The 56800-nt window shown below is 64.6% G+C and carries 52 protein-coding genes (1 of these 52 cut by a window edge); 26 read left to right on the top strand and 26 right to left on the bottom strand.

Annotated features, from left to right (window positions below; genetic code table 11):
- Positions 1-15 precede the first annotated feature (15 nt).
- On the bottom strand, positions 16-789 hold the full coding sequence (locus tag HWE04_RS16815) for an ABC transporter ATP-binding protein (protein ID WP_006462776.1): 774 nt from the start codon (positions 787-789) through the stop codon (positions 16-18).
- 211 nt (positions 790-1000) lie between these two features.
- Positions 1001-1882: a sugar nucleotide-binding protein gene (locus tag HWE04_RS16820; RefSeq protein ID WP_241813131.1), complete on the bottom strand. Its 882-nt coding sequence runs from the start codon at positions 1880-1882 to the stop codon at positions 1001-1003.
- A 36-nt stretch (positions 1883-1918) separates the two neighbouring features.
- Here HWE04_RS16820 and HWE04_RS16825 point away from each other — a divergent pair, with 36 nt between their 5' ends.
- The 3 genes from HWE04_RS16825 (at position 1919) to HWE04_RS16835 (ending at position 5150) form a co-directional block, all read left to right on the top strand.
- Complete coding sequence (locus tag HWE04_RS16825) at positions 1919-2968, top strand: CDP-6-deoxy-delta-3,4-glucoseen reductase (protein ID WP_241813132.1); 1050 nt, start codon at positions 1919-1921, stop codon at positions 2966-2968.
- A 409-nt stretch (positions 2969-3377) separates the two neighbouring features.
- Positions 3378-4580 carry an acetylornithine transaminase gene (locus HWE04_RS16830; protein WP_241813133.1) on the top strand — a complete coding sequence of 401 codons (1203 nt, stop codon included), beginning with the start codon at positions 3378-3380 and terminating at the stop codon, positions 4578-4580.
- Between the two features lie 36 nt (positions 4581-4616).
- The gene (locus tag HWE04_RS16835; RefSeq protein WP_241813200.1) at positions 4617-5150 is read left to right on the top strand and encodes a C40 family peptidase; all 534 of its coding nucleotides are present in this window, start codon (positions 4617-4619) and stop codon (positions 5148-5150) included.
- On the opposite strand, the gene HWE04_RS16840 is transcribed toward HWE04_RS16835, so the two are convergent.
- The 5 genes from HWE04_RS16840 to HWE04_RS16860 form a co-directional block, all read right to left on the bottom strand.
- Entirely contained in the window at positions 5138-5908 is a 771-nt protein-coding gene (locus tag HWE04_RS16840; protein WP_006462781.1) for a FadR/GntR family transcriptional regulator, read from the bottom strand. The genes HWE04_RS16835 and HWE04_RS16840 overlap by 13 nt on opposite strands.
- An 11-nt stretch (positions 5909-5919) precedes the next feature.
- Positions 5920-6981, bottom strand: a complete 1062-nt coding sequence (locus HWE04_RS16845) for an Ldh family oxidoreductase (protein WP_241813134.1) — start codon at positions 6979-6981, stop codon at positions 5920-5922.
- Positions 6982-7032: 51 nt separating this feature from the next.
- Entirely contained in the window at positions 7033-8529 is a 1497-nt protein-coding gene (locus HWE04_RS16850; protein WP_241813136.1) for a tripartite tricarboxylate transporter permease, read from the bottom strand.
- A 9-nt stretch (positions 8530-8538) separates the two neighbouring features.
- Positions 8539-9072, bottom strand: a complete 534-nt coding sequence (locus HWE04_RS16855; RefSeq protein ID WP_241813137.1) for a tripartite tricarboxylate transporter TctB family protein — start codon at positions 9070-9072, stop codon at positions 8539-8541.
- A gap of 74 nt (positions 9073-9146) precedes the next feature.
- Positions 9147-10130: a Bug family tripartite tricarboxylate transporter substrate binding protein gene (locus HWE04_RS16860; protein WP_241813139.1), complete on the bottom strand. Its 984-nt coding sequence runs from the start codon at positions 10128-10130 to the stop codon at positions 9147-9149.
- A gap of 334 nt (positions 10131-10464) precedes the next feature.
- Here HWE04_RS16860 and HWE04_RS16865 point away from each other — a divergent pair, with 334 nt between their 5' ends.
- The 7 genes from HWE04_RS16865 (at position 10465) to HWE04_RS16895 (ending at position 18868) form a co-directional block, all read left to right on the top strand.
- Positions 10465-11031, top strand: a complete 567-nt coding sequence (locus HWE04_RS16865) for a hypothetical protein (protein WP_241813140.1) — start codon at positions 10465-10467, stop codon at positions 11029-11031.
- A 138-nt stretch (positions 11032-11169) separates the two neighbouring features.
- Positions 11170-12906 carry an IlvD/Edd family dehydratase gene (locus tag HWE04_RS16870; protein ID WP_241813141.1) on the top strand — a complete coding sequence of 579 codons (1737 nt, stop codon included), beginning with the start codon at positions 11170-11172 and terminating at the stop codon, positions 12904-12906.
- A gap of 286 nt (positions 12907-13192) precedes the next feature.
- A complete protein-coding gene (locus HWE04_RS16875; RefSeq protein ID WP_077238319.1) occupies positions 13193-14152 on the top strand; it encodes a C-terminal binding protein in 960 nt (319 codons plus the stop codon).
- Positions 14153-14360: 208 nt separating this feature from the next.
- Positions 14361-15446 carry an ABC transporter ATP-binding protein gene (locus HWE04_RS16880; protein ID WP_006462789.1) on the top strand — a complete coding sequence of 362 codons (1086 nt, stop codon included), beginning with the start codon at positions 14361-14363 and terminating at the stop codon, positions 15444-15446.
- 139 nt (positions 15447-15585) lie between these two features.
- Positions 15586-16917, top strand: a complete 1332-nt coding sequence (locus HWE04_RS16885; protein WP_241813142.1) for an ABC transporter substrate-binding protein — start codon at positions 15586-15588, stop codon at positions 16915-16917.
- Between the two features lie 170 nt (positions 16918-17087).
- Positions 17088-17987: a carbohydrate ABC transporter permease gene (locus tag HWE04_RS16890; protein ID WP_241813143.1), complete on the top strand. Its 900-nt coding sequence runs from the start codon at positions 17088-17090 to the stop codon at positions 17985-17987.
- Positions 17987-18868 carry a carbohydrate ABC transporter permease gene (locus tag HWE04_RS16895; protein WP_006462792.1) on the top strand — a complete coding sequence of 294 codons (882 nt, stop codon included), beginning with the start codon at positions 17987-17989 and terminating at the stop codon, positions 18866-18868. The genes HWE04_RS16890 and HWE04_RS16895 overlap by 1 nt, the downstream gene beginning before the upstream one ends.
- A 91-nt stretch (positions 18869-18959) precedes the next feature.
- On the opposite strand, the gene HWE04_RS16900 is transcribed toward HWE04_RS16895, so the two are convergent.
- The 4 genes from HWE04_RS16900 to HWE04_RS16915 all read right to left on the bottom strand — a co-directional run bounded on the left by HWE04_RS16900 (position 18960) and on the right by HWE04_RS16915 (position 23743).
- Positions 18960-20285 (bottom strand): cytochrome c, encoded by a 1326-nt coding sequence (locus HWE04_RS16900; RefSeq protein ID WP_241813144.1) that lies wholly within the window; start codon positions 20283-20285, stop codon positions 18960-18962.
- Positions 20286-20296: 11 nt separating this feature from the next.
- Positions 20297-22078 carry a GMC family oxidoreductase gene (locus tag HWE04_RS16905; RefSeq protein WP_077238324.1) on the bottom strand — a complete coding sequence of 594 codons (1782 nt, stop codon included), beginning with the start codon at positions 22076-22078 and terminating at the stop codon, positions 20297-20299.
- Between the two features lie 2 nt (positions 22079-22080).
- The gene (locus HWE04_RS16910; protein WP_077238325.1) at positions 22081-22803 is read right to left on the bottom strand and encodes a gluconate 2-dehydrogenase subunit 3 family protein; all 723 of its coding nucleotides are present in this window, start codon (positions 22801-22803) and stop codon (positions 22081-22083) included.
- Between the two features lie 172 nt (positions 22804-22975).
- Positions 22976-23743 carry a dienelactone hydrolase family protein gene (locus HWE04_RS16915; RefSeq protein WP_241813146.1) on the bottom strand — a complete coding sequence of 256 codons (768 nt, stop codon included), beginning with the start codon at positions 23741-23743 and terminating at the stop codon, positions 22976-22978.
- Positions 23744-24086: 343 nt separating this feature from the next.
- Here HWE04_RS16915 and HWE04_RS16920 point away from each other — a divergent pair, with 343 nt between their 5' ends.
- Together HWE04_RS16920 and HWE04_RS16925 are read left to right on the top strand one after the other, a co-directional pair.
- Positions 24087-25184 carry a YjgN family protein gene (locus HWE04_RS16920; protein WP_241813148.1) on the top strand — a complete coding sequence of 366 codons (1098 nt, stop codon included), beginning with the start codon at positions 24087-24089 and terminating at the stop codon, positions 25182-25184.
- Between the two features lie 7 nt (positions 25185-25191).
- Positions 25192-26184 (top strand): M48 family metallopeptidase, encoded by a 993-nt coding sequence (locus HWE04_RS16925; protein ID WP_241813150.1) that lies wholly within the window; start codon positions 25192-25194, stop codon positions 26182-26184.
- 5 nt (positions 26185-26189) lie between these two features.
- Here the strand turns inward: HWE04_RS16925 and HWE04_RS16930 are convergent, their stop codons facing one another.
- The 4 genes from HWE04_RS16930 to HWE04_RS16945 form a co-directional block, all read right to left on the bottom strand.
- On the bottom strand, positions 26190-27578 hold the full coding sequence (locus HWE04_RS16930; protein WP_274620157.1) for an MmgE/PrpD family protein: 1389 nt from the start codon (positions 27576-27578) through the stop codon (positions 26190-26192).
- Positions 27579-27595: 17 nt separating this feature from the next.
- A complete protein-coding gene (locus HWE04_RS16935; RefSeq protein ID WP_039874933.1) occupies positions 27596-28384 on the bottom strand; it encodes a transporter substrate-binding domain-containing protein in 789 nt (262 codons plus the stop codon).
- Between the two features lie 151 nt (positions 28385-28535).
- Complete coding sequence (locus HWE04_RS16940; RefSeq protein ID WP_241813153.1) at positions 28536-29477, bottom strand: MurR/RpiR family transcriptional regulator; 942 nt, start codon at positions 29475-29477, stop codon at positions 28536-28538.
- A gap of 313 nt (positions 29478-29790) precedes the next feature.
- Positions 29791-30690 carry a LysR family transcriptional regulator gene (locus HWE04_RS16945; RefSeq protein WP_182992664.1) on the bottom strand — a complete coding sequence of 300 codons (900 nt, stop codon included), beginning with the start codon at positions 30688-30690 and terminating at the stop codon, positions 29791-29793.
- A gap of 185 nt (positions 30691-30875) precedes the next feature.
- On the opposite strand from HWE04_RS16945, the gene HWE04_RS16950 reads away from it, so the two are divergent.
- Entirely contained in the window at positions 30876-31835 is a 960-nt protein-coding gene (locus HWE04_RS16950) for an agmatinase (protein WP_006462805.1), read from the top strand.
- Between the two features lie 43 nt (positions 31836-31878).
- Positions 31879-32292, top strand: coding sequence for a RidA family protein (locus HWE04_RS16955; RefSeq protein WP_006462806.1), 414 nt, complete (start codon positions 31879-31881; stop codon positions 32290-32292).
- A 192-nt stretch (positions 32293-32484) separates the two neighbouring features.
- Here the strand turns inward: HWE04_RS16955 and HWE04_RS16960 are convergent, their stop codons facing one another.
- Entirely contained in the window at positions 32485-32634 is a 150-nt protein-coding gene (locus tag HWE04_RS16960; protein ID WP_241813154.1) for a hypothetical protein, read from the bottom strand.
- 233 nt (positions 32635-32867) lie between these two features.
- On the bottom strand, positions 32868-33731 hold the full coding sequence (locus HWE04_RS16965; RefSeq protein WP_102663326.1) for a LysR family transcriptional regulator: 864 nt from the start codon (positions 33729-33731) through the stop codon (positions 32868-32870).
- A gap of 124 nt (positions 33732-33855) precedes the next feature.
- Here HWE04_RS16965 and bla point away from each other — a divergent pair, with 124 nt between their 5' ends.
- Positions 33856-34755 carry a class A beta-lactamase gene (bla, locus tag HWE04_RS16970; protein ID WP_241813155.1) on the top strand — a complete coding sequence of 300 codons (900 nt, stop codon included), beginning with the start codon at positions 33856-33858 and terminating at the stop codon, positions 34753-34755.
- 45 nt (positions 34756-34800) lie between these two features.
- Here bla and HWE04_RS16975 read toward each other — a convergent pair whose 3' ends face one another.
- Positions 34801-35544 (bottom strand): 2-keto-4-pentenoate hydratase, encoded by a 744-nt coding sequence (locus HWE04_RS16975; protein WP_241813156.1) that lies wholly within the window; start codon positions 35542-35544, stop codon positions 34801-34803.
- Positions 35545-35725: 181 nt separating this feature from the next.
- On the opposite strand from HWE04_RS16975, the gene HWE04_RS16980 reads away from it, so the two are divergent.
- The 4 genes from HWE04_RS16980 (at position 35726) to mctP (ending at position 39298) form a co-directional block, all read left to right on the top strand.
- Entirely contained in the window at positions 35726-36169 is a 444-nt protein-coding gene (locus tag HWE04_RS16980; RefSeq protein WP_241813157.1) for a MerR family transcriptional regulator, read from the top strand.
- Positions 36166-37197, top strand: a complete 1032-nt coding sequence (locus HWE04_RS16985; RefSeq protein ID WP_241813158.1) for an aldo/keto reductase — start codon at positions 36166-36168, stop codon at positions 37195-37197. The genes HWE04_RS16980 and HWE04_RS16985 overlap by 4 nt, the downstream gene beginning before the upstream one ends.
- Positions 37198-37625: 428 nt before the next feature.
- A complete protein-coding gene (locus HWE04_RS16990) occupies positions 37626-37805 on the top strand; it encodes a DUF3311 domain-containing protein (RefSeq protein ID WP_102663322.1) in 180 nt (59 codons plus the stop codon).
- Positions 37805-39298 (top strand): monocarboxylate uptake permease MctP, encoded by a 1494-nt coding sequence (mctP, locus tag HWE04_RS16995; RefSeq protein WP_166758091.1) that lies wholly within the window; start codon positions 37805-37807, stop codon positions 39296-39298. The genes HWE04_RS16990 and mctP overlap by 1 nt, the downstream gene beginning before the upstream one ends.
- Positions 39299-39395: 97 nt before the next feature.
- Here the strand turns inward: mctP and HWE04_RS17000 are convergent, their stop codons facing one another.
- From HWE04_RS17000 to HWE04_RS17025, 6 genes are all read right to left on the bottom strand, one after another.
- Entirely contained in the window at positions 39396-40580 is a 1185-nt protein-coding gene (locus tag HWE04_RS17000) for a thiolase family protein (protein WP_241813159.1), read from the bottom strand.
- A 265-nt stretch (positions 40581-40845) separates the two neighbouring features.
- Positions 40846-41484, bottom strand: a complete 639-nt coding sequence (locus tag HWE04_RS17005; protein ID WP_241813161.1) for a carbonic anhydrase — start codon at positions 41482-41484, stop codon at positions 40846-40848.
- A 146-nt stretch (positions 41485-41630) separates the two neighbouring features.
- Positions 41631-42968, bottom strand: coding sequence for a sigma-54-dependent transcriptional regulator (locus HWE04_RS17010; RefSeq protein WP_241813163.1), 1338 nt, complete (start codon positions 42966-42968; stop codon positions 41631-41633).
- A complete protein-coding gene (locus HWE04_RS17015) occupies positions 42968-44776 on the bottom strand; it encodes a sensor histidine kinase (RefSeq protein ID WP_241813165.1) in 1809 nt (602 codons plus the stop codon). Before HWE04_RS17015 ends, HWE04_RS17010 begins: the two co-directional genes overlap by 1 nt.
- Positions 44777-44908: 132 nt before the next feature.
- The gene (locus HWE04_RS17020) at positions 44909-46261 is read right to left on the bottom strand and encodes an MFS family transporter (protein WP_006462819.1); all 1353 of its coding nucleotides are present in this window, start codon (positions 46259-46261) and stop codon (positions 44909-44911) included.
- A gap of 450 nt (positions 46262-46711) precedes the next feature.
- The gene (locus HWE04_RS17025) at positions 46712-49024 is read right to left on the bottom strand and encodes an NADP-dependent malic enzyme (RefSeq protein ID WP_077238338.1); all 2313 of its coding nucleotides are present in this window, start codon (positions 49022-49024) and stop codon (positions 46712-46714) included.
- 576 nt (positions 49025-49600) lie between these two features.
- Here HWE04_RS17025 and thiL point away from each other — a divergent pair.
- The 3 genes from thiL (at position 49601) to HWE04_RS17040 (ending at position 51735) form a co-directional block, all read left to right on the top strand.
- The gene (gene thiL / locus HWE04_RS17030; protein WP_241813166.1) at positions 49601-50578 is read left to right on the top strand and encodes a thiamine-phosphate kinase; all 978 of its coding nucleotides are present in this window, start codon (positions 49601-49603) and stop codon (positions 50576-50578) included.
- A complete protein-coding gene (locus HWE04_RS17035) occupies positions 50575-51120 on the top strand; it encodes a phosphatidylglycerophosphatase A family protein (RefSeq protein ID WP_039874945.1) in 546 nt (181 codons plus the stop codon). Before thiL ends, HWE04_RS17035 begins: the two co-directional genes overlap by 4 nt.
- A 132-nt stretch (positions 51121-51252) precedes the next feature.
- The gene (locus tag HWE04_RS17040; RefSeq protein ID WP_006462823.1) at positions 51253-51735 is read left to right on the top strand and encodes a CinA family protein; all 483 of its coding nucleotides are present in this window, start codon (positions 51253-51255) and stop codon (positions 51733-51735) included.
- A gap of 88 nt (positions 51736-51823) precedes the next feature.
- Here HWE04_RS17040 and pyrF read toward each other — a convergent pair whose 3' ends face one another.
- Entirely contained in the window at positions 51824-52642 is an 819-nt protein-coding gene (pyrF, locus tag HWE04_RS17045; RefSeq protein WP_006462824.1) for an orotidine-5'-phosphate decarboxylase, read from the bottom strand.
- A 165-nt stretch (positions 52643-52807) separates the two neighbouring features.
- Here pyrF and HWE04_RS17050 point away from each other — a divergent pair, with 165 nt between their 5' ends.
- From HWE04_RS17050 to HWE04_RS17060, 3 genes are read left to right on the top strand one after another with little or no spacing between them, the layout of a single operon-like run.
- Complete coding sequence (locus HWE04_RS17050) at positions 52808-53401, top strand: LemA family protein (protein WP_006462825.1); 594 nt, start codon at positions 52808-52810, stop codon at positions 53399-53401.
- A 20-nt stretch (positions 53402-53421) separates the two neighbouring features.
- A complete protein-coding gene (locus tag HWE04_RS17055; protein WP_241813167.1) occupies positions 53422-54288 on the top strand; it encodes a TPM domain-containing protein in 867 nt (288 codons plus the stop codon).
- 1 nt (position 54289) lies between these two features.
- Positions 54290-54817, top strand: a complete 528-nt coding sequence (locus HWE04_RS17060; RefSeq protein WP_182992677.1) for a TPM domain-containing protein — start codon at positions 54290-54292, stop codon at positions 54815-54817.
- A 24-nt stretch (positions 54818-54841) separates the two neighbouring features.
- On the opposite strand, the gene dacB is transcribed toward HWE04_RS17060, so the two are convergent.
- On the bottom strand, positions 54842-56287 hold the full coding sequence (dacB, locus tag HWE04_RS17065) for a D-alanyl-D-alanine carboxypeptidase/D-alanyl-D-alanine endopeptidase (RefSeq protein ID WP_241813168.1): 1446 nt from the start codon (positions 56285-56287) through the stop codon (positions 54842-54844).
- Positions 56288-56630: 343 nt separating this feature from the next.
- Here dacB and HWE04_RS17070 point away from each other — a divergent pair, with 343 nt between their 5' ends.
- On the top strand, positions 56631-56800 hold the start of the coding sequence (locus tag HWE04_RS17070) for a diguanylate cyclase (protein ID WP_241813169.1). 1036 nt of this gene lie beyond the right edge of the window; the window shows 170 of its 1206 coding nt (coding positions 1-170); the start codon lies at positions 56631-56633; the stop codon falls past the right edge of the window.

Consider the following 56800-nt stretch of genomic DNA (forward strand, 5'->3'; position numbering starts at 1 on the left):
GGATGCGTGCGAGTTTCATACTCCAACCCCTTCAATGTTTTTGGCAAATTCGTCCTGCTCGGCATGGATGCCCAGCAGGCAGAGGATCTCGCGACGGGTGGCCGCGAATTCGGACAGGTCGTGCGTCTTTTCGTGATGCACGAGATTGAATTCCTTCAAGACCTTGGCCGGGCGCGGGCTGAACACGAAGATGCGGTCGGCCAGGAACAGCGCCTCGTCCACATCATGGGTGACCAGCACCACCGTCGGCCCCTGCTGGCGGATCAGGTCGCGCAGGGCGTCCTGCAGGGTCATGCGGGTGAGTGCATCGAGGGCGCCGAAGGGCTCGTCCAGCAGCAGGGCCTTGGGCTGCGAGATGAAGGCGCGTGCCAGGGCGGCGCGCTGGCGCATGCCGCCCGAGACCTGGTGCGGGTAATAGTGTTCGAAGCCCTTGAGCTTGACGTTGTCCAGCCAGACGGCGGCCTGCTCGGCGGCCTTCTTCTTGTCGATGTTCTGGAATTCGAGGGCCAGGGCCACGTTCTGCTGCAGGGTCAGCCACGGATAGAGCGCGTTTTCCTGGAACATCAGGGTGCGCTCGGGATGCGGGCCGCGTATGGCCTGCCCATCACCGGCAACGGTGCCGCTGCTGGGCTTCTCCAGGCCGGCAGCCATGTGCAGCAGGGTGGACTTGCCGCAACCGGAGGGGCCGACCAGCGCGACCAGTTCACCCGATGCGATGTCGCGGGTGAATTCCTCGATCACGTGCAGGTCGCCGAAGCGCTTGGCGACGTTGTTGAAAGATAGCTTCATGTCGTCCGGCGGCCGAGCCGCGCAGGTTGAGATGCGGTTGAAATGCCTGGATCAGGATGCCTGGGAGGGATGGCAGAGCGCCCCCGGGCGCGCTTTCCCCCTTTTTGTCAGGGATGCACTGTACTGTTGCCGGCCAGGCCGAACAACTACTTAAAAATCGTATGCTTATTCGTATTTCGAATAAGAAAGACACCCAAAACGCATAAAGACGTCAGGTTTTCGTCAGTTTCCATTCAGTCAACAAGGCCTGGACGTCGGGATAGCGCAGGCGCACGCCCAGTTCCTGCTTGATGCGCTGATTGGCCAGACGGCGCGATTCCGACATGAAGGACAGCATCATCGGCGAGACGCTGCGTTCCAGCTCGACACGCGGCAGGCGCGGCGGACGGGCGAGGCCGGCGGCGTCGGCCACGGCGTCGAAATAGTCGGCCATCTTCAGTTGCGTGTCGTCGACGGCATGATAGATGCGGTTGGGCGCGCCCAGGTGCATGGCAGCGGCAGCGATGCGGGCCAGGTCGTCGCCATGGATGTGGTTGGTATGCACGTCCTCCCCCGCCACCAGCGCCGGCAGGCCCTTTTGCAGGCGTTCCAGCGGCAGGCGGTCGGCGGCGTAGATGCCCGGCACGCGCAGGATGGAAAGGCGACCGTGCCGGCGCCGCGCCCAGGCCCGCAGCACCGTTTCGGCATCGACCCGGCGCACGGCGCGCAGGTTCTGCGGGTTGACGCGGCGGGTCTCGTCGAAGCTTGCGCCAGCGCAATCTCCGTACACCCCAGTGGTGCTGATGTAAACCAGGCGCGCGCCCTCGGGTAAAATGGCGGCCAAATTGCGGGTACGGCGGTCGATGCGGCCGTCCGACTGCGGTGGCGCCAGGTGCAGGATGGTCGGCGCCAGGCGTGCCAGGCGGCCCAGCGTCAAGGGGGCGTCAAGGTTGGCGACGATGGGAATGGCGCCGGCCGCGCGCAGTTCGGCGCAGCGCTCGGGGTGGCTGGTCACGGCCAGCACGCGATAGCGCGGCAGCAGCAGCGGCAGCAGGCGCAGGCCGACATCGCCACAGCCCAGGATCAGTACGCGGGGCAGGCCCAGTTTTTTCACGGTATTCAATCCAAATTTATCCAGAAGCAGAATTGTATGAGTTTCCAAGTCACAGTCCAGCCTAGCGGCCGTCAGTTCTCCTGCGACGCAGGTGAATCCATCCTCACCGCGGCCATTCGCGCCGGCGTGGGCCTGCCCTACGGCTGCAAGAACGGCGCCTGCAGCTCCTGCAAGGGCAAGTTGGTGGCCGGCCAGGTGGAGCATGGCCCGCACCAGGAACGCGCCCTCTCGGCGCACGAGCAGCAACTGGGCTATGCCCTGTTCTGCGTGGCCAAGCCGCAGAGCGATGTCACCATTGAGGCCCGCGAAGTGGCCGGCGTGGGCGAAATCCCGGTGCGCAAGCTGCCGGTGCGCGTGGCCAAGCTGGACAAGGTGGCTGACGACGTCATCGTGCTCTCGCTGCAACTGCCGGCCAACGACCGCCTGCAGTACAAGGCCGGCCAATATGTGGAATTCCTGCTGCGCGACGGCAAGCGCCGCAGCTACAGCATGGCCACCGCCCCGCACAAGGATGAGCACATGAGCCTGCACATCCGCCACCTGCCGGGCGGCCTGTTCACCGACCAGGTCTTCACCACCCTGAAGGAACGCGACATCCTGCGCATCGAAGGCCCGCTGGGGACCTTCTTCCTGCGCGAGGACTCCGACAAGCCCATCATCCTGCTGGCCTCCGGCACCGGTTTCGCGCCCATCAAGGCCATCGTCGAGCAGCTGGAACATGCCGGCTCCACCCGCCCGGTCACGCTGTACTGGGGCGGTCGCCGGCCGCAGGACCTGTACATGGACGCGCTGTGCCAGCAGTGGCAGCGCGACCTGCCCAACTTCACCTACGTGCCGGTGGTGTCCAACGCCCAGCCGGAAGACCAGTGGAGCGGTCGCAGCGGCTTCGTCCACCGTGCCGTGATGGAAGACTTCCCCGACCTCTCCGGCCACCAGGTCTACGCCTGCGGCGCGCCCATCGTGGTCGAATCGGCACAGCGCGACTTCAGCGCCCAGTGCGGCTTGCCGGAAGACGAGTTCTACGCCGACTCCTTCACCTCCGAAGCCGACCTGGCCAAGGCCGTCTCGGACAGCCCGGCAAGCTGAGCAGCGTACTGTCATGCCGGCGTCACGCGCATTTGCGAAGATGCCGCCCAAACCTGACGCCACGCGGCCCGGCGCGATGCGATGAAATTGCAACGGTGGCCCGCCGGATGCGCCCGTGAGCGGGTCCGGCGGGAAATTTCTTTTTGACGCTATGCGCAAAACGTCCTAATATTCACCGAATGATCGCCAACGCCACATTTTTACGACGTCGCAGCCAACCTGAGAAAGGTTTGCTGCTGCGCGCGTGAAGTGAAACGAATCGCGAAGCCACAGGCAAACCCTGTGGCTTTTTTTTATCCGCCATCCGGGTCTGTCGTGCGCCTACCGCTTCCTGCCAGTGTGTCAGCAACGGTCTGTCCCGCACCATTCCTATCACCCTATCGCAAGCAATCCTTGCAGGAGTCCATCGATGCAATACAGCCAGTCCGACGCCAACAAGCTGATGTACGTCACCAACCGCCCCGAGCTGGTCTTCACCGAAGGCCAGGGCATGTGGCTGACCGACCATAACGGCAAGCGTTACCTCGACTACCTCCAGGGCTGGGCCGTCAATACCCTGGGTCATGCGCCGCAATGCATCGCCGACGCCCTGGCCGCGCAGAGCAAGAAGCTGATCAATCCCTCCCCGGCCTTCTACAACCAGCCCTCCATCGAGCTGGCCAAGCTGCTGACCGAGAACTCGGTGTTCGACCGCGTGTTCTTCGCCAACAGCGGCGGCGAGGCCAACGAAGGCGCCATCAAGCTGGCCCGCAAGTGGGGCAAGAAGAACCCGGCCGCCAACGGTTCGGCACGCTTCGAGATCATCACCTTCAAGCACAGCTTCCACGGCCGTACCCTGGCCACCATGTCGGCCAGCGGCAAGGACGGCTGGGACACCATGTTCGCCCCGCAGGTGCCGGGCTTCCCCAAGGCCATCTTGAATGACCTGGACAGCGTCAAGGCGCTCGTCGGCGAACACACCGTGGCCGTGATGCTGGAGCCGGTGCAGGGCGAAGGCGGCGTGATCCCCGCCACCAAGGAATTCATGCAGGGCCTGCGCGCCCTGACCAAGGAAAAGAACCTGCTGCTGATCGTCGACGAAGTGCAGAGCGGCATGGGCCGTACCGGCCAGCTGTTCGCCTACCAGCATTCCGGTATCGAACCCGACATCATGACCCTGGCCAAGGGCATCGGCGGCGGCGTGCCGCTGGCAGCCCTGCTGGCGCGTGAAGAGATCGCCTGCTTCGAAGCCGGTGAACAAGGCGGCACCTACAACGGCAATCCGCTGATGACCGCAGTGGGCGTGGCCGTGATCAAGGAACTGCTCAAGCCCGGCTTCATGGAAGGCGTGCGCGAGCGCGGCCAGTACCTGCGCCAGCGTTCGCTGGAAATCTCGGAAAAGTACGGCTTCGAAGGCGAGCGTGGCGAAGGCCTGCTGCGTGCGCTGCAACTGGGTCGCGACATCGGCCCGCAGATCGTCGAAGCGGCGCGTAACCTGGAACCGGTGGGTCTGCTGCTGAACTCACCGCGTCCCAACCTGCTGCGCTTCATGCCGGCCCTGAACGTGACCAAGGAAGAAATCGACCAGATGTTCGACATGCTGGAAGTGGTCCTGGCCAAGATCGGGAAATAAGCGATGGCGGGGCGCGTGCGGATTGTTTCGAACCGGATGGCCAGCGCGCCATCCCCCCGGTCGACCCTGGCCGCAGTGGCCGCATTGGCCACCGCGCTGGTGCTGGCCGCCTGCGGCACGGCACCGACCGCGCCCCCCATCGAACGGCTGCCCGGCGCCCCGCAATCGCAGGTGCCGTCTCTGCCGGCCAGTGAAAATGGCAATGAAGTGGCGCTCTATGCGCTCTCGCTGATCGATACCGGATATCGCTTCGGCGGCAAGAATCCCTCGGCCGGCCTGGATTGCAGCGGCATGGTCTCCTACATCTTCGGCCAGGCCGCCAATTACCGCATCAGCGGCAGCGCCGCCGACATCGCGCGCCGTGGTCGCCAGATCGATCCCTCGCAGTTGCGGGCCGGTGACCTGGTGTTCTTCAACACCATGAACAAGCCCTTCTCGCACGTGGGCATCTACCTCGGTGACGGCCGCTTCGTGCATGCGCCCTCCACCAACGGCAAGGTGCACATCACGCGTATGGACAACCCCTACTTCGCCACCCGCTTCGAGATGGCGCGTACCTATTTCAACTGAGTGTCGACCTTGCGGGCCGTGCGCTTGCGCGGCTTGCCCTCCTGCTGCTGGCGATTGCCGTATTCGCGGATCAGGTTGGCGCTGTAGCGCGTGAAGGCGATATCCATGTGCCGCCGCATGGCCGCACGCGCCTGCTCGGGATTGCGCTCGCGCAGGGCCTGCATGATCAGGCCGTGCTCATCGATGGCTTCCTGCCACACGCGGGTCCCGTCGAAGTGGCTGTGCAAGCGTTCGAACAGCGGACCCAGGCGGGCATCGAACAATTGCGTCACCAGCCCGACCAGCACGCTGTTGCCGGTGGCCTCGGCCATCCGGATATGGAACAGCCGGTCAGCCTCCAGCGGATCGATGCCGGCCTCGGCATTGGAAATCATCAGCGCATAGGCCTCCTCGATGGCGGCGATCTGCTGCCGGCTGCCATGCTGGGCGGCGGCATAGGCCACCTCCCCTTCGATCATCTCGCGGGCACGGATCAGCTCCAGCGGCCCCTCCTCGCCGGACAGGTCGCTGCGCCGCTCACGCTGCACCGGCGGGCAGACATAGATGCCCGAGCCCATCCTGACCTCGATATGCCCTTCCACCTCCAGCGCGATCAGGGCCTCGCGCAAGGAGGGCCGGCTCACCCCCAGTTGCAGCGCCAGGTCGCGCTCGGAAGGCAGGCGCGAACCGACCGCAAACTCGCCATCCACGATCAGCTTGCGCAACTGGTCGCTGATCTGCCGGTACAGCCGCTGCGGTTCGATCGCTTCGATGGGCATGTTGTGTGTGATCAGCTCAGGGTGGCGGGAAACTCCAGTCCGTAGGCGGCGGCGCTCTCGCGCAGCATGGGTGCAATGGTCGGATGCAGCGCCACGCCCTGGGCCATCTGCTCGGCACGACGCTGCATGCCCCGGTCGCCCGGCATGCGCACCTGGCCCACGCCCGGACGCGGCGGATTGTTACGGCAGGATGCGGCGATATGGTCCATCTGGCGCCGGAAGTCCTGTTCACCACCAAAGGCCGAAGGATCGTAGAGCGACATGAACACCGTCGCGCCCCATCCAGCCGCCGGATCGGCGCGGCCGAAACCGGACAGCCCGCCGGTCAGCGCCTCGATCAGCACCGCCAGCCCGAAGCCCTTGTGCCCGGCCGACAAGCCCCCCAGCGGCAGGATGGTGCCGGGCGGATCGGTGGCCAGCACGGCCGGGTCGCGGCTGGGATTGCCCTGACCATCGATCAGCCATTCTTCCTCGAACTGCTTGCCGGCCTTGTGCAGGCGATTGCTCATGCCATTGGTGGTGATCGAGGCCGAGATATCGACCAGGAATGGCGTGCCGGAGGTGGGAATGCCGGCCGCAATCGGATTGGGCGTAAATACCGCCTGGGTGCCGCCGAACGGCGCCACGCTCTGCACCGCCGGGTCGGAACTGGCCAGGATCATCATGAAGCCCTCCTGCGTGGCGCGCAGCAGATAGGCGGCCAGGCAGGCGATGTGATGGCTATGGTGGATGGTCAGCGAAGCGGTGCCGTAGTCACGCGCCTTGGGGATGAGCGCATCGATGCCCTGATGCACCAGCCACGGCCCCGGCAGGCGACGGCCGTCCCAGGCCAGCGCGGCGGCGCGTTCGGACAGCACTTCCGGCTGGCCGGTCTTGGTCATGCTGCCTTTTTTCAGCTCCTTGACATAGGGCGCCAGCAGCGCCAGTCCATGGGTGTCGTGGCCCAGCAGGTCGCCGTCCACCAGGGTGGTGGCGACGCTGTCGGCCTTGTCGGCTTCCAGCCCGGCTTTCTGCAGCAGCGTGGTGGCGAACTGACGCAGCGCATCAGCGGAAAAACGTTCGGGTGCAGCCATTGCAACAACCATCCTTTCCTTGCTTGAATCATTGACAGAAACTGAAATGTCCTACGCGGCGGCCATGCTCTTCCTGCGCACCAGCTTGAGCACCACCGGCAGCAACCACAGCAGCAGCGTGATCACGCCCAGCGTGCCGGCGATGGGACGCTCGAAGAAGGCCAGGAACTGACCGTCCGACTTGATCATCGAGGTCACGAAATGCTCTTCCAGCATGCCGCCCAGCACCACGCCCAGGACCGCCGGCGCCACCGGAAAACCGTTCTCTTCCATCACATACGCCAACAGGCCGAACACCAGCATGATGCCCACATCGGTCACGCTGTTGTTGGTGGCGTAGGAACCGACGATGCAGAACAACAGGATCAGCGGCATCAGGATGCCACGCGGAATGGACAGGATACGCTTGGCCATCTTGATGCACCAGAAGCCCAGCGGCAGCATCAGCAGGTTGGCCAGGATGAAGACGAGGAAGATCGCATACATCGACACCGGATTTTCGACGAAGATCATCGGCCCCGGATTGAGGTTCTTCATGTACAGCACACCGATGACGATGGCCGTGATGGAGTCTCCCGGGATGCCGAACACCAGCGCCGGAATCCACGCACCGGCCAGCGCCGAGTTGTTGGCCGCGCCCGATTCGACGATGCCTTCCGGATGGCCGGTGCCGAACTTCTCCGGTTCCTTGGACATCTTCTTGCTCATCGCATACGACATCCAGGCCGCGATATCGGCGCCGGCCCCCGGCAAGGCACCCACCAGCGTACCGAGCACGCTGCCGCGCAGTACCGACTTCGGGTACTTCACCATCAGGCCCAACATGCCCTTGAAGACGTTGCCCACCTCGCTCTTGGCGACCTTCATGGTGAAGTCGCGCGAGACCGCGAAGCGCAGCACCTCCGACATGGCAAACATGCCCACCATCAGCGGCACCAGCGAGACCCCGCCCAGCAGGTCGGGCTGATCGAAGGTGAAGCGCGGCGCACCTGCCGGGTTGCCCATGCCGACCGAGGCGATGAACATGCCTAGGAACAGCGATACGAAACCCTTCAGCGGGTTATCGGACGCAATGAAGATGGCACAGGTCAACCCCAGCAGCACCAGCCAGAAGTATTCGAAGGAGGAGAACTTCAGCGCCAGCTCGGCCAGCGCGGGCGCGGCCAGGATCAGGACGATGGTACCGAACAGGCCACCGATGACCGAGAACACCAGGCTGGCGCCGAGTGCGATTTCGCCCTGCCCCTTCATGGTCATGGCATAGGCTTCGTCGGTGTAGGCCGCTGACGAGGGCGTGCCGGGAATGCGCAGCAGGCAGCCCGGAATATCGCCCGAGAAGATCGCCATGGCCGTGGCCGACACCATGGCCGCGATGGCCGGCACCGGCGGCATGAAGAAGGTCACCGGCACCAGCAGCGCCACCGCCATGGTGGCCGACAGTCCCGGTACGGCTCCCATGAACAGGCCGAAGATAGACGCACCGAGGATGACCGCCAGCACGTAGGGATCGAACACCATCCCGAAGGCGGCATAGATATTGGCAAGCATGTGGTCTCCTTACCAGGCCAGCGGCGTCAGGATGCCCCAGGGCAGTGGCACCTTGAGCAGTTTGTAGAAGATGGTGTGAATGATCAGCGCGCTGACCAGGGCCACCGGCACGGCCACCATCAGACGGGTGCGGAAGGTCAGGAACAGTACCAGCAGCAGCACCACGGCGGTGGGCAGGAAGCCCAGCGGTTCCGACACCCAGATGTAGAACAGCAGCGAGGCCGGAACGAGCAGGAAGGCCAGCACTGCATGGCGGCTGCCGAACCAGTCCGGCAGCGTGAACCAGTGCGCGTCCTGGTCATCGGCACCGGTGGTGGAGATCGTGGAGATGGTGGAGCCGTGGGACGAACGCGTCTTGCGCAAGCCACGCAGGCCGCGCAGCACCAGCAATACGGCGCAGATCATCAGGCCGCCGGCCAGCGCCTGCGGAAACACGTTGGGACCGATATCCTGCCCCATCGCAGGCAGGCGGGAAGAGGCAATCCAGAGCACCACCGCAAACAGCGCGACCAGCAGTCCGGACAAGGCATCATTGATTTTCATGGAAACGACCCTGGAAAAGAAACGACGACGGCGGCGCGCCCCCCCCTTCAACGAGGCAGGGCGCGCTCGCGGCATTACTTGGCCATGCCAAGCGTCTTCAGGATGGCGCCCATGTCCTGGTCGCTCTTGTCCATGAACTTGCCGAACTCGGCCGAATCGGCATACATCACGCCGAAACCGCGTCCGCTCATGAAGTCCTTGTACTCCTTGCTGTCGTAGATCTTCTTCAGGCTGGCCGAGAGCTTGCCCTGCACGTCGGCCGGCAAGCCCTTGGGCGCGACGATGCCGCGCCAGGCGCCATTGGTCCAGGTGCTGCCGGTGAGGCTCTTCAGGGTCGGCACCTTGGGATAGAGCGCCGCCGGCTCATTGGACATCACCACCAGCGGTACCGCCTTGCCGGCATCGATCAGCGAACGGGCCTCGGGCAGCGATGCCGCCACGATATCCACGCCACCGGCCGCCAGGTCCACCATGGCCGGTGCCGCACCGTTGGAAGGTACGAAGCGCACCGCATTGGGCGCCACCTTCAGGTCGTTGAGCATGCCCGCCAGGCCGAGGTGCCAGATGCCGCCTTGTCCGGTGCCGGAGGCCTTGAGCTTGCCCGGATTGGCCTTGACCGCCTTGAGCAGGTCATCGAAATTCTTGTAGGGGGAATCGTGGCTCACCGTCAGGGCGGCCGGGTCGAAGTTCATCAGCGCCAGCGGCGTGAAGTCGCGCGGGGTCAGCTTGGTCAGGCCCTGGTGGTGCATCATCGAGATTTCCACGGTGGCGATGCCGATGGTGTAGCCATCCGGTGCCGCACTGGCGATGGCCTGGTGGCCCACTGCGCCATTGCCCCCGGTACGGTTGACCACGTTGACCGGTTGGCCCAGGTCTTTTTCCAGCAAGGCGCCGATGATGCGCGCCGTGGCATCGGTGCCACCCCCGGCGCCCCAGGGCACGATCAGGGTCACAGGACGTTCCGGCCAGGCGGCAAAGGCCATCGGCGCGGCCAGCATGCTGCAGGCGGCGCTGGCCGCGAGCAGGCTCTTCAATAGGGTTCTGCGGGTGAAATGCATCGTCTCCTCCGTTGTCGGTTGCGGCTAACACTGGGTTACGGCCAACGTTTGGCAAAGGACTTTCGTTGGCGCTGCATGACCTGCATGAGCGCACCGAAACGGCAGGACAGGATGGTGTCCATGCGCTTTCTGGATGTCTCCGACTGTCTCGTCGTTGTGCAGGCCTAGTGCCTTGCTGCTTTCTTATGCTCCGGTTCGGGCCGGATGTTTGTTCTGGACGCTTTCCCGTCGTCCTTCATTCGTCTTTCATCCAGGCAGGCATGAAAGCGACAGGTAATGTGGTCTGACCAGCGGGACCTAGAATTTCACATCACTTCGGCAGTGTCAAGGATGAATGGAACGCATCAAAATAATTCATGCTTGGTGCTTAGCAACATTTTTTGCCGGCCGCAAACCCTTGTCAGCACTGGCTTATAGCCGCATGGCCGATTTCACCCCATGTTGCAGGGGCGCAGCAGAAAGCACCGGTGTGGTGTCGCGGAAAAAGCTTTCCCGCGTTCTGGTATTACCACTTGACCAAACAAATCCTGCTGCAATAGACTCGCAGCCAATCGAACAAGTCACGTCGCATCCGCAGGCTGGCCCAGGTGGTTTCCACCCGTTGACCGCAGCGCATGCAGAACGGACGGCACAGACCCAGCCGCCACGGCAGACGCCGGCGGCTTCAGGCAACGGAGACATCTCATTGGCTTACCAAGGCAGAGCAACGAGTCTGAACCGCAGGACCTCGGCTGGCTGGGCGCATAGCGTCTGTGCCGCCTCGGCTTCCAGCGTGCGCGCCCGTCGCGCCCTGCATCGCGCCTCTTCCTTCGGGTCCCTGCTGGCCTTTTTGCTGATCGATTTTTCCCGCTATTTCTTTGACCAGGGCGACAGTCACCCGGTCCCCGTGCGCCAGTCCTGACCGGGCCGGCGCGCAGCAGCACGCAAGCATCACGCAAGCACCAAACCGCATTGCACGCACTGCAGGCCCATCCGGCCTGCAGCAGATGGATTTGCACGGGCAGCGCCACCCAATCCGGCCTGCCTGTCAGGGAAGATCATGACTGACGACACCAAAAAACCCACCCGCCGCAGCCAGGCCTGGTTCGGCCGCCAGGACCGCGATGGTTTCATCTACCGCTCCTGGGTCAAGAACCGCGGCATCCCGCACGACCAGTTCGATGGCCGTCCGGTGATCGGCATCTGCAACACCTATTCCGAACTCACCCCCTGCAACTCGCACTTCCGCGCCCTGGCCGAACAGGTCAAGATCGGCATCTGGGAAGCCGGCGGCTTCCCGCTTGAGTTCCCGGTGATGTCGCTGGGCGAGACCCTGCTGCGCCCCACCGCCATGCTCTACCGCAACCTGGCCAGCATGGATGTGGAAGAGTCGATCCGCGCCAATCCGCTGGACGGCGTGGTGCTCTTGATGGGCTGCGACAAGACCACCCCGGCCCTGTTGATGGGCGCGGCCTCGGTGGACGTGCCGACCATCGGCGTGTCCGGCGGCCCCATGCTCTCGGGCAAGTACCGTGGCCGTGAACTCGGTTCCGGCACCGGCGTATGGCAGATGTCGGAAGATGTGCGCGCCGGCAAGATGACGCAGGAAGAATTCTTCGAGGCCGAGAGCTGCATGCACCGCTCGCATGGGCACTGCATGACCATGGGTACCGCTTCCACCATGGCCAGCATGGTCGAGGCGCTGGGCGTGGGTCTGCCGCACAACGCCGCCATTCCCGCCGTGGATGCGCGCCGCAACGTACTGGCCCGCAATGCCGGCCGCCGCATCGTGCAGATGGTCGAGGAAGATCTGGTGCTGTCCAAGATCCTGACGCGCCAGGCGTTTGAAAATGCGATCCGCGTCAATGCCGCCATCGGTGGCTCCACCAATGCGGTGATCCACCTGCTGGCCATCGCCGGTCGCATCGGCATCGATCTCGACCTCAAGGACTGGGACGACATCGGCCAGAAGCTCCCTTGCCTGCTTGACCTGCAGCCCTCGGGCAAATTCCTGATGGAAGATTTCTACTATGCCGGTGGCCTGCCGGCGGTGATCCGCCAGCTGGAAAGCGTGATCGACAAGACCGCCCTCACCGCCAACGGCAAGACCCTGTGGGAAAACTGCGAGGACGCGCCGAACTGGAACGAGGAAGTCATCCGCTCCTTCGACAAGCCATTCAAGGAAGCGGCCGGCATCGCCATCCTCAAGGGCAACCTGGCCCCCGATGGCGCTGTGATCAAGCCCTCGGCCGCCACCCCTGCCCTGTTGAAGCATCGCGGCCGCGCCGTGGTCTTCGAGAACAGCGACGATCTGCACAAGCGCATCGACGACGAGAACCTGGACGTCGACGAAACCTGCGTGCTGGTGCTCAAGAACTGCGGCCCCAAGGGTTATCCCGGCATGGCCGAAGCCGGCAACATGCCGCTGCCGCCGAAAGTCCTGCGTAAAGGCATCACCGACATGGTGCGCGTCTCGGATGCGCGCATGAGCGGTACCGCCTATGGCACCGTGGTCTTGCACGTCTCGCCGGAAGCCGCCGCTGGCGGACCGCTGGCGCTGGTGCAGAACGGCGACTTCATCGAACTGGATGTGGAAGCCCGCAAGCTGCACCTGGATGTGTCGGAGGAAGAACTGGCGCGGCGCCGCGCCCAGTGGCAAAAGCCGGAACTGCCGCCGCAGATGCAGCGTGGCTGGGTCAAGCTCTACGTGGACCACGTGCAGCAGGCCAACCAGGGTGCCGACCTCGATTTCCTGGTCGGCAAGAGCGGCCCCTATGTGCCCAAGGATAACCACTAGGCAAGCAGAACGATCCGCGTCCCGGCTGGCTGGCCGGGACGTGGGTAGCAAAGAATATTTTCAAGAAACCCGATTGCAGCGAACTCCACCTGAAGCAACATCGAGCAGCACTGAGCATCATCGAGCGTCATTAAGCAAGGATTAACGGCAACTCAATCAGCATTAGCAGCACATTAATATCAGCATCAGTCGTACCCGGGATCATGGTACAGCCACACAAGCGGCGGCCATGCTCCAGGAAGTAATTGCATCAGGTGGACCAAGACAACCATCACGGAGACGAGCAATGAAAGTACTGATTACCGATTACGATTTCCCCGATGTCGACCTGGAGCTGGCGCTCTACAAGGAAGCCGGTGTGGAAGTCGTGACCGCGCAATGCCGCACCGAAGACGAGGTGATCGCCGCCTCCGAGGGCTGCCAGGGCCTGCTGGTGCAATACGCACCGGTGAACGCCAAGGTGTTCGCGGCACGTCCTGAAATCCGGATCGCCAGCCGCTATGGCGCCGGCTTCGACACCATCAATACCGCCGACGCTGCGCAGCACGGCGTCTGGGTCGCCAACTCGCCCGACTATGGCGTGGGCGAAGTCTCTACCCATGCCCTGGCGATGGCGCTGGACCTGATCCGCAACATCACCGTCTATGACCGCGCCGTCAAGGCCGGTGAATGGCACTACACCACGGCCGGGATCATCCCGCGCGCCTCCGACCTCACCATCGGTATCATCGGCCTGGGTCGCATCGGCAAGCGCATGGCGCATATCTCGCGCAATCTCTTCAAGCGCGTGATCGCCTATGACCCCTACATCATCGACGGCGACTTCCCCGCCTACGTGGAGCGCGTCGGCCGCGAGGAACTGTTCCGCCAGGCCCATGTGGTCTCGCTGCACACGCCGCTCAACGATGAAACGCGCAACATGATCGATGCCTCGCTGCTGAACCTGTTGCAGCCGCAGAGCTATCTGGTCAACTCCGCCCGTGGCGGCCTGATCAAGATCGACGACCTGCTGGCGGCACTGGAAAACGGCAAGCTCAAGGGCGCTGCGCTGGATGTGTTGCCGGTCGAACCACCCGAGACATCGGCGGCTATCGTCCAGCATCCACGTGTGCTATTGTCGCCGCACGCGGCATTCTTCTCCGATGTCGCAGCGCGCGAACTGCGGCGCAAGGCGGCCCAGAACCTGATCGACTGGGACCGCAACGGACGGCCCTCCTACGTGGTCGTCGCTGGCAAGAATCCATAATCATCAACCCCGCCACGGGGCGCCAATGCAGCACCATCGCCGGCCGCCAGCCGGCGATGCATCAGTGTAGAAAACAGAAAAAAAAGGAGGATCGACCAGATCCCCCACATGCCCGAGCAGGGTGTGCATGAACAAAGTGCGTTGTGGCCGTCTCCGCCTGGAACCGGTTCCGCAGCGTCGATACGAGGATACACACGAGGAGCATTTGATGGCATCAGTACAGATTCGCGCAGTCAAGAAACAGTTCGGCAGCACCCAGATCATCCGGGGCGTCGACATCGATATCGCCGATGGCGAGTTCACGGTTTTGGTCGGCCCTTCCGGCTGCGGCAAGTCGACACTGCTGCGCATGCTGGCCGGGCTGGAGGAGATCACCGGCGGCGAAATCCTGATCGGCGGCACGGTGGTCAACAACGTCCAGCCCAAGGACCGCGACATCGCCATGGTGTTCCAGAACTACGCGCTCTACCCGCATATGACGGTGCGCGACAACATGGCCTTCTCGCTCACGCTGGCCAGGAAGGACAAGTCCTTCGTCGATGAGCGCGTCAAGAAAGCCGCCGACATCCTCGGCCTGAACCAGCTGCTGGACCGCTACCCGCGCCAGCTCTCCGGTGGCCAGCGCCAGCGCGTGGCGATGGGTCGCGCCATCGTGCGCGATCCGCAGGTGTTCCTCTTCGACGAACCCCTCTCCAACCTCGACGCCAAGCTGCGCGTGCAGATGCGCACCGAGATCAAGGAACTGCACCAGCGCTTGAAGACCACCTCCATCTATGTGACCCACGACCAGATCGAAGCCATGACCATGGCCGACCAGATCGTGGTCATGCGGGATGGCCTGGTGGAACAGCGCGGCCGTCCGCTGGACCTGTACGACCACCCGGCCAACCTGTTCGTGGCGGGCTTCATCGGCTCACCGGCCATGAACTTCATCCCTGCCACGCTGCGCAAGACCGGCGGCGCGGCCGAGGTCGAGTTCGCCGACGGCACCCGCGTACCAGCCCCTTACGGCAGCGCCCTGCAGGGTAGCGATGGCCAGAAGGTGACCTATGGCGTGCGTCCCGAACATCTCTCCATCGGGGGCGCCGGCCAGGGCATCGCCACCAAGGTCATCGTGGTTGAACCGACCGGCGCCGATACCGAAGTGTTCTCGCGCTTCGGCGAAACCAGCCTGACGTCCATCTTCCGCGAACGCCATGACTTCGGCGCCGGCGACCTGATCCACCTGGTCCCGGACCATGCCCGCACGCACCTGTTCGACGCCGAATCGGGCAAGTCGCTGGCGGCCCGCTGAACCGCAAGCTCCATTACCGCAGTACCCAGGCAACACCAGTAGCGCAGCATCAGAAGAACAAGAGTCCATCCGCAGGGGAGCGATTCCGTCGCGATCCGAAAGCGGTCCAATTCGACTTTCAACCGAAGGAGTAGGAGACATGAGCAAGCTGACACGACGCGAATTCCTGGTCACCAGTGCGGCCGCAGCGGCCGCTTCCGGCATGGGCGTCAATGCCTTTGCCGCCGGCCCCGGCGCTGCCGGCGCCGACAGCATCAAGTACCCGATCGAACAAGGTGCGACCCTGCGCGTGCTGCGCTGGAAGCGCTTCGTCCAGGGTGACGAAGACCTGTGGAACGCCAACGTCAAGAAATTCACCGAACTGACCGGCGTGGCCGTGCGTACCGACAGCGAAGGCTGGGAAGACGTGCGTCCGAAGTCGGCCGTGGCCGCCAACGTGGGCAGCGGCCCGGACATCGTGCTGGGCTGGTTCGACGACCCGCAGCAGTATCCGACCAAGCTGATCGACATGACCGACCTGGCCGATTCGCTGGGCAAGCGCTATGGCGGCTGGTACGACGTCTGCCGCAAATACGGCACCAAGGACGGCAAGTGGATCGCCCTGCCGCTGGGCGTGATCGGCAATGCCCTGGTCTATCGCGAAAGCCAGATCAAGGCCGCCGGCTTCGACGCCATCCCCAAGGACACCGCCGGCTTCCTGAAGCTGTGCCAGGCCTTGAAGGCCAAGGACACCCCGGTCGGTTTCGCTCTCGGCAAGGCCGTGGGTGATGCCAACAACTGGGCGCACTGGCTGCTGTGGTCGCACGGCGGCAAGCTGGTCGACAAGAGCGGCAAGGTCGCCATCAACTCGCCCGAGACCCGTGCCGCACTCGAATACGCCAAGCAGCTGTACGCCACCTTCGTACCCGGCACCCTGTCCTGGCAGGACCCGTCCAACAACAAGGCCTACCTGGACGGCCAGATCAGCATGACCGCCAACGGCATCTCGGTCTACTACGCGGCCAAGAACTCCACCGATCCGAAGATGCAGGACATCGGCAAGGATACGCAGCACGCGCACTTCCCGATCGGCCCGGCCGGCAAGCCCACCGAGCTGATGCAGATCACCCAGATGATGGTGTTCAAGCACACCAAGTTCCCCAATGCCGCCAAGGCCTTCGTGCAATTCATGTTCGAGCCGGACCAGTACAACCCGTGGATGAAGGCCTCCATCGGCTACGTCAGCCAGCCGCTGAAGGCCTACGAGAAGAACCCGGTATGGACCGACGACCCCAAGGCCACCGTCTACCGCGACTCGGCTTCGCTGATGCTGGACCACGGTCACGAAGGCCCGCTGGGACAAGCCTCGGCCGCCTGCATGGCGGACTACGTGGTGGTGGACATGGTGGCCGAAGCTGCCAGCGGTTCCAAGACCGTGCAGCAGGCCATCGACCGCGCCGCCGAACGCGCCAAGCGCTACTACAAGGCTTGATGCCGACGGCATGATGGCGGGACGGCGCCGCGCCGGGTTCCCTCGGGACAGCGGGCAAGGGGCAGGTTGTCAGGGCCTGCCGACCCGGCGCGACGGCGTCCGGCCATCACCAGAAGCGAACTCCGTATCGGCCGCAGGCCTGTCCTGCGGCCCTTTCATCGAGGCAAATCATGCTATCCCGATTCCTGAACAACCGTAACGTACTGGGCATGCTGTTCATGGCCCCGGCCGTGATCCTGCTGGTGGTGTTCCTGACCTACCCGCTGGGACTGGGCATATGGCTGGGCTTCACCGACACCAAGATCGGTGGCGAAGGCAGCTTCGTCGGCCTGGACAACTTCACCTACCTGGCCGGCGATTCGCTGGCACTGCTGTCGCTGTTCAACACCGTGTTCTACACGGTCAGCGCCAGTATCCTCAAGTTCTGCCTGGGCCTGTGGCTGGCCATCCTGCTCAACAAGAACGTGCCGCTGAAGACCTTCTTCCGCGCCATCGTGCTGTTGCCCTGGATCGTGCCGACCGCGCTGTCGGCGCTGGCGTTCTGGTGGCTGTATGACGCACAGTTCTCCGTCATCAGCTGGGCGCTGACCAAGATGGGCCTGATCAACCACTACATCGACTTCCTGGGCGACCCCTGGAATGCGCGCTGGTCCACCGTCTTTGCCAACGTCTGGCGCGGTATCCCGTTCGTGGCCATTTCGCTGCTGGCCGGGCTGCAGACCATCTCGCCTTCGCTGTACGAAGCGGCCGCCATCGACGGCGCCACGCCCTGGCAGCAGTTCCGCCATGTGACGCTGCCGCTGCTGACCCCGATCATCGCGGTGGTGATGACCTTCTCGGTGCTGTTCACCTTCACCGACTTCCAGCTGATCTACGTACTGACCCGCGGCGGTCCGTTGAATGCCACCCACCTGATGGCCACGCTGTCGTTCCAGCGCGCGATCCCCGGTGGTGCCCTGGGTGAAGGTGCGGCGATGGCCACTTACATGATCCCGTTCCTGCTGGCAGCGATCATGTTCTCGTACTTCGGCCTGCAACGTCGCGGCTGGCAACAAGGAGGTGACAAATAATGGCCAAGAAAAAAGACGACCAACAGGAAACCCAGGGCATGGATTTCCTGCAATCGACACCGCGCCGCTGGGTGACGATCTACATCCCGCTGCTGATCTTCCTGTTCGTGCTGCTGTTCCCGTTCTACTGGATGGTGATCACCGCCTTCAAGCCTGACGGCGAACTGCTCTCCCAGACCGGCAATCCCTTCTGGGTGGTGGCACCGACCCTGGCGCACTTCAAGAAGCTGCTGTTCGACACCCAGTATCCGGCCTGGCTGCTGAACACGGTGATCGTCTCGGTGGTGTCGACCTTCGCCTCGCTGGCGGCCAGCGTCTTTGCTGCCTATGCGATCGAACGGTTGCGCTTCCAGGGTTCCAAGCAGGTCGGCCTGGGCATCTTCCTGGCCTACCTGATCCCGCCCTCGATCCTGTTCATCCCGCTGGCGGCGATCGTGTTCAAGCTGGGCCTGTTCGACACCCGCTGGGCGCTGATCCTGACCTACCCGACCTTCCTCATCCCGTTCTGCACGTGGCTGTTGATGGGTTACTTCCGCTCGATTCCGTATGAGCTGGAAGAGTGCGCGCTCATCGACGGCGCCACCCGCTGGGAGATCCTGGTCAAGATCATCCTCCCGCTGGCCGTGCCCGGCCTGATCTCGGCCGGCATCTTCGCCTTCACGCTGTCGTGGAACGAGTTCATCTACGCCCTGACCTTCATCTCTTCATCCGAAGTGAAGACGGTACCGGTGGGCATCGTCACCGAGCTGGTCGATGGCGACGTCTACCACTGGGGCGCCCTGATGGCCGGCGCCCTGCTGGGCTCGCTACCGGTGGCGGTGGTGTATTCCTTCTTCGTCGAGTATTACGTCTCGGGGATGACGGGGGCGGTGAAGGAATAAGAACCTCGTCCCACAAAGAGAAAGCCCGACGTCCTCGCGAACGTCGGGCTTTTTCATTGCTGCGTATTACCTGCAGCTCAAGCAGAAGAACCTATTGCTTGGCCAGCGGCGCACTGCCCGCCTCCACTGTCTTCTTCTCCGGCAATTGCTTGCGCACCTTGGCCACATCGGAGGCGCTCACCGACGAGGCCTGGTTACCCCAGCTGCTGCGGATGAAGGTCACCACATCGGCCACTTCCTGATCCGACAGGCGGCTGCCGAAGGCCGGCATGGCGAACTGCGTCGGGGCCTTGTGGGTCCAGGGCATTTCTGCACCTTCCAGCACGATGCGGATCAGCGATGCCGGATTTTCCGCATTGACCGTGGGCGACAGCGCCAGGGTCGGGAAGGTCTCGTCATAGCCCTTGCCGCTGCTGCGGTGGCAGGCCGCGCAGTTGTTCAGGAAGGCCATGGCGCCCGGACTCTGGTCGCTGCCCTTGCGCAAGGCCTGGTGGGTCTTGTCGTCATAGGCCAGCGCGGCCGTGCCTTCCTTCACCGGTTTCAGGGACTTCAGGTACGTGGCCATGGCCGCCAGGTCTTGCTCGGTCAAGTACTGGGTACTGTTGGCGACCACCTCGGCCATGCCGCCAAAGGCAGCGGAATGGCTGTTGCGGCCGGTCTTGAGGAAGGCCACGATGTCGGCCTCGCTCCAGTTGCCCAGACCGTCGCGGGCATCGCCGCGCAGGTTGTTGGCCAGGTAGCCATCGATCACGCCGCCGGAGAGGAATGCGCTGCTGTCATTGCTCAGCGCCTTCTCCTGCATGCCCACGCCACGCGGGGTGTGGCAGGCGCCGCAGTGGCCCAGGCCCTCGACCAGGTATTGGCCGCGGACCAGAGGACTGTTGTCCTCGGGACCATCGACCGCTACCGCCGGTGCGAATACCTTGCGCCAGAGCGACAGCGGCCAGCGCATCGACAGCGGCCAGGTGATGTCCACGCCACGGTTGGGCGTGGGATCAGCCTGCACGCCGTTCATGAAGTAGGCATACAAGGCCTTCACGTCGGCCGGCTTGACCTTGGCGTAGGACGGATAGGGCATGGCCGGGTAGAGCGACGCGCCATCCTTGCGGATGCCGTGGCGCAGGGCCTGGTCGAAATCGGCCTCGCTGTAGCTGCCGATGCCCTGTTCCTTGTCGGGCGTGATGTTGGACGAATACACCGTGCCGATGGGCGTGGCGATGGCCAGACCACCCGCGAACGGCTTGCCGCCCTTGGCCGTGTGGCAGGCCACGCAGTCGCCGGCCTTGGCCAGGTATTCGCCGCGCTGTACCAGTTGCTGGTCGACGGACGGCGCCGCTGTCGTGCCTTGCGCTGCTGCGGTCAACGCGGACAGCGACATGACTGCCGCGCAGGCGGCGATGAAATAATGCTTGATCATGGTCGTTATCCTTATGCCTGCACCAGCGGGCCGGGGTTTTTCAGATACTGCTCGCGGATCGCCTTGGCGGAGTGATACGCCAGCGCCGTGACCAGCCCGGTCGGGTTGTAGCCCATGTTCTGCGGGAACGCCGAGGCGCCATACACGAACACGTTGGGAACATCCCAGCTCTGCAGGTACTTGTTGACCACGCTGTTCTTGGGCGTGGTGCCCATGATCGCGCCACCGGTCAGGTGGGTGGACTGGTAGACCCGGGTATCCCAGGACGAACCAGTCTTGCGCACGGCCTTGACCACCTTCTCGGGGTTCATGGCGTGGCCCACCTTTTCCATCTCGCCGGCGATGTAGGTCAGCATCTTGCCTTCGTTTTCCTTCCAGTTCAGGGTCATGCGCAACAGCGGCTGGCCGTTGGCATCCTTGTAGGTCGGGTCCAGCGACAGGTAGCAGTCACGATAGGCCATCACCGAACCGGACATGCCGATGGTCAGGGTGCGCTGGTAGGCGTCCTGCACGCTGGCCTTCCACTCGGAACCCCAGTTGGGCACCTTCTCGCCCGGCATGGTGCCGGCCTGCTTGATGGGACGACCGCCATAGCGCACGTGACGGATCGAGGCGCCGCCGATGAAGCCCAGCGGACCGTGGTCGAACTGGTCGGCGTTGAGGTCGTCCATGCCCACGCCACCGGCACCGGTGCCGATGAAGGGGTTGAACTGGGTGCCCTTGGGCATGACCACGTTGATGCCGCCGTTGTACTGATAGGCGAAGTTCTTGCCCACCACGCCTTCACCGGTGACCGGGTCATAGGGCTTGCCGATGCCGGACAGCAGCAGCAGGCGCACGTTGTGGGTCTGGAAGGCGGTCAGCAGCACCAGGTCAGCCGGCTGTTCCACTTCGCGGCCCTGGGCGTCGATGTAGGTGACGCCGGTGGCGCGCTTGCCCGAGGCGTCCAGGTTGACCTTGATCACCTGGGCCTTGGTGCGCACCTCGAAGTTCTTGCGTTTCAACAGCACCGGCAGGATGGTGGTCTGCGGCGAGGCCTTGGAATACATGTAGCAGCCGTAGTTTTCGCAGAAGCCGCAGTAGTTGCAGGGGCCGATGCGCACGCCATACGGGTTGGTAAAAGGCTGCGAAGCATTGGCAGCGGGTGCCGGATACGGGTGGTAACCGACGTCGCGCATGGCCTTTTCCACCAGCGAGGCGCTGTACTGGTATTGCAGCGGCGGGGTCGGGAATTCGTCGGTGCGTTCGCCTTCCAGCGGGTTGCCGCCGGGGACGATCTTGCCCTTGAGGTTGCCGGCCTTGCCGGAGACGGCCATGACCTTTTCCGAGAAGTCGTAGAACGGCTCCAGTTCCTTGTAGGTCACGCCGTGATCCTGGATGGTCATGTCCTCGGGAATGAATTTCTTGCCGTACTTCTGCTCGTGGTGGGTGCGCATCTCCAGCTCTTCGGGCAGGTTGCGGTACATCATGCCGTTCCAGTGGAAACCGGCACCGCCCACGCCATCGCCGAGCAGGAAGGAACCATGCTGGCGATACGGGACAGCCACGTCGGAGAGGGTGTGACGAATGGTCACGGTCTCGCGCGAGAGGTCCTGGAACAGTGCGCCGCGCACGGAGTATTTCAGTTCATCGACGGCCTTGGGATAGGGCGTATCGGTATTGGTGTCGCGCATGTCGCCGCGTTCCAGCGCCAGCACGTTCAGGCCCGCTTCGGTGAGTTCCATGCCCATGATGGAACCGGTCCAGCCCAGGCCCACCATCACTACATCCACTTTGTCTTTTTTGATAGCCATGATCAGCCCTTCTCTCCCAGAATCGACACGGGGCCGTATGGATATTTCACGTTGTATTGATCGACCCAGTCGGCGTAGTCGGCACGCGCGCCGGGGAAGCCGACCATCTTCCAGCCGCCCATCTTCTGGTTGCCGCCGTACATCGGGTCGGCAAAGTAGCCTTCCTTGGTATTGCCCAGCATGAAGCTGAAGAAGGTCTTGGCCGGGACGGTCTCGAAGGCGATCTTGCCGCCTTCCATCATCTTCAGCACTTCCAGCTGCTTGGCCTTGTCCAGTTCGGCGAAGACCTTGCCGTGGTTCTTGCTGCACCAGTCGTTGCAGGCGGCGATACCCTGGCGATAGATGTCACGCGGCACCAGCGAGAGCTGGTAACCCAGTTCGGGAACGCTGTCAGGATGGAAAGGGCCTTGCATGTACCACAGCTTGCCGGCGCCATAGGGGGTTTCCATCTGGCGGTCGATGAACTCCGGCACGCCCGTTTCGAGGGCGCCGGCACCGTACTGGTCGGAGGGAATCAGGTGATCGACGGCGGCGTTGATGAAGGCCCATTCGGCCGCGTTGAAGTAGGTGGGGGTGTAGGCGCGGGGCTTGCCCGGTGAGCCGCTGTCGGCGATTGCCTGCTGGCTGACTGCGACGGTAGTGGCGCCACCTAGCGTTGTCGCTGCTGGGACGATGGCCAATACCTGGCGCAGGAAACGCCGCCTCGGCTCTTTATCTTGTGACATGACTATCCTTTGGACGTGGGATTTGACGAGGGAAAACACGGACGCTACGCCACGGCCGGAAACAGGGATACACCCCGCCCCTTGATGGACGTCTATCTCTTGTTGTTGTGGTGATGCCCCCTGCCGGCCGGCTCCTGGCGCCGACCGGCAGGGTCAGGAACACGGTCCGAACTCAGGCCAGCACTTCGCCGAAGAAGGCCTGCAGCGCCACGGCGGCGCGCTCGGCGGTCTGGCGGTGATAGAAGAAGCCGGGGTTGTTGGCATCCGGATCGGTGAAGGAGTGGCCGGCCTGGCCATAGTTGACCAGTTGCCAGTCGATCTTCAGCGCGCTCATCTCGTCGATGAAGCCATTGACCTGCTCACGCGGGACCGAAGGGTCCTGTACGCCATGCAGCACCAGCACCGCGCCCTTGATCTTGCTTTCGGCCGGCGCCGGGGTATCGAGCGCACCGTGCAACGAGACCGTGCCGCGCAGTTCGGCGCTATCACGGGCCAGTTCCAGCGCGGCCGTGCCGCCGAAGCAGAAGCCGCAGGCGCCGATCTTGTCGGCCGCGAGCTTCACGAAGGTCTGCTCGCGCAAGACCTTCAGCGCTGCCCGCATGCGCCGGCGCAGTTCCGCACGGTCCTTCTTGAGGGGAATGATGGCGGCCAGGGCCTGGTCACCATCGGTAGGACGTACCGACTTGCCGAAGACGTCGGCCACCAGGATGGCATGGCCGGCTCCGATGGTAGTGGCGGCGATTTCCAGTGCCTGCTGACGCAGGCCGAAATAGTTGGGTACCGACAGCACGCCCGAGACAGGCAGCTGGGCCTTGTTGTAGAGCAGGACGCTTTCGTAATCGACGCCGTCGGCGCTGTGGGAAATCGTTTCGAGGGCAAGATCGGTCACCGCAATGCCGAGCTTGGCGGCAATGGCGGCGGTGTTCCAGGACGTGGACATGGAGGCTCCTTTGGGTGGAAAACGCCGGCCGGTGTGGAGGCCGGCCGGCGCTCAGGAAACTTTTATTTGGGCGCGGATTGCGGCTGCAGATTGACAACGCAAGCCGGAAACCAGCTCAGCAATGCCTTCACCTTGACCGCATCAGGGCAACAATGTTCGCACAAACAGTGCATTTCTGCAGGAGGTCATACCACTTGACCTCGTCATAATGCGAGGTGTTTTCCTACAATCTCCATACAAGCCGCATGGATAAGGGCTTGGCTTGACATTTGTCTGCGAGCAATAGATTCTTGCCCGACCCGTCGGCAGCCTCTTCCTCAGACAAATCCAAACCAGAGCTCCCATGAACGACACCATCGACCTGCCCTTCCCGTCCGAACCAGCTCCCGAGCCAGTGCCGAGAGCGAGCATCACCCCACCCCCTTCCCCGCAACCTTTTGTCTTCAGCGGGCGCGGTTCGGAATATTTCCGCATCTGGGCCGTCAATCTCTTGCTGTCCATCCTCACCCTGGGCATCTACTCGGCCTGGGCCAAGGTGCGCCGCCTGCGCTACTTCTATGACAATACCTCGGTGGCCGAGGGCAGCTTCGACTACCACGGCAATCCCATCTCCATCCTCAAGGGCCGCATCATCGCCGTGGTGTTGCTGGCGGTCTATCACTTCGCCGGTGCGGCCAATCCACTGCTGGGCCTGGCAGCGGCATTAATGATGGTGCTGGCCGGCCCCTGGCTGATCTGGCGCAGCCTGCAGTTCAAGCTCTACAACACCAGCTATCGCGGCATCCGCTTCGGTTTTCGCGGTAGCTTCGGCGGCGCAGCCCGCAACTTCCTGATGTGGCCGATGCTGGCCAGTGTTTCCCTGGGCCTGCTGGCGCCGCTGGCCTACCAGCGTTTCAAGCGCTACCAGCACAGCGAAGCGCGCTTCGGGGCGACGCACTTTTCCTTCCATGGCTCGGTGGGTGCGTTCTACAAGGCTGTCGTGATCGGGCTGGGGCTATGGCTGGGCGGGCTGGTGGTCATCTTCGTCGGCTTTGGCGGCCTCATGCTGATCGAGCTTGCCAAGTCGGGCGACATGGGGGGAGGCAAGCTGGTGCTGATGTCCCTGTGCCTGTATGCCTGGAGCTTCCTGGCCATCCCGCTGTGGATGACCTTGATGCAGAACCTGGTCTGGAACAACACCCGCCTGGGCGAGCATCGCTTCCAGAGCAGGATGCGTTGGGGCCGCACTGCCTTCATCGTCTTCACCAATATCCTGGGCATCGCCTTCACGCTGGGTCTGTTCACCCCCTTCGCACAGATCCGCCTGCTGCGGTATCGCATCGAATCGCTGACGCTGCTGCCGGCCAGTGGCCTGGATGATTTCATCGCCTCCAGCGAAGCCCATGGTTCGGCCACCGGCGAGGGCCTGGGCGATCTGCTCGACTTCGACCTGTCGATGTAGGCCAGGGATGGTCAAGGCTTCCTATTACGACGGCAAGACCTCGCGGCGTCACCAGGTGACGCTGACGGTGGTCGATGGCATGGCGCAGGTGCGCGGCGAGGTCGAGCGCGATTGCCCGATCTCGCAATTGCGCGTGTCCGAGCGCTTCAAACGGGCGGCGCGCAAGGTCAGCTTCGCCGACGGCGCCTATCTGGAAATCATCGATGCCCAGGCCTTTCGCGATCTGCTGCAGCAGACCGGTCACCGCGACACGCTGGTGGTGCGGCTGCAGCAGAGCTGGCGCCATGCCCTGACCGCCTGCGCAGTCCTGATCGCGGTGGTGGCACTGGGTTATCTCTATCTGCTGCCGCTGGCTGCGCGCGGCATCGCGGCGGCGCTGCCGGTGCAGGTGGATCAGCAGATCGGACGCGGCACGCTGGAATTCCTGGATCTGCATGTGCTGGCCCCCAGCCAGCTGGACGTGCGCCGGGCGGCCGCCATCAAGGCGCGCTTCCAGGCTTTGACGGCGCCCATGGCGGATGCGCCGGCCTATGACATCGTGTTCCGCAAGAGTCGCATCGGTCCCAATGCCTTCGCCCTGCCCTCCGGACAGATCGTGGTGACTGACGAGATCGTGCGCCTGCTGGACGATGACGATGCGCTCATGGGCGTGCTGGCCCACGAGCTCGGCCACGTCCACCGACGCCACCTGATGCGCCGGCTGATCCAGAGTTCGGCCATGGCGGCCACGGCGACGGTGCTGTTCGGGGACGTCTCGGCGGTGCTGGCCAATATCCCGACGGTAATGCTGGACCTGAAGTATTCACGCGACATCGAGCGCGAAGCCGACGACTACGCCATCGCCATGTTCCAGGCCAACGGCCTGCCGCGCCAGAAGCTGGCGAAGGTGTTCGAAAAGCTGGAACAGGCCGGTGGCGGTGCCGACGGCGGCGTGTCACCCTACCTGTCCAGCCATCCGGCCAACGATGAACGGATTGCCCACATCCTCGGGGCGCGCTGATCCGTTCAGGTCGAGAAGGGGAACAGGGTGCGTACGCCAGTAAGCGCCTCCATCCCTTCCAGCTGTGCCAGCCGCTCGTGGGCGATGCGTTCGTCGATGCCACCGTAGCGCAGGCATTCCAGGAATTTCTCGCGCCGCTGGTCCGGCGTCAAAGGCTCGCGTGCTGCGCCACGCGGCGCATCGCGACGGCCACGCAGCTGCCGGCCATCACTCAATTCGATACAGACCTCGGCCCCCTCGGGGGCCTGCTGCTGCCGCGCCGGGTCCTGCCATTGCGTGCTACTGCACATGCTGACCCTGGCCATGAGCGCGATCATGTCGGCCTGCGCCAGCCGCGCCGCTTCAAGGTCCTGCAGGCGCGGCCCGTCGTGCAGCACCGCCGCCGCAATGGTGAAGGGCATGCTGAACTGTGCCTGCTGCGGCGTCTGTGGACGATCATGGATCAGGTTGGCGATCACAATGGGTGGCACGTCGCAACGGATGGCAAGAATCTCCTCGCTGCGCACGCCATGCGCCGCGATCAACTCCGCCACCACATCGACGGCGGCATGCGAAGACAGGCAGACCGGGATGCGCTTGACGTCCAGCCCCGGATCTTCGAGCGTCCAGCGTTGCCCCAGCGCGCTGAAGACGCTGCCGTCGAAATGATCGTCATTGAAGAGATGCGCAACGCCATGGCGATGCTCGAAGGCATCGATCGGGCCGGTGGCGCCGGCCTGTGCCAGCCAGGCCGCCATCACCCCGGCCTCGGCGGCGCGTCCGGCCAGCAGGGCCTTGGCGTCGGTGCCGAAGCCGGCCTTGATGCCGGCCGCACTGGCAGCGGCCAGGCCGAGTGCATGCGCGGCCTGCTGCGCGTCCAGCCGCAGCAGCCAGGCTGCCGCCGCGCAGGCGCCGATGGGGCCGAGTATCCCGCTGCTCCACCAGCCGCGCCGGTAGAGCCGGTTGTCGCTTGCCAGGCCCAGCGTGTACTGGCATTCGGCACCGACCACCAGGGCCGTCAACAGGGCCTGGCCATCGGCATCGACCTCCTGGGCCACCGCCAGTGCCGCCGGCACGATCACCGCCGAACCGTGGACGAAACCGGCATAGCAGTTGTCATCGAAGTCCAGCGCATGCGCGGCCACCGCATTGACCAGCGCGGCGTGGCGCGCCTGCGTGCGCTGGTCGCTGCCGGCCAGGCCACAGGTACCGGCCGCGCCATCGCCCTGCACCAGCAGGCGGGCATGGGCCGCCACGCGGGTGCGACCACCGGCGCTGATCACGCCGAGCGTATCGATGAGGCTATGCAGGGCGATGCGGCGGATGCGCGGGGGCATGCTTCCCGCCTCCTGCCGCACCAGCCAGCGTGCCATGGCAGGGATGGCGAGGCTCACACCCGGCGCATCGCCTGTCATGGCGCAGTGCGGCACGCTCAATCCGGCAGCTGCCCGGCCGGGGCGCCCAGCCAGGTCTGCGAGAACTTGTCGATGGTGCCATCGGCGCGGGCTTCGCGGATGATCATGTTGATCTTCGCCAGCAGGGTCGATTCACCCTTGGGCATGGCCACGTAGCAAGGCGCATTGGCCAGGATCACCTTCAGTTCCATGTCCAGCGACGGGTTCATCTTCTGCAGCGCGGCGGCAACCGTGGTGCCGGTGGCAAACATCTGCACATGCCCGGCCAGGAAGGCCGACAGCGTGGCATTGTTGTCCTCGAAGCGCTTCACCACCGCGCCCGGCGCCAGCTGTTCCAGCTCCTGGTCCTGCATCGAGCCACGGGTCACCGAGATGGTCTTGCCGTTGAGTTCGGCGAAGCTGGTGGCCTTGACCTTCTTGGTGCCGAACACCGCATCGAAGAACGGCGCATAGGCCAGGCTGAAGTCCACCACCTTGGCGCGTTCGGCGGTCTTGCCCAGCGACGAGATGGTGATGTCGGCCTTGTTGGTCTGCAGGTAGGCGATGCGGTTGGGCGCGGTCACCGGCACCAGTTCGACCTTCACGCCGAGTTTCTTGCCGATCAGTTGCGCCATGTCGATGTCGTAGCCACGCGGGGTCATGTCACTGCCCACCGAGCCGTAGGGCGGGTAGTCGGTCGGCACGGCCACGCGGATGGACTTGCGCGCCATGATGGTGCTGTAGAGGTCGTCGGCCAGCACGGGCGAGCTGGCCACGGCCAGGCCAGCCGCAAGAGTCAGCATGGCAAGTAGGGAGCGGCGTTTCATGGAAAACCTTTCTGGAGCCAAGCTCCGTCGATACGCAGTAAGAAAGTTCGAGAATCTGGGGCGAGCCCCTGCCGCCTTCTGGCGTGCTTGTTGTCCGTCGCATGTCTCGGGCATGCGCCGCTCCGGTAATGCTTTTTGCGCTGCTGCCTCTTCAGGTGCGGCGTCGTCTGTTGCGGGTGGGCACAGCCGCGCGCGGCTCCAGTGCGGGGGCTTCCTCGCCCTGGCTGCCCCACCATTCGCCCACGCCCCAGAGTTTTCTCTCGGTGTCGGCGATCTGTGACTTGATGTTGATCTTTGCGGTGGCGGCCATGAGCGCCGCCAGGATTTCTGCCACCAGAAAAGCCGGCAGTAAGGTATCGAAGAACGACGCGCCCTTGTTGGGCACGATGATGGCTTCGCTGGCCATGCGCGCCATGGGCGAGCTGGCGCTGTCGGTGATCACCACCAGCCGCACGCCGGCCTTCTGCAGATGGGTGGCGATCGACATGGCCCGGCGCGAATGCGGCGCCATGCTGCAGATCAGCGCCACGTCGCGCGAGGAGGGCTGATGCATCAGCTTCATGATGCCGCTCTCGCCGGCGCCATCCACCAGCGTGACATTGCGCGCAAAGAATTCACACACATGGGCGAACTGGAAGGCCACCGGGAAGGAACCGCGCAGGCCCAGGCAAAAGATGTCACGTGCCGCCGACAGCAGCTTGGCCGCGCGCATGATGGCCGGCATGGTGGAGCCGCTGGCGAAGGAGCGTATCTGCGCCTCGGCGGTCTGCACCAGGTCCATGGCCAGGGCTTCCTCGCCGATGCGCTGGTGCAACTCCACCAGGCCCTGGGCGCGTGAACCGAATTCGCTGCCATGGCTGCGCAGGCTGGCCTTGAACACTTCGCGCACGGCGTCGTAGCCGGACAGCCCGAGCGCCTTGGCAAAGCGCGTCATGGTGGACGGTGGCAGCTGGATCAGGCGCGCCTGTTCGCGCATGGACAGCACCGCCACCTCATGCGGGTGATCCAGCACGAAGGCAGCCACCTCCCGCACCTGGCGCGGCAGGCGGTCAAAGCGTTCCTTGATGAGGGCGGTCAGCGCAGCTTGGTTCACGATGCAGGGCAAGGGGCGGAAGATAGCCCTGCATGAGCAACATGTGTGCCAATTGACTATGCAAACGATACAAATGAACCATTTGCGGCCGCGCTTGGCCTGCATCAGCACGGGCCTGCCACCGGGCTTGCCCCGTCCCGGCGACGACCGGGGGGCGATACAAACGAAACAGAAATCGGCCCTTGCTGCATCGTCCACCTCTCCCGCGCCGTGGGGATGGCGCGGCGCCCGGACCGTGTCAGCCGCGGCGCAGCGCCCCGTCATGGGACGTCACGCCCCATGCCGACGCAAAGCCGTGGGCGATGCTGCGCCCTCAGCTCGCCAGATGGGCGGCGGAGCGGATGTGCAATTCGCGCAGCAGGGAGAGGAACAGTTCAGCGCGGTGCGTGGAAGGACGGTGCGGGTCGGTCACGGCGCAGATGGGATGGACGAAGGTGGGACTGGCGCGGCGCGCGCGCAGGGCATAACGCTTGCCGATCAGTTGCGCGTAATGCGTGGGCAGCAGGCCGACATAGTCACCGCTGGCCACCAGCAGGGCGATGGCTTCCAGGCCACCGGCCTCCGGCCCGCGCTCGTATCCATCGCCGGCCAGCACCTGATCGACATAGGGATGGGGCCGGTAGACCAGGGGCCAGACCGCCTTGCGCGGCTCGCCGCCCTCCTTGCGCACGGCGCCATAGAGGCGATGGCTCTCGACGAACAGCGGCAGGTAATCGAATTCATCATCGCCCGGATAACGGCCGCGAATGGCGATATCGACCCGTTGCTCGCGCAGCGCCTGGTTCAGTTCGGGAAAGGTCATCACCTCGATGCGCGGCTGCACCTGGGGCGCGCGCCTCTTGAGCGCGGCGATGGCCTGCGGCAACTTGCAATCGGGATGACTCAGGGCATGCTCCACCACCCCCAGCGCCAGCGGCCCGGACAGCACACCATGCACGGCATCGATCTCGGGACGGATGCGCTCCAGCGAACGCAGGGCGGTGGTAGCCAGCTTGAGCGCCACCTCGCCCTCGGGCGTGAGTCGGAAACCGGCCGGCCCCCGCTCGCACAGGCGCACGCCCAGGCGTTCCTCCACCTCGCGCACATGGCGGCTGATGGAGGCCTTGGACATCAGCAGCACCCGCTCGGCGGCGGCGAAACCACCGGCCTCGGCGACGTTGCAGAAGACCCGCAGCGAGCGCAGGTCGCGCTCATCGAAATCCAGCCTGATCATGACGCTCCTGTCTGCATGCACCGTTGCGGTGAAATTGCAAAGTCTCGAAAAATGAAACTATACCTCCAAAAGAATCATTTTCTATCATCACCGCGACTCACTACAGTGAATGCATGCACAGCGGCCCATCGCTGCCTCATCGATGCACGCAGGCCCGCTGCATTTCTTCTATCAGGAAACCATCCATGGACAATCTCACCGCACCGCGCACCGGCCACAAGACCCTGCTGTATTCGGAGCTGGTCACCGACCTCACCGACTTCAAGGCCGACATCGCGGTCCTGGGGGTCCCCTTCGGCGCCGCCTACGGCCCGCGGCAGTACAGCAACGACCAGACCAATGCGCCGCAGGCCCTGCGCGACCTGAGCGATCGCATGGTGCGTCATCCCAGCCACTATGACTTCGATATCGATGGCCCGCTGCTGCAGGAGCGCGAGGATATCCGCTTCGTCGATTGCGGCGATGTCCTGCCCGACCTGGCCCAGCCGGAGCTGCACAAGCAGCGTGCCGAGAGCGCGGTGCGCCAGATCCTGCGCGGCGGCGCCCTGCCCATCGTGCTGGGTGGCGACCATGGCATCACCAACCCGGTGCTGCGCGGCTTTGATGAAGTCGGGCCGATCACGCTGGTCCACATCGATGCCCACCTCGACTGGCGCGACGAGGTCAACGGCGTGCGCGACGGCCTGTCCAGCGTGATCCGCCGTGCCTCGGAACTGCCCTACGTCAAGCACATCGTACAGATCGGCCTGCGCGCCCAGGGCAGCGGGCGGCCGGCCGACTATCGCGCCGCCAAGGAATGGGGTGCCGACCTGATCAGCGCCTATGAATTGCACGACATCGGCATGGATGCGGTGCTGGCGCGCATTCCCGATGGCGGCAACTACTATCTGACCATCGATGCCGATGGCCTGGACTGCGCCATCATGCCGGCCGTCGATGGCCCCGCGCCGGGCGGCGTCACCTTCCTGCAGGCGCGCAAGCTGATCCACGGCCTGGTGCGCAAGGGCCGCGTGGTGGGCATGGACATCGTGGAAATCCAGCCGGCCAAGGACAATGCCAGCAAGATCAGTGGCGTCACCGCCGGCCGCCTGATCGTCAATCTCATCGGCGCCACCATCCGCGCCGGCTATTTCGACAAGAAGTAAGAAGCCCCGCTCACTATCCCAACCACCCATTTCCGGAACCGACATGGCCCATACCCGCATCCGCAAGTTCAACACCCGTGAAACCTATCCCGAACAGAAGCTGGACAACGACCTCTGCCAGGCCGTGGTGGCCCGCGGCACCATGGTCTTCCTGCGGGGACAGATCGGCCAGGACCTCGATACCTCCGAGAGCGTCTGCATCGGCGACGTCAAGGGACAGACCGAACAGGCCATGAAGAACATCGACATGCTGCTCAAGGAAGCCGGCAGTCAGCTGGACCATATCTGCAAGCTCACCATCTATATCTCCGACCCGCGTTTCCGCGAGGATGTCTATACGGTGGTGGGCAAGTGGCTCAAGGGCGTCTATCCGGTCTCGACGGGGATCGTGGTGACCGCCTTCGCCCGTCCGGAATACCTGGTCGAGGTGGATGCCACGGCGGTGATTCCCGACTAGATCAGACCTTTATGCAGTGACCGCCAGGTGCGGCACTGGAACTCTTCCGGTAAGTAGCAGTACTTGGGCCGCATCGATGATGCGGCCTTTTTTTTGGAGCGGCGCGGTGAAATGGGGCGTGGCAGGAGGCAGGCGGTGCGGGCAGCAAAGTCCCGCTCCGGATCCGGCGGCCAGGGGCCGCCGGCGGGAGGATCAGCGGGAAGAGTCGTCGCGCGACATTGTCGACAAACCCGAGTAGAGGCTGCAGCTATGCGGCGCGCCACGATGGGAACCGGTGTCCAGTTCGCTGGAATCGTTCAGGTAATCGACCAGCTTGCGATAGAGCTTTGCGAAGTAGTGCATGACTAACCCCCTTTCAATGTGCCTCTGTTGGCTGTCTGTTGGCGGATGGTGTCAGTGCTTGACGAACCACCCATGCCGGCTTTACCACCCCACCCACATCACCCGCTTCACGGCCCGGCACGAACCGTATAAATTGTTTATATGATTTATTCTATTTGCATGCGGCGGCCGCGTCTATCAGGAATTTTCTGACATTGACTTCCTGTTGCAGGTAATCATCACTTCCGGCGCGCCTACATCCCGGCCGCATGCCCCTGCAGCCAGTCGCGGAACGCCGTCATGGCCGTCCCCTGTGGCCGGGATTTGAGGCGGGTGAGCCAGTAGGCACCGGTGACGATGCCGGTCTCGAAGGGGCAGACCAGCCGCCCCTGGCGCAACTCCCGCTCGAACATCAGCACCGGCAGCAGCGCTACACCGGCCTGCTGGGCGGCCGCTTCGGCCAGCGCCAGCGAGGAGTCGAACACGAAGCCGCGCAAAGGTGGGCAAGGTGCGCCGGCGGCGGCGAACCACTGGTTCCACTCGTCGCTGCGGTAGGAACGCAGCAGGGTCTGGCTCGCCAGGTCGGCAGGGCTGCGCAATTGCGCGGCCAGGGCAGGTGCGCACATCGGCGCCAGCGGCGCCTCGAACAGACGTTCAGCCTCGGTGCCATGCCATGCACCATCGCCAAAGCGGATCGCATAATCGAGACCCTCGCCGGCCAGATCGACCCGGTTGTTGTTGGTCAGCAGGCGCAAGTCGACGAAGGGATGGTTCTGCTGGAATTCCCGCAGGCGCGGCATCAGCCAGCCCACGGCAAAGGTGCCGACCACGCCCACGGTGAGCACTTCGCGGCGACGGCCATGCTCGAACTGGCCCAGCACGTCGGCAATGCGTCCGAAGGACTGGGCCACCACCGGCAACAGCGCCAGGCCCTCGTCGGTCAGCGCCAGGCCACGCGGCAAGCGCCGGAACAGGGCCACGCCGAGGCGCTGTTCCAGGTTCTTGACCTGCATGCTCACGGCCGTCTGGGTCACGCTCAATTGCTCGGCGGCGCGAGTGAAGGACAGGTGGCGGGCCGACATCTCGAAGGCGCGCAAGGCATTCAACGGCAAATACATGGAGTCTCCAGGCATCAGATTTTCTTGGGTCTACGGCCAATTATCATGAATTGTGGTCATCGCCGCCACTGCCTATGATCTGGCCTGTCGCAAACCCGCAATCAACAAATTACTAGGAGAAAACATGTCCGGAAGACGCAACTTCCTGGCCCTCACGGCCCTGGCGGCCGGTGGCCTGATCAGCCGTAGCTGGGCTGGCGAGGTACAAGGCGCAAGTAAAACTATGGACTCGTCCAGTATCGTCCAGAAACTGGCGCGGCTGGAAGCCGATATCGGCGGCCGCCTGGGCGTATCGCTGGTGGATACCGTCCATGGCCGGCAGTGGGGCTATCGCGCCGACGAGCGCTTCCCCATGTGCAGCACCTTCAAGTTCCTGGCGGCGGCAGCGGTGCTGCGCCGGGTCGATGAAGGCCGGGAGCGCCTGGCACGGCGCATCGTCTATCGCAAGCAGGACCTGGTCCCCTACTCGCCCACCACCGGCAAGCACACCGGCGGCACCGGCCTGTCCATGGCGCAGTTGTGCGAGGCGGCCATCACGCTGTCCGACAATACCGCCGCCAACCTGATGCTGGCCAGCATGGGCGGCCCGGCCGGGCTGACCGGTTTCGTGCGGACGCTGGGCGACGATCTCACGCGCCTGGACCGCAACGAACCCACGCTCAACGAAGCCATCCCCGGCGACCCGCGTGACACCACCACCCCGGCCGCCATGACCGCCGACCTGCGTCAGGTGGTGCTTGGCAATGCCCTGGCACCAGCCTCGCGCGAGCAGATCACGCAGTGGCTACTGGCCAACCAGACCGGCGACAAGCGCGTGCGCGCCGGCCTGCCGGCGGGCTGGAAAGTGGGAGACAAGACCGGGACCGGCGACCGCGGCACGGCCAACGACGTGGGCGTGGTGTGGACGCCGCAGGGCGCGCCGCTGCTGTTTGCGGTCTATCTCACCGAGAACACGGCCGAAGCGGCCCGGCGCGACGCCGTGCATGCCGAAGTCGGTCGCCTGATTGCGCAGGTGATGGGCTGAGCGCGTCCGTGTTCAGTTGAGGCTCGGTGGAGGCTGGGTGGAGGCTCAGCTGGCAAACTGCAGCGACACCGCACCCACGCCTTCCAGCGCGGCTTCCACCAGCAGACCGCCGCGCGCCAGTTGCAGGCCGGTACAGGAGCCGGTGGTGATGATCTGACCCCGACGCCAGGGCTGGCCGCGCTGGGCGCAATGCTGCGCCAGCCAGCCCAGCATGGGCCAGAGGTCGGCCGGGTTGCCGCCGCTGGTGCGGGTGATGGGCAGGCCATCGATGACCAGGCTGGCCTCGACCGTGCGCAATGACAACTGCGGCGGCAGCGGCTGGGGCTGACCGGTCACCAGCGCGCCATGGCTCTGCAGGTCGGCCATGCCGGCCCAGGGATTGCCGCAGGGCGGATGTCCCAGGCGCGTCTCCACCACTTCGATGGCCGGCAGGATGGCGTCGAAGACGGTGCGCAGTGCGGCCTCGTCGGGCTGTTGCGTGCCGGGATCGAAGTCGCGCCCCACCCGCAAGGCCAGTTCCACTTCCAGCCCGCGCATGCGCCACTGCGGCCCGGCCAGTCGGGCGCCCGAGGGCAGGATGCCGGACTGAGGCAGGGGCGCGCAGCCGGGCATGCTGCCATCGCCCTTGCTGCCCACCTTCCACCCGCCCACCGGCCCCAGCCGGCGCAGTTGCGCATCCTGCACCGCGTAGGCGGTCTCGGCGTCGCCCACCGCCAGCCGGCGCCAGTCCAGGGCCAGGCCGCTGTGGCGGGCGTCGAGCAGAAGTTGGGTGGCGGCGTCGATGTGCATGATGGCTCCGGCAATGAGAGGGGAATGGGCAGCGCGCATTGTACTGTCTGGTGCGGCCATCGCCCAAGGCACAGCTTCGCGGCCCGGTCTCGGCCACGATCAGCGCGCCCATCCTGACAGGCCGATAATGCAGCGATGCCCGCTTGACTTCGAGCGCACTCCAACTTCTAGACTGGCTGCCATGACCTCTTCCCTGACCATTGCCCAAGCTGCTGCGGCCACCGGCCTGTCGGTGCATACCCTGCGCTACTACGAGAGGATAGGCCTGCTCGATCCGGTCGAGCGGCGCGACAACCGGCATCGGCGCTATACCCAGGAAGACCTGAACTGGATCGCCTTCCTGAAGAAGCTCAAGGCCACTGGCCTGCCGGTGCGCGCCATGCTGCGCTACGCCGAGCTGCGGCGCGACGGCAATACCGTGGAGAGTGTCGTGGAACGCAAGGCGATGCTGCAGGCCCATACGCTAAGCGTCCAGCAAACCCTGGCCGAACTGCAGGAAAACCTGGCCGTGCTGCACCACAAGCTGGCGCTGTACGACACCCTGGAACAGCAGGCGCGCATGGCGCCGGCGATTCCGGCAGGGCTGCCCCGACCGGCCTCAACCAAAGAAAGGATTGCACCATGACCGAACCCATCACCTCCCACCTGCAACCGGAATCCGCCGTCGGTACCCGCCGACTGGGCAGCAACGGCCCGCTGGTCTCGGCCATCGGCCTGGGCTGCATGGGCATGAGCGATTTCTACGCCCGGCGCGACGACCAGGAATCGCTAGCCACCATCGACCGCGCCCTGGAGCTGGGCATCAACCTGCTGGACACGGCCGACATGTATGGCCCTTACACCAATGAAGAGCTGGTCGGACGTGCCATCAAGGGGCGCCGCGACAAGTTCTTCATCGCCACCAAGTTCGGTTTCAAGCGCGACCCGGCCGATCCCACCGTGCGCGGCGTGGACGGCAGCCCGGCCTATGTCCGGCAAGCGGTCGAGGGCAGCCTGAAGCGCCTGGGCATCGAGGCCATCGATCTGTATTACCAGCACCGCATCGATCCCAACACCCCCATCGAAGCCAGCATGGGCGTGCTGGCCGATCTGGTGCGGGCCGGCAAGATCCGCTACATCGGCTTGTCCGAGGCCTCGTCGGCGACGCTGGAGCGGGCGCACCGGGTGCACCCGGTGACCGCGCTGCAGAGCGAATATTCGCTGTGGACGCGCGACCCGGAAAGCGACGTGCTGGCCACCTGCCGCGCACTGGGCATCGGCTTCGTGGCCTACAGCCCGCTGGGCCGGGGTTTCCTGAGCGGCGCCATCCAGCGCGTGGAGGATCTGGCCGAGGATGATTTCCGGCGCAGCAATCCGCGCTTCCAGGGCGAGAATTTCCAGCGCAACCTGCAATTGGTGGCAAAAGTGAAGGAAATCGCCAGCCAGCACGGCTGCACGCCGAGTCAGCTGGCACTGGCCTGGGTGATGGCCCAGGACCCGCATCTGGTCCCCATCCCCGGCACCAAGCGCCGACACTATCTGGAAGAAAATGCCGGCGCCTGCAATGTGAAGCTTTCTGCCCAGGATCTGCAGAACCTGGACGCGGTCTTCCCACGCGGCGCCGCCGCCGGTGAGCGCTACACCGAAGCCAGCATGAAACTGCTCAACGGCTGATTCTCTGGCCGCCCCCTGGCCGCCCCCTGGCCGATCCTGCAGCAGACCCCGCACCCGGCGCCGACCTCGGCGCCGGGTCGGCGACCTCCCCGAACCACCGACCTTCCGCCCCATCCCTACGTAGTCCTACTGAGTCGCTCTACGTGGTGCCCCGCTTGTTCTGCTTGTCGTAAATGCCAATACTACGACCAACAAAAAAAGCCGCATCCGCGTGCCGACAATCCACGATCAGGGACATTCACCACCAGGCTGCAGCCAGCCGGCTGAGCGCATCCGTCGGCAGGCTGCCGCTGCGCGCAGGTTCAGCATCAATACCCGGACATGACCTGTCCGGGGGATAAAAAAACAGGGCGTCAAAAACGCCCTACCACCTTCAAAACGACAGAGGAGAACAGATGTCCGTCGCTGCCCCATCCGCAAAGAGTCCTTTGCGCCTATTGCTGTTGCTGCCTTTCATCGCCCTGCTCTGGGTACCGTTCTACAACCAGGAACTGCCCAGCCTGTTCGGCTTCCCCTTCTTCTACTGGTATCAGCTGGCGTGGGTGCCGCTGACTTCCCTGATCATCTGGCTGGTCTATCGTGATGGCCTGAAAAAGGGAGTCGAGTGATGGAGACCACCAACATCCACTGGACCGCCCTCTGGGTCTTCCTGTTCTTCTTCGTGCTGGTCACCGTGCTGGGCTTCATGGCCTCGAAATGGATGGCCGGCCCCAGCAACAAGGGCGCCCACCTCGATGAATGGGGCCTGGGTGGCCGCAACTTCGGCACCTGGATCACCTGGTTCCTGGTCGGCGGCGACTTCTATACCGCCTATACCGTCATCGCCGTGCCGGCGCTGGTCTATGCGGTGGGGGCCTATGGCTTCTTCGCCCTGCCCTACACCATCCTGGTCTATCCCATCGTGTTCGTGATCATGCCCAAGCTGTGGCGTGCCGCCCACAAGGCCGGTCACGTGACCGCCGCCGACGTGGTCTGGGGTCGCTACCAGTCGCGTCCGCTGGAGTTCGCCATCGCCCTGACCGGCGTGGTCGCCACCATGCCCTACATCGCGCTGCAGCTGATCGGCATGGAAGTGGTCATCAAGGCCCTGGGCCTGACCGGTGAACTGCCGCTGCTGGCGGCCTTCGTGATCCTGGCGCTGTACACCTACTCGGCCGGCCTGCGGGCGCCGGCGCTGATCGCCTTCGTCAAGGACATCATGATCTACATCGTGGTGATCGTGGCGGTGGTGGTGGTGCCGGCGAAGCTGGGTGGCTACGGTGCGGTGTTCAGCTCGGCGCGCGATGCCTTCGCCCTCAAGGGTGGCGCTACCGGCCTGACCCTGAAGCCCACGCAGTTCCTGCCCTTCGCCTCGCTGGCCCTGGGTTCGGCACTGGCGGCCTTCATGTATCCGCATACGCTGACCGGCATCTTCGCCGCCAAGGACGCCAATACCATCCGCAAGAACGCGGTGTTCCTGCCGGCCTATACCGTGCTGCTGGGTCTGATCGCGCTGCTGGGTTACATGGCCTATGCCGCTGGCATCAAGGTGCAAGCCAACAACGACGTGGTCCCGGCGCTGTTCAACAACCTGTTCCCGGGCTGGTTCGCCGGCTTCGCCTTCGCTGCCATCGCCATCGGTGCGCTGGTGCCGGCTGCGGTGATGTCCATCGGTGCCTCCAACCTGTTCACCCGCAACTTCTGGAAGCCTTACGTCAATCCTGGCATCAGCCATGAAGGCGAAGCCAAGGTGGCCAAGATCGTGTCGCTGGTGGTCAAGTTCGGCGCGCTGGTGTTCATCCTGTTCCTGCCGACCAAGTTCGCGCTGGACCTGCAGCTGCTGGGTGGCGTGTGGATCCTGCAGACCTTCCCGGCCCTGGTGTTCGGCCTGTTCGTCGGCTGGTTCGGTGCGCGCGCCCTGCTGTGCGGCTGGGCGGTGGGTATCGTCGGAGGTAGCTGGATGGCCTTTGCCGATGGCATCAAGCCGGTCCATAGCTTCATCATCGGTGGCGAGACCTATACCCTCTACACCGGCCTGATCGCCCTGACCCTCAACGTGGTCGTGGCCGTGATCGCCAACCTGATCTTCGGCAAGGGTTCGCAGCCCGCACTGAAGCGCTGAGCGAGCGCCTGCGGGCGCCCGTCGTAGAAAAGCCGAGCCCGACCCATGTGGTCGGGCTCGGCTTTTTTTGTTCCTCCAGGCCGGTGGCGCGAGGTTCTCAGGCCAGCGCTTCCAGGCACAGGGCAATCCCCTGGCCACCGCCGATGCACAGCGACACCACGGCGCGCCGCTGGCCGGTGCGCTGCAGTGCGTGGGCGGCCTTGGTGATGAGGATGGCCCCGGTGGCGCCGATGGGGTGACCGTGGGCGATGGCACCACCGTCGATGTTGAGGATGTCGGACGGAATGTCCAGCTCACGCTGCACCGCCAGCGCGATGGCGGCAAAGGCTTCGTTGATCTCGAAGCGGTCCACCTCGCCCAGGTTCCAGCGGGCGCGGGCCAGCGCCTGGCGGATCGCCGGCACCGGTCCCAGGCCGAACATGCCCGGCTCCACGCCACTGACGGCCGCTGCGCGCACAACCACCAGCGGGGCAAGGCCCAAAGAATCGGCGGTCTCGCGGGTACTCACGATCATCGCCGCCGCACCGGCATTCACGCCGGGCGCATTGCCGGCGGTGATGCTGCCATCCTTGCGGAAGGCCGGTTTCAGGCGGGCCAGCGATTCGACCGTGGTGTCGGGGCGCACGGACTCGTCCTGGTCGAAGATCTGTTCACCTTTCTTGCTGGTGAGGGTAATGGGCAGGATCTCGCGGCTGAAGTAGCCGGCCGCCTGGGCGGCGGCGAAGCGCTGCTGGCTCTGCGCGGCGTAGCGGTCCTGCTGCTCGCGGCTGAGGCTGAACTGCTGCACCAGGTCTTCGGTATGCCAGCCGGAATGCTTGCCGGAGAAGGCGTCGTTGAGGCCGTCGCTGAGGATGGCGTCGATCACCGCGCCATCGCCCATGCGCATGCCGGCACGCGCCCCGGGCAGCAGATAGGGGGCGCGTTCCATGTTTTCCATGCCGCCGGCGATGACACAGCGCGACAGCCCGGCGCTGATCTCGCCCAGTGCCGTCACCACCGCCTGGGCGCCGGAACCGCAGACGCGGTTGATCGCCATGGCCGGGGTCTCGACCGGCAGACCGCCCTTGATCGCGGCCTGGCGGGCCGGGTTCATGGCGTTGCCGGCCTGGATCACATTGCCCATCACCACCGAATCGACCACTTCCGGGGCGATACGGGTGTTCTGCAAGACAGCCCGGATCGCCTGGGCGCCCAGCTCCACGGCGGGGACGTCCTTCAGACTGCCGCCAAAGCTGCCGATCGCGGTGCGACGCGGCGAACTGATCACGATTTCCTGCTGCATGGCCTGCTCCTTCCTCACAAGTCGTTCATCACCCATGCCCCGCCTGCGACCACCCGACGAGCGGCGCTGACAGGCAGCGGCACACCGTTGCCATTCCGACAAGAGGCCGGAGGGCAACTTACTTTCATAATGCAACTTACTAGATGCTATCACTGCGGACGCAGATTGGCATCTCGTAGTTTTGCTGTTGCCGGCGTGGGGTCGGTAAGTCAGGAGGAGGGCCCGCCGTCGAACGACGGCGGGGGATGGCGCAGCCGAGAGCGCCTCAGTCGGTGCTACGCGCGGCCGGATGTTCGGCCAGCGGCACGAAGGTATTGCTGGCGGCATCCAGCGCCAGGATGGAGCCGGATTCGATGTCATAGACCCAGCCGTGCAGCGCCAGGCGGCCCTGCGCCAAGGCCACCGCCACCGAGGGATGGGTGCGGATGTTGTTCAGCTGGGCGATCACGTTCTCGCGCACCATGCCGTCGATACGGTCCTTTTCGGTGGCGTGCGGACGGGATTCGTTGATCATGCGGGCCGCATCCGTATGGTGCAGCCAGTTGCGCACGGCCGGCATGTGATCCAGGCAGGCACAGGTCGCCACGGCGGTCATGGCGCCGCAGTCGGAGTGGCCGCAGATGACGATGTCGGAGACCTTCAGCTGCGCCACCGCGTATTCCACCGTGGCACTCACGCCGCCCGGCTCGGGGCCGAAGGACGGCACGATGTTGCCGGCGTTGCGGATGACGAACAGGTCGCCCGGTTCGCGCTGGGTGACCAGCTCCGGCACCATGCGGCTGTCCGAACAGGAGATAAACAGGGCCTTGGGCGTCTGCCCGGTGGCCAGGGTCTTGAACAGCTCCTTGCGGGAAGGGAAGACGTCCTGCTGGAAGCGCAGGAAGCCATTGATGATGTCGCGCATGGGGGAATGCCTTGGTCTGGATGATCAACAGCCGGCATTATCGCCCGGAATCGCAATCGACGCCTTGGCAAGTCGGCAATGCTCGACCGAACGAAACCTGCACGGACCGCCGGCTGCTTGGTTTTCCCTTCTCTTCCCTGCCCGCCTCAAGCGGCCGCCAGCTGGTACTTGCGAATCTTGTCGTAGAGCGTCTTGCGCGGAATCCCCAATCGTTCGGCGGCCACTGCCACGCTGCCCTCGCTGTCCTTCAGGGCGGCGGCGATGAGGCTGGCTTCGAACTGTTCCACCTGCTCCGGCAAGGGGGACGCCGGCAGGTCGCCGGCAGGCGCACCAAGGCCGGCGATCTGCTCCACGCCCAGCACCCAGCGGTCGGCGAAATTGCGCAGCTCGCGCACGTTGCCGGGCCAGTCGCGCTGTTGCCACTGCTGCATCTGCGCCGCCGTCCAGGGGGGCGACTCGCGCCGGTAACGCACCGCCGCCGCCTGGCAGAAATGCGCCAGCAGCAGCGGGATGTCGCTGCTGCGCTGGTTCAGCGCCGGCAGGTCGATGGAAACCACGCCGATGCGGTAGTACAGGTCTTCACGGAACTGGCCCTCGCCGGCCAGCTTCAGCAGGTCGGCCTTGCTGGCGGCGATCACGCGGCAATCGATGGCGACCGACTCGTTGCCGCCCAGGCGCTCCAGGCGCCGCTCCTGCAGCACGCGCAGCAGCTTGACCTGCAAGGCCAGCGGCATGCTTTCGATCTCATCGAGGAAGAGCGTGCCGCCGTCGGCATATTCCAGCTTGCCGATGCGACGCTTTTGCGCACCGGTGAAGGCGCCGGCTTCGTGGCCGAAGATTTCGCTCTCGAACACGGTTTCCGGCAAGGCGCCGCAATTGAGGGCCACGAACGGCCCCTTGCGGCCGCTGGCGGCATGCAGCTGGCGCGCCACGACTTCCTTGCCGGTCCCGGTCTGGCCGTTGATCAGGACATCCACGTCGGCCGGCCCCAGGCTGCGGATAAGCGTGCGCACGCGTTCGATGGCGGGCGACTGGCCGACCAGCGGTGGCAGTTCCGGGTCATGCGCCCAGGCTTCGCGCAGGCGGCGGTTTTCCAGCACCAGGCTGCGCTTTTCCTGGGCGCGCAGGGCGATCTCCAGGAGGCCGTCCGAACTGAAGGGTTTTTCGACGAAGTCATAGGCGCCGGCACGCATGGCCTCCACCGCCATGCCGACGTCGCCGTGGCCGGTGACCACGATCACCGGCAGGTCGGGGTCGATGGCCACCACATGCGCCAGCACCTGCAGGCCGGACCAGCCCGGCAGGCGCACATCGGTCACCAGCACGCCAGCGAAGTCGCGGGTCAGCAAAGGCAGGGCCTGCTCGGCGCTGGCGCAGGCGGTCACCGTAAAACCCTCCAGCTCCAGCGCCTGGGCGGTGGCGTGGCGCACGGCCTGCTCGTCCTCGATCAGGATGGCGCTCTGGGCGCCGCTTTGTCTGTCCATCAATTCTCCGTCTTCAACAGGGGCAGGCGCACCACGAATTCGGCGCCGCCTTGTTCATGATTATGCGCGCTCAACTGACCATTCATGGCTTGCACGATCGATGAGGAAATCGCCAGTCCCAGCCCCAGGCCCTTGCTGGAAGACTTGGTGGTGAAGAAGGGTTCGAACAGGTGCGGGGCCACCTCGTCGGCGATGCCGGTACCGGAATCGCGGATGCGCAGCACCGCCTGGCGCTGGGCGTGATCGACCTCCAGCAGCACGCAGACGCATTTGCGCGGCGCCTCTTCGACGGCATCCAGGGCATTGCGCAAGAGATTGATCAGGACCTGCTCGGTGCGCACCGCGTCGCCGGTGACGTGGACGGCTTCGCGCAGTTCGATGCGCACTTCGACGCCCTGCTTCTCGAAGTCGCCCGACAGCAGCAGCACCGAGGCCTCGATGGCCTGGCGCAGATCGACCGCCACCGGCGCATCGCCGCTCTTGCGCGCAAAGCCCTTCAACTGGCCGATGATGCGGCCCATGTGGGCGCTGGCGCTGCTGATGTGTTGCAGGTTTTCCGCCACCTGGGCCTGCTGGCCACGGGCCAGGAACTTCACCGAATTGTCGGCAAAGGCGCGGATCGCCGCCAACGGCTGGTTCAGCTCGTGTGTGACGCCGGCCGCCATCTGTCCCAGCATGGCCAGCTTGCCGGCCTGGACCAGCTCGTCCTGGGTGCTGCGCAAGAGGCTTTCGGTCTGCTGCAGCTTGGCGTACTTGGTGGCGATGGCCTGGTTGGCGGCGGTCAGTTCTTCGGTGCGCTGGGCGATGCGCTGGTCCAGTTCCGCGGCGGCGCGGCGCAGGGCATCGCGGGACTCCAGCCGCTCCTGCAGGCGGCGCCGGTGCTGGTACCAGGCCAGCAGCGAAATGGCCAGCGCCAGCATGAACAGGGCGGCGGCCATGGTCGAGAGCATGGCCGTGCGCTGCATGCGCGCCTGCGAGGGAAACAGCATCAGCTGCCAGCCCAGCCGCCCCACCGTGCGCGAGACGTGGGTGCCGAAGCCGCGCTGCAGGGCCGGTGGCAGCGCCGTCACCGGAGTGATGGGCAGGTCTGCATATTGGTGGGTGCCGGCCAGCTCCTGCTGCACCGGCGCGCTCAGGGCCTGCAGGCTGTGGTATTTCCATTCCGGCCGGTTGGAGAGGAAGACCACGCCGCCAGCATCGGTCAGGGTGATCGGATCGCTGCTGCTGCGCCAGGTATGTTCGAATTCGGCCAGGTCCACCTTGACCACCATGACGCCGATGGGCAGGTCACCCTCGGCCTGGTCCTGGCGCCGGTAGATCGGTTGCGCGATGAAATAGCCCGGCTCGCTGGAGATATTGCCGATGCCGTAGAAGCGCCCTGCCCGCCCCTGTACCGCCTCGCGGAAATAAGGGCGGAAGCCGAAGTCGCGCCCGACAAAGCTGAACTCATCGTCCCAGTTGCTGGACGCCAGCGTCAGTCCCCGGCGATCCAGCATGAAGATATTGACTGCCCGGGATTGCTGCTGGATGGTCTTGAAGGCGCGGTTCAGGCGGTCCACCGCCAGGGCGTCCTCGGGATGCTGCAGGACCTGGCGCACATCGGTCTGGAAGCCCAGGGCAAAGGGCAAGGCCTCGTACTTCTGCAGGATCGATTCCAGGTCCAGCGCGGCGATCTGCAATTGCGCCGCGCCCATGTTCTGCTGGTCGGTCGCCGCCTTGCGCAGGGCTACGCGATAGGTGATCCCGCATACCAGCAGCGTGGTGGCGAAGAACAGGATCAGGATCAGCAGGTTGCGTCTGGCTCGCATGCGTTCGAAATGACAGGTCCGCGGGGATAAAAGCAGCGCGGCGCCCCGCTGGGCGCCGCGTTGAAGGCCACATGATAACGCGACAGCCGAAGCTGCCGCGCTGAACCTGCGCTGATACTGGCGTTACACCAATCAGGCCGGCTTGTGCAGCTTGCCGGGCTCGGCGGTGTCCTGCTCGTCCGGGTTCATGGCGACATCACCCTTGAGGTGGCCATGGCGTTGCGGGTCGGGCATGCGCAGGCTGATGATCAGGGCCACCAGGCACAGGGCGCTGACATACCAGTAGAAGGCCGATTCCACGCCAGCCGACTTCAGCGACAGCGCCACGAACTCGGCCGAACCGCCGAAGATGGCGTTACCCACCGCATAGGACAGGCCCACGCCCAGGGCACGCACTTCGGGCGGGAACATCTCGGCCTTGATCAGGCCGCTGATGGAGGTGTAGAAGCTGACGATGGTCAGGGCCAGGATGGCCAGCGCCATGGCCACGCCCGGGCTGCTCACGTCCTTCAGGAAGTGCAGGATGGGGAAGGTGCCGATCATGCCGAAGAAGGCGAAGCAGAGCATGGAATTGCGACGGCCGATCTTGTCCGAGATGGCACCGAAGATCGGTTGCAGGATCATGTAGACGAACAGCGCGCCGGTCATGACGCCATTGGCGACCTTGGGGTCCATGCCAGCGGTGTTGACCAGGTACTTCTGCATGTAGGTGGTGAAGGTGTAGAACATCAGCGAACCACCGGCGGTGAAGCCGACCACGTTCAGGAAGGCGCGCTTGTGCTGCAGCAAGCCCTTCAGGGTGCCGGCGTCCTTCTTCTTGCGTGCACCGGCCGACGAGGTCTCGGCCAGCGAGCTGCGCAGGTACATCGCCACCAGCGCACCGACCGCGCCCAGCACGAAGGGAACGCGCCAGCCCCAGGCCATCAGCTCGGCCTTGGTCAGCCATTGCTGCATGCCGAACAGCACCAGCACCGCCAGCAACTGGCCGCCGATCAGGGTCACGTACTGGAAGGAGGCGAAGAAGCCGCGACGACCATTGGGCGCCACCTCACTCATGTAGGTGGCCGAGGTGCCGTATTCACCGCCTACCGACAGGCCCTGGAACAGGCGTGCCAGCAGCAGCAGGGCCGGGGCCCAGGCGCCGATGGTGGCGTAGGTCGGCATCACGGCCACGGCCAGCGAGCCGCCGCACATCATCAGCACCGAGATCAGCATGGAGGTCTTGCGGCCATGCTTGTCGGCGATGCGGCCGAACAGCCAGCCGCCGATGGGGCGCATCAGGAAGCCGGCGGCAAACACGCCTGCCGTGTTGAGCAACTGGCTGGTGGGGTCGCCCTTGGGGAAGAAGGCCGGCGCGAAGTAGATCGCGCAGAAGGAATAGACATAGAAGTCGAACCATTCGACCAGGTTGCCCGAGGATGCGCCGAGGATGGCGAAGATGCGCTTGCGGTACTCTGCCGCGCTCAGTTTGACGTTGTCGCTCATGGATATCTCCTGTGTGGGCCGCTCCTTCCCGGCGCTGGCGCGTCGGTCGTGCGGCGGGTCATCTTGCTTTTGGTGGAACCGGAACAAGGCAATCAGGAGAGCGACGCAAGCAGCCGTCAGGGTGTGGACGATGCTGGCCCGCATCAGAGGTCTGTCTCCGTTTTTGCTTTTGTTTTGTGGCTCTTATTGCAGACTTCGTGCCAAGAACCAGGCAGGGCCTCGAAAACACGTAAGTCATTGATTTAATTGCATTTTCATTTCTGGATCAGGGAAAAACGTGCAGAAGTCCGGGCGGATTCCCGGAATGCTGCCGCGCCGCATGTCCGGGAATCCATCCTGACCACCCCGCTGGATGGGACGAAAAAAAACGGCGCATGTCGGTTCGACATGCGCCGCTTTCACGGTCTTGCGCTTGAATCAATGCACCACCAACGCGCCATCAACGCGCCATCAACGCTCCGACAGCGCATCCATGACGCACAGGGCGGTCATGTTGATGATGCGGCGCACGGTGGCCGACGGCGTCAGGATATGCACCGGCTTGGCACAACCCAGCAGGATGGGGCCGATCGCCACACCGTTGCCCGATGCGGTCTTGAGCAGGTTGTAGGCGATGTTGGCGGCATCGATGTTGGGCATGACCAGCAGGTTGGCGTCACCCTTCAACGGCGAATCCGGGATCACTGCATGCAGCAGCTTGGATTCGAGCGCGGTGTCGCCGTGCATTTCGCCATCCACTTCCAGGTCCGGTGCGATCTCGCGCAGGATGCCCAGCGCTTCGCGCATCTTGCGGGCCGATTCGCTGTTGCTGGAACCGAAGTTCGAGTGCGACAGCAGGGCCGCACGCGGGTGCAGGCCGAAGCGACGCATTTCCTCGGCAGCCAGCATGGTGATCTCGGCCAGCTCGCGGGCGTTGGGGTTTTCGTTGACGTGGGTGTCCACCATCACCAGCTGGCGATTGGGCAGGATCACCGCATTCATCGCGGCATAGACATTGACGCCTTCGCGCTTGCCCAGGACCTGGTCGATGTAGTGCAGGTGCAGCTGGGTGGTGCCGTAGGTGCCGCAGATCATGCCGTCGGCATCGCCCTTGTGGATCGCCATGGAGCCGATCAGGGTGTGGCGGCGACGCATTTCCAGCTTGGCGTACTGCTCGGTGACGCCCTTGCGACGGGACATCTCCAGGAAACTCTGCCAGTAGTCGCGGTAGCGGTTGTCGAAGTTGGGGTTGATGACCTCGAAGTCGGTGCCGGGGCGCAGGCGCAGGCCGAACTTCTTGATGCGCTGTTCCAGCACTTCCGGACGGCCCACCAGGATGGGCTTGGCCAGGTTTTCATCGACGATCACCTGCACCGCGCGCAGCACGCGCTCTTCTTCGCCTTCGGCGTAGACGATGCGCTTGTTGGCTTCGGCGGCCTTCTTGGCGACCTGGAAGATCGGGCGCATGAAGGTGCCGCTGTGGTAGACGAACTGTTCCAGCTTCTCGATGTAGGCATCCATGTCCTGGATCGGACGGGCGGCCACGCCGGAGCTCTCGGCAGCACGCGCCACGGCCGGCGCGATCTTGATCATCAGGCGCGGGTCGAAGGGCTTGGGAATGATGTATTCCGGGCCGAAGGACAGGTTGGCGATGCCATAGGTGGAGGCCACGATATCGGACTGCTCGGCCTGGGCCAGCTCGGCGATGGCGTGGACGGTAGCGATCTCCATCTCGCGGGTGATGGTGGTGGCGCCCGAATCGAGCGCACCACGGAAGATGTAGGGGAAGCACAGGACGTTGTTGACCTGGTTCGGATAGTCCGAACGGCCGGTGGCGATGATGGCGTCGTCGCGCACGGCCATCACTTCTTCCGGCAGGATTTCCGGGGTCGGGTTGGCCAGGGCCAGCACCAGCGGACGGGCCGCCATCTGCTTGACCATCTCCGGCTTCAACACGCCTGCAGCCGACAGGCCCAGGAAGATGTCGGCATCGGGGATCACTTCGGCCAGGGTACGGGCATCGGTTTCGCGGGCGAAACGCTCCTTGTCCGGGTCCATCAGTTCCTTGCGGCCCTTGTAGACCACGCCGGCCAGGTCGGTGACGTAGATGTTCTCGATGGGGAAGCCGAGGTCGACGATCAGGTCCAGGCAGGCCAGCGCTGCCGCGCCCGCGCCGGAGACCACCAGCTTGACGTTCTTGATGTCCTTGCCGACCACCTTGAGGCCGTTCAGGATGGCAGCGCCGACGATGATGGCGGTACCGTGCTGGTCATCGTGGAAGACCGGGATCTTCATCTTCTCGCGCAGCTTGCGCTCGATGTAGAAGCACTCGGGGGCCTTGATGTCTTCCAGGTTGATGCCGCCGAAGGTCGGCTCCAGGGCCGCGATGACGTCGATCAGCTTGTCCGGATCGGTTTCGTTGATTTCGATGTCGAAGACGTCGATGCCGGCGAACTTCTTGAACAGCACGCCCTTGCCTTCCATCACCGGCTTGGAGGCCAGCGCACCGATGTTGCCCAGGCCCAGCACGGCGGTGCCGTTGGTGATGACGGCCACCAGGTTGCCACGGGCGGTGTAGCGGAAGGCGTTCAGCGGGTCGGCCACGATTTCTTCGCAGGCCGCGGCCACGCCGGGAGAATACGCGAGGGAGAGATCACGCTGGTTGGTCAGCAGCTTGGTGGGCGTGACCGCGATCTTGCCCGGGGTCGGAAACTCGTGGTAATCCAGCGCTGCCTGACGAAGTTGCTGACGCACTTCTTCTTTCTTACTGATCATCGAATCCATAACTCTGTATTCTCTAGTTGACTTGCGAAGGGGGTCGATTCTAGCAGAGGTCGGCCCTCAATCATAGGCCGACGGCCTTATGCTGCCCCGCGCAAAGCCTTTTCGGGACTGGCTTTGCGGCGTTTCACCAATGGCACATGATGTTCGCGAACATGGGCTTTCAGCGGGCAGATGACGTCCGGTTACCGTGTGATGTGCGCATTTGCGCACAGCTTGATTTCCGGCACGACAGGCTGCCACCGCCTCCCAATGACGGGTATTGGGGAAAACCCCTAGACTTTGAGGAACACATGGGACCAGGGCCTGCTCACATTTAATCTACGAGTGCGAGAGGTCGCCAAGCGTTGACTGCCTAGGCGCAGCGACGCGCCGTAGTGGTGCTACGGCAAGGAGCTGCAACAACGGCAGGCGACGCTTGGCGCCAACGCATCTCGCAGATTAAATGTGAACAGGCCCTAGCCTTGATAGCGCCCTCCCGGCCAGCTCTCGCTGCACCGCAGCAATTCACAATGCGCACGCATGGAGTGACGGATATTGTGCGCCTGAAGCCATGACGGATTGGTTACAATCGGCCCCATGCTTTCCGAATTCGAACTCATTGCGCGCTATTTCAGCCGCCCACCCGCCCCCGACAGCCGCACGGCGCTCGGCGTGGGGGACGACTGCGCGCTGATGACACCGGCACCGGGCATGCAACTGGCCATTTCCAGCGACATGCTGGTCGCCGGCCGCCACTTCTTCCCCGATGCCGATCCCGCCACGCTGGGCCACAAGTGCCTGGCCGTGAACCTGTCCGACCTGGCCGCCATGGGGGCGCAGCCGATCGCCTTCACGCTGGCGCTGGCCCTGCCGGAAGCCCGCGCCGAATGGCTGGCGCCGTTTTCCCGGGGCATGCTGGCGCTGGCCGATGAACATGGCTGCGAACTGATCGGCGGCGACACCACCAAGGGTCCGCTGACCATCAGCATCACCGTGTTCGGCGAAGTGCCGCCGCAGCAGGCGCTGCGCCGCGACGCCGCGCGCGTCGGTGACGATATCTGGGTCTCCGGCAGCCTGGGCGATGCGCGCCTGGCACTGGCCGGCTATCGCCGCGAATTCAGCGACGACCAGGCCGTCAATGCGGAAGAACTGGCCGTCGCCGCGCCGCGCATGCACGCACCGACCCCGCGCGTGGCGCTGGGCCTGGCCCTGCGCGGCATCGCCCACGCCGCCATCGATATCTCGGATGGCCTGGCCGGTGACCTCGGCCACATCCTGACGCGCTCCCGCGTCGGCGCGACGCTGGACGTGGACGCCCTGCCGCCCGGCCCGGCGCTGCAGCAGCGCGACCTGCACCTGCGCCGCCGCTTTACGCTCTCCGGTGGTGACGATTACGAACTCTGCTTCACCGCTCCGGTACGCCAGCGCGATGCCGTCTACAAGGCCGCGCAGGCCGCCGGCACGCCGGTCACCCGCATCGGCAGCATCGATGCGGCTGCCGGCCTGCGCCTGCTGGATGCGGCAGGCGAACCCCTGCAGGACACGCCGGATTCCTTCGACCATTTCCGTTCATGAACCAAGCTGCCACGCCCTTCCCCCCGCCGCCCCCACCCGCCCCGAAGAAACGCAAAGCGACCGCGCATTTCATGCTGGCCCATCCGGCCCACTGGATCGCCCAGGGTTTCGGCAGCGGTCTCTCGCCCATCATGCCCGGCACGGCCGGCACGCTGTTCGCCTGGCTCTCCTTCGCGGTGCTCTCCACGCGCTGGCCGCATGTCTTCACGGCCGGCAACTGGCTGGCCATCATCGTGGCCGGCTTCATCATCGGTATCTGGGCCTGCCATCGCACCGGCCAGGCACTGAACTCGCCCGACGACGGCAGCATGGTGTGGGACGAGATCATCGCCTTCTGGCTGGTGCTGGTACTGGTGACGCCGGCCAGCCTGAAGACGCAGTTCGCGGCCTTCGTGGTGTTCCGCTTCTTCGACATGGTCAAGCCGCCGCCGATCGCCTGGTTCGACCGCCGCTTCAAGGGCGGCTTCGGCGTGATGTGGGACGACATCCTGGCCGCCTTCTATACCCTGCTGGTCTTTGCCTTCTGGCGCGCCTACTGGTAAGTGAACAATCAGCGCTTGTCCGATACAACAAGAGCCGACATCGGAGTATGCTAGTTCGCGCAAGTTGATCAACCGACCGTGGTCCGCCCCGCACGACGGGCCGAGACAGCGGCACAGCCGAGGATGACACTCATGGACAGCACGATAGACCTAGCCACCCGCGTGGGCCAGACTCTCAAAGCCAAGGGCCTGCTGCTCGCCACTGCAGAATCGTGTACCGGCGGCGGCATTGCCCACGCCATCACGGAGATCGCCGGATCGTCGGAATGGTTCGACTGCGGTTTCGTCACCTATTCGAACGCTTCCAAGAATGAACTGCTGGACATTTCCGAAGCCCTGATCGCCCAGCATGGTGCCGTCAGCGAGGAGATCGCAGGCGCCATGGCCGAGGGCGCGGTGGCCAACAGCAGTTCGGACCTGGCCGTCTCCACCACCGGCATCGCCGGCCCCGGTGGCGCGGTGCCGGGCAAGCCGGTGGGTACCGTCTGCTTCGGCTGGCGGGTAGGCGACAAGACCTATACCGAGCGCCTGGTCTTCAAGGGCGACCGCCAGCAGGTACGCGCGCAGACGGTGGATCATGCGCTGAAGGGCTTGCTCAAGTTGCTGGCAGACTGAATGCGGTCGGACTGAATCCGGCCCCATCAAGACAAAGGCGGCGCTCCATCGGAGTCGCCGCCTTTTTCATGGCACCGTCGCTTCAGGATCAGCGGAAGCGGTTGATCGCGTCACGCGTTTCGATGGCCACGCGGCGCGCGGCCGCGGCGAAGTCTTCACCTTCCTGCGGCTTGGCGTACAGGATGGCGCGCGAGGAATTGATCATCATGCCGGTGCCGGCGGCGGTCCTGCCGGATTTCACGGTGGCTTCGACGTCCCCGCCCTGGGCGCCCACGCCCGGGACCAGCAGGGGCATGTCACCGATGATGGCGCGTACCTGCGCCAGCTCGTGCGGGAAGGTCGCACCCACCACCAGGCCGCACTGACCGTTGGTATTCCACTTCTCGGCCACCAGGCGCGCCACGTGCTGGTACAGCGGCTTGCCATCGACTTCCAGGAACTGCAGGTCCGAACCACCGGCGTTGGAGGTGCGGCACAGCACGATCACGCCACGATCCTTCCACTCCAGGTAGGGCGAGACCGAGTCCCAGCCCATGTAGGGGCTGACGGTGACGACATCGGCGTCATAGCGCTCGAAGGCTTCGCGGGCGTATTGTTCGGCGGTAGCGCCGATATCGCCGCGCTTGGCATCCAACACCAGGGGGATCTCGGGATAGTTGCTGCGCAGATAGGCGCAGATGCGCTCCAGCTGTTCTTCCGCACCCAGCGCGGCGAAATAGGCGATCTGCGGCTTGAAGGCACAGGCGGCCTCGGCGGTGGCATCGATGATGGCGCGGCAGAATTCGAAGATCGCGTCCGGGCGGCCTTGCAGCTCGGCCGGGAATTTCTTGAGGTCGGGGTCCAGGCCCACGCACAGCAGGGAATTGCGCGAAGTCCACGCAGCGTTGAGTTTCTCGATGAATGTCACGGTGGTGCCTTTAACTGAAAGATGCGCTATTGTAGCGCGCCGGCATGGCCCGATCTCGATATTTGACTGATGTTCAGCGGTTTTCCCGGAACATCGGGCACTTGGCGCGGATTTTCCGGTCTCATGCGCTCTCATTGCTTCACTTTTGCTACGAGGAAAGACAACATGAAAAAACTCTTCGCCTGGCTGGCCGTCGCCATGACGGCCCTGACCCTCTCCGGCTGCGGCTATAACGAGTTCCAGGCCAAGGACGAGGCCACCAAGGCCGCCTGGGGCGAAGTGGTCAACCAGTACCAGCGCCGCGCCGACCTGATCCCCAACCTGGTCAACACCGTCAAGGGCTATGCCTCGCACGAGAAGGACACCCTGGAAGCCGTCACCCGCGCCCGCGCCGCTGCCACCAGCTTCCAGATCACGCCGGAGGTGCTCAATGATCCGCAGGCCTTCGCCAAGTTCCAGCAGGTGCAGGGCGAGCTGTCCTCGGCGCTGTCGCGCCTGATGGTGGTGTCGGAGAACTACCCGCAACTGAAGGCCGACGCCAGCTTCCGCGACCTGCAATCGCAACTGGAAGGCACCGAGAACCGCATCACCGTGGCCCGCCAGCGCTATATCGCAGCGGTCAAGGACTACAACATCCTGGCGCGCAGCTTCCCCACCAACCTCACCGCCAAGCTGTTCAGCTACGAGGTCAAGCCGTCCTTCACGGTGGATAACGAAAAAGCCATCTCGACCGCCCCCGCGGTCAACTTCGGCAAGTAATCTGCCCACCCCGGTCCGCCATGCGCAAGCTGCTCATCACCTGCTGGCTGCTGATCCTCCTGCCCCTGGCTGGCCTGGCCCGGGCCGATGACGGCCTGGTTGCCGTGCCGCCCTTGTCGTCCCACGTCATCGACCAGATCCACCTGCTGCAGCCGCAACAGCAGCAGGCCCTGGAAGGCGTGCTGGCCGAGATCGAGCAGCGCACCGGCAGCCAGATCGCGGTACTGCTGATGTCCTCCACCGCGCCGGAAGCCATCGAGCAATACAGCATCCGCGTGGCCGATGCCTGGCAACTGGGCCGCAAGGGTGTGGATGACGGTGTGCTGCTCATCGTCGCCCGCGACAATCCCAAGTCGCTGCGGCGCCTGCGCATCGAAGCCGGACGCGGCGTGCAGGGCAGCCTCACCGATGCCCAATCCAAGCGCATCCTGGAAGACGTGATCGCACCGCATTTCCGCCAGAACGATTTCTACGGCGGCCTGGCCGCCGGCGTGACTGCCATCACCACCCTGCTGGAACAGGAAAAACTGCCCGCCGCCCAGCGCCACACCGGGCCTGCGCAGACCGATGACGGTGGTGGCTGGTTGACGCTGATGGTGATCGTGCTGTTCCTGGTGGTGTTCTTTGCCATGCTGCTGAAGTCGCGCCGCGGCGCCCGCAACACACTGGACAACAACGACTGGGGCCGAGGCCGGGGACGCGCCACCACGGCCGGCGTCATCATCGGCAGCATCCTCGACGAAGCGGCACGCCAGGCCGCCTCCGGACGCGGCTGGCCGCGCTCTGGGGGTGGCGGTGGTGGAGGCTTCGGCGGCTCCTCCGGCGGTGGCGGGTTCTCCGGCGGTGGTGGCAGCTTCGATGGTGGCGGCGCTTCAGGAGACTGGTGACATGCCTCACAACACTCCATCCCCTTCCCTGCCGGTGCGCCTGCTGCGCCATCTGCGCAGCACCCGCACCACGGCGCGGCGTGCCTTCCCCTCGACCACGCTCAAGGCCATCCAGGCCAGCATCGGCGAAGGGGAGCAACGACACCGGGCGCAGGTCCGCGTGATTGTCGAAGCGGCATTGTCACTGGGTGCCGTGCGACGCGGCGAAAGCGCCAGACAACGCGCCCACGAACTGTTTTCGCACTACCGCATCTGGGATACCGAAGAAAACTGCGGCGTGCTGGTCTACATCAACCTGGCCGACCGCAAGGTGGAAATCGTCGCTGATCGTGGCATCAATCGACATGTCACCCGCGAGCAGTGGCAAGAGGTGTGCCGCCTGATGACGGCGGGTTATGCCAGGGGTGATTACGAAGCCAGTACCCTGCAAGCGCTGGCCGCCCTGCATGCGCTGCTACAGACGGCGATGCCGCGCCAGGATGACGACCGCGACCACAACGAACTCTCCGACAAGCCCCTGCTGCTGTAGACAAGCCGCCTTGGAGCTGACGCCTCAACCGTTCTCGTACACCCACTGCAGCAAGGCATCCTGCGCCTTCTGCCCATTGGGTGCGGCAGCGTGGTTGATCAGGAACACCACCACATAGGTCTTGCCCGAGGCCGCCTGCACGTAGCCGGCGATCGAGCGCACATCGTTCAGGGTACCGGTCTTGATGTGTGCCTGGCCGGCCACGCTCTGCGTCTTCAGACGACGACGCATGGTGCCGTCATAGCCCACCAGCGGCAGCGAGGAAATGAATTCCGGCATCAGCGGCGAACGGTAGGCCTGCACCAGCACGCTGGCTAGCAGCGAGGGCGTGACCCGCTCCACCCGCGACAGGCCGGCGCCATTCTCGATGGCCAGTCCATTGGTATCGATGCCCTTGTCGTTGAGCCAGCCGCGCACGACGCGTGCGGCATTGACCGTGTCGCCCGGCTGCCCGGTCATCTCGGCGCCCAGCGTAAGCAGCACCTGGCGCGCCATGACGTTGTTGCTGTACTTGTTGATGTCGCGGATGACTTCCGGCAGCGTCGGCGATTGCACCTCCACCATCAGCCGCGCCGAGGGCGTGACCACCCCGTTGACCACGCGCCCGGAAAAACTGCCACCCATCTCGGCCCACATCTGGACAAAACTGGCACCGACATACTGCGCATTGTTCATGCGGTAGGGGTGCACGTACCACACCCGCGGCCCGCAATCGGCAGCGTAGGTGCCACCGAAGCTGGCACCATTGATGTCGTTGTTGAGCATCAGCTTGCCCTGCCAGTCACCGCAAGGCTCCTGCGACAGGCGCGGGGGAGTGATGGTGAAACCGGCCATGGGCGGGTCCATGCTGACATTGACCACACCGGCGGCGGCATCCGGCTCGAAGCGGAAGGCCTGGGTACGGTAGTTCAGCAGCAAGGCATCGGGGCCGGCGTTGTAGGGCTTCTGCGGATCGCCGTCGAACTGCGAGGGGTCATAACTGGACTCGGCGAAATAGCTGCGGTCCAGCACCAGATTGCCGCGGATGTCCTTGATGCCGCGTGCGCGCAGCTGGCGCAGGAACAGCCAGAAATTTTCCAGCACCAGCTTGGGGTCGCCACCGCCCTTGAGAATCAGGTCGCCATTGAGTACGCCACCAGCCAGACTGCCATCGATGTAGGCCTGGGTCTTCCAGGTGTAGGTGGGGCCCAGCATCTCCAGCGCAGCGTCGGTGGTCACCAGCTTCATGACCGAGGCAGGGTTGAAGGGCTGGCCGACATTGCTGGACGCCAGCAGGCGCTTGCCGCTCTCGGCATCGACCACCACCACGCCGGTGTTCTGCAGCGGGATATGCGCCACGCGCAGCGCGCCCACCACCGGTGGCGGCAGACCTTGCGCAAACAGCGGCGATGCAGGCGCCAGCAGCGCGACGGCCAGCGTGAAGGACGAGAGAGAAAGGCGGCGCAGCGCAGGAGAGGAGAAACGGAACATGATCAGCGGGTCGACGGGAAGCAGGCATTATAGGGGATCGACAATGTCGCTTGCGCCGACGGGGGTGGCAGGGATCACCCCTGCTGCATCGGGACATCAGGGCGTCATACCGCCGTGCGACACTGCCATCCCACTGACAAACGGTCATCGGCGCGGGTTCCCGCCCTGCTCGAGATCAAGGCTCGCGCACACCGGGTCGATCCAGGCTTGCCTGCAATGTGGTAGTGGGGTTACGCTTGCGGACCCCTTTTTTGAATCGGTACGTACGTCATCGCACTGGCCCTGCCGTTACGCCGGGATGGCCAGCCCCGAATGGACCGGATCGAAAGAACAACAGCACACCATGCCATCCCGTTCCAACAACGAGCAGCGCGCCGGATCGCGCTCGCCGCCGACGCTGCTGCGTAGGCTGCGCGAGCTGGTCGACCCGGTGGCACTTTACCGCCAGCGCCCGGGGCGGGCTGACGACATGCCGCCGGAGGCATTGATCGGCAAGGGAGTGCGCTTCGTACA

It is taken from the genome of Herbaspirillum sp. C7C2 (assembly GCF_022627865.1).
GTDB classification, from domain to species: Bacteria; Pseudomonadota; Gammaproteobacteria; order Burkholderiales; family Burkholderiaceae_D; genus Herbaspirillum; species Herbaspirillum frisingense.

Bases quoted from the DNA above. Each gene is read 5' to 3' on its own strand.
- HWE04_RS16815 (WP_006462776.1), bottom strand. From the start codon at position 789: ATGAAGCTATCTTTCAACAACGTCGCCAAGCGCTTCGGCGACCTGCAC.
- HWE04_RS16825 (WP_241813132.1), top strand. From the start codon at position 1,919: ATGAGTTTCCAAGTCACAGTCCAGCCTAGCGGCCGTCAGTTCTCCTGC.
- HWE04_RS16830 (WP_241813133.1), top strand. From the start codon at position 3,378: ATGCAATACAGCCAGTCCGACGCCAACAAGCTGATGTACGTCACCAAC.
- HWE04_RS16835 (WP_241813200.1), top strand. From the start codon at position 4,617: ATGGCCAGCGCGCCATCCCCCCGGTCGACCCTGGCCGCAGTGGCCGCA.
- HWE04_RS16840 (WP_006462781.1), bottom strand. From the start codon at position 5,908: ATGCCCATCGAAGCGATCGAACCGCAGCGGCTGTACCGGCAGATCAGC.
- HWE04_RS16845 (WP_241813134.1), bottom strand. From the start codon at position 6,981: ATGGCTGCACCCGAACGTTTTTCCGCTGATGCGCTGCGTCAGTTCGCC.
- HWE04_RS16850 (WP_241813136.1), bottom strand. From the start codon at position 8,529: ATGCTTGCCAATATCTATGCCGCCTTCGGGATGGTGTTCGATCCCTAC.
- HWE04_RS16855 (WP_241813137.1), bottom strand. From the start codon at position 9,072: ATGAAAATCAATGATGCCTTGTCCGGACTGCTGGTCGCGCTGTTTGCG.
- HWE04_RS16860 (WP_241813139.1), bottom strand. From the start codon at position 10,130: ATGCATTTCACCCGCAGAACCCTATTGAAGAGCCTGCTCGCGGCCAGC.
- HWE04_RS16865 (WP_241813140.1), top strand. From the start codon at position 10,465: ATGGAACGCATCAAAATAATTCATGCTTGGTGCTTAGCAACATTTTTT.
- HWE04_RS16870 (WP_241813141.1), top strand. From the start codon at position 11,170: ATGACTGACGACACCAAAAAACCCACCCGCCGCAGCCAGGCCTGGTTC.
- HWE04_RS16875 (WP_077238319.1), top strand. From the start codon at position 13,193: ATGAAAGTACTGATTACCGATTACGATTTCCCCGATGTCGACCTGGAG.
- HWE04_RS16880 (WP_006462789.1), top strand. From the start codon at position 14,361: ATGGCATCAGTACAGATTCGCGCAGTCAAGAAACAGTTCGGCAGCACC.
- HWE04_RS16885 (WP_241813142.1), top strand. From the start codon at position 15,586: ATGAGCAAGCTGACACGACGCGAATTCCTGGTCACCAGTGCGGCCGCA.
- HWE04_RS16890 (WP_241813143.1), top strand. From the start codon at position 17,088: ATGCTATCCCGATTCCTGAACAACCGTAACGTACTGGGCATGCTGTTC.
- HWE04_RS16895 (WP_006462792.1), top strand. From the start codon at position 17,987: ATGGCCAAGAAAAAAGACGACCAACAGGAAACCCAGGGCATGGATTTC.
- HWE04_RS16900 (WP_241813144.1), bottom strand. From the start codon at position 20,285: ATGATCAAGCATTATTTCATCGCCGCCTGCGCGGCAGTCATGTCGCTG.
- HWE04_RS16905 (WP_077238324.1), bottom strand. From the start codon at position 22,078: ATGGCTATCAAAAAAGACAAAGTGGATGTAGTGATGGTGGGCCTGGGC.
- HWE04_RS16910 (WP_077238325.1), bottom strand. From the start codon at position 22,803: ATGTCACAAGATAAAGAGCCGAGGCGGCGTTTCCTGCGCCAGGTATTG.
- HWE04_RS16915 (WP_241813146.1), bottom strand. From the start codon at position 23,743: ATGTCCACGTCCTGGAACACCGCCGCCATTGCCGCCAAGCTCGGCATT.
- HWE04_RS16920 (WP_241813148.1), top strand. From the start codon at position 24,087: ATGAACGACACCATCGACCTGCCCTTCCCGTCCGAACCAGCTCCCGAG.
- HWE04_RS16925 (WP_241813150.1), top strand. From the start codon at position 25,192: ATGGTCAAGGCTTCCTATTACGACGGCAAGACCTCGCGGCGTCACCAG.
- HWE04_RS16930 (WP_274620157.1), bottom strand. From the start codon at position 27,578: ATGACAGGCGATGCGCCGGGTGTGAGCCTCGCCATCCCTGCCATGGCA.
- HWE04_RS16935 (WP_039874933.1), bottom strand. From the start codon at position 28,384: ATGAAACGCCGCTCCCTACTTGCCATGCTGACTCTTGCGGCTGGCCTG.
- HWE04_RS16945 (WP_182992664.1), bottom strand. From the start codon at position 30,690: ATGATCAGGCTGGATTTCGATGAGCGCGACCTGCGCTCGCTGCGGGTC.
- HWE04_RS16950 (WP_006462805.1), top strand. From the start codon at position 30,876: ATGGACAATCTCACCGCACCGCGCACCGGCCACAAGACCCTGCTGTAT.
- HWE04_RS16955 (WP_006462806.1), top strand. From the start codon at position 31,879: ATGGCCCATACCCGCATCCGCAAGTTCAACACCCGTGAAACCTATCCC.
- HWE04_RS16960 (WP_241813154.1), bottom strand. From the start codon at position 32,634: ATGCACTACTTCGCAAAGCTCTATCGCAAGCTGGTCGATTACCTGAAC.
- HWE04_RS16965 (WP_102663326.1), bottom strand. From the start codon at position 33,731: ATGTATTTGCCGTTGAATGCCTTGCGCGCCTTCGAGATGTCGGCCCGC.
- bla (WP_241813155.1), top strand. From the start codon at position 33,856: ATGTCCGGAAGACGCAACTTCCTGGCCCTCACGGCCCTGGCGGCCGGT.
- HWE04_RS16975 (WP_241813156.1), bottom strand. From the start codon at position 35,544: ATGCACATCGACGCCGCCACCCAACTTCTGCTCGACGCCCGCCACAGC.
- HWE04_RS16980 (WP_241813157.1), top strand. From the start codon at position 35,726: ATGACCTCTTCCCTGACCATTGCCCAAGCTGCTGCGGCCACCGGCCTG.
- HWE04_RS16985 (WP_241813158.1), top strand. From the start codon at position 36,166: ATGACCGAACCCATCACCTCCCACCTGCAACCGGAATCCGCCGTCGGT.
- mctP (WP_166758091.1), top strand. From the start codon at position 37,805: ATGGAGACCACCAACATCCACTGGACCGCCCTCTGGGTCTTCCTGTTC.
- HWE04_RS17000 (WP_241813159.1), bottom strand. From the start codon at position 40,580: ATGCAGCAGGAAATCGTGATCAGTTCGCCGCGTCGCACCGCGATCGGC.
- HWE04_RS17005 (WP_241813161.1), bottom strand. From the start codon at position 41,484: ATGCGCGACATCATCAATGGCTTCCTGCGCTTCCAGCAGGACGTCTTC.
- HWE04_RS17010 (WP_241813163.1), bottom strand. From the start codon at position 42,968: ATGGACAGACAAAGCGGCGCCCAGAGCGCCATCCTGATCGAGGACGAG.
- HWE04_RS17015 (WP_241813165.1), bottom strand. From the start codon at position 44,776: ATGCGAGCCAGACGCAACCTGCTGATCCTGATCCTGTTCTTCGCCACC.
- HWE04_RS17020 (WP_006462819.1), bottom strand. From the start codon at position 46,261: ATGAGCGACAACGTCAAACTGAGCGCGGCAGAGTACCGCAAGCGCATC.
- HWE04_RS17025 (WP_077238338.1), bottom strand. From the start codon at position 49,024: ATGGATTCGATGATCAGTAAGAAAGAAGAAGTGCGTCAGCAACTTCGT.
- thiL (WP_241813166.1), top strand. From the start codon at position 49,601: ATGCTTTCCGAATTCGAACTCATTGCGCGCTATTTCAGCCGCCCACCC.
- HWE04_RS17035 (WP_039874945.1), top strand. From the start codon at position 50,575: ATGAACCAAGCTGCCACGCCCTTCCCCCCGCCGCCCCCACCCGCCCCG.
- HWE04_RS17040 (WP_006462823.1), top strand. From the start codon at position 51,253: ATGGACAGCACGATAGACCTAGCCACCCGCGTGGGCCAGACTCTCAAA.
- HWE04_RS17050 (WP_006462825.1), top strand. From the start codon at position 52,808: ATGAAAAAACTCTTCGCCTGGCTGGCCGTCGCCATGACGGCCCTGACC.
- HWE04_RS17055 (WP_241813167.1), top strand. From the start codon at position 53,422: ATGCGCAAGCTGCTCATCACCTGCTGGCTGCTGATCCTCCTGCCCCTG.
- HWE04_RS17060 (WP_182992677.1), top strand. From the start codon at position 54,290: ATGCCTCACAACACTCCATCCCCTTCCCTGCCGGTGCGCCTGCTGCGC.
- dacB (WP_241813168.1), bottom strand. From the start codon at position 56,287: ATGTTCCGTTTCTCCTCTCCTGCGCTGCGCCGCCTTTCTCTCTCGTCC.